Origin of the sequence: Bradyrhizobium sp., from assembly GCF_035484855.1 — a bacterium.
Classification (GTDB): Bacteria; Pseudomonadota; Alphaproteobacteria; order Rhizobiales; family Xanthobacteraceae; genus Bradyrhizobium.
Window position 1 is genome coordinate 1 of sequence record NZ_DATHOP010000096.1, and the last position, 55,365, is coordinate 55,365.

General features: G+C 64.1%; 51 protein-coding genes. 29 read left to right on the forward strand and 22 right to left on the reverse strand.

The features are described 5' to 3' along the window. Positions 1 to 566: 566 nt before the first annotated feature. Positions 567 to 1,346 (reverse strand): hypothetical protein, encoded by a 780-nt coding sequence (locus tag VK804_RS11235; RefSeq protein ID WP_325370880.1) that lies wholly within the window; start codon positions 1,344 to 1,346, stop codon positions 567 to 569. Between the two features lie 17 nt (positions 1,347 to 1,363). Continuing rightward, positions 1,364 to 1,552, reverse strand: a complete 189-nt coding sequence (locus VK804_RS11240) for a hypothetical protein (protein WP_325370881.1) — start codon at positions 1,550 to 1,552, stop codon at positions 1,364 to 1,366. Between the two features lie 254 nt (positions 1,553 to 1,806). On the opposite strand from VK804_RS11240, the gene VK804_RS11245 reads away from it, so the two are divergent. Beyond that, positions 1,807 to 2,778: a DUF2336 domain-containing protein gene (locus tag VK804_RS11245; RefSeq protein WP_325370882.1), complete on the forward strand. Its 972-nt coding sequence runs from the start codon at positions 1,807 to 1,809 to the stop codon at positions 2,776 to 2,778. Here the strand turns inward: VK804_RS11245 and VK804_RS11250 are convergent. Together VK804_RS11250 and VK804_RS11255 are read right to left on the reverse strand one after the other, a co-directional pair. Continuing rightward, positions 2,775 to 3,119 carry a DUF1491 family protein gene (locus VK804_RS11250; RefSeq protein ID WP_325370883.1) on the reverse strand — a complete coding sequence of 115 codons (345 nt, stop codon included), beginning with the start codon at positions 3,117 to 3,119 and terminating at the stop codon, positions 2,775 to 2,777. The two genes, VK804_RS11245 and VK804_RS11250, sit on opposite strands and share 4 nt — an antisense overlap. Before the next feature lie 151 nt (positions 3,120 to 3,270). Next, a complete protein-coding gene (locus VK804_RS11255; protein WP_325370884.1) occupies positions 3,271 to 4,149 on the reverse strand; it encodes a LysR family transcriptional regulator in 879 nt (292 codons plus the stop codon). 142 nt (positions 4,150 to 4,291) lie between these two features. Here VK804_RS11255 and VK804_RS11260 point away from each other — a divergent pair, with 142 nt between their 5' ends. Continuing rightward, complete coding sequence (locus tag VK804_RS11260; protein WP_325370885.1) at positions 4,292 to 5,026, forward strand: SDR family oxidoreductase; 735 nt, start codon at positions 4,292 to 4,294, stop codon at positions 5,024 to 5,026. An 86-nt stretch (positions 5,027 to 5,112) separates the two neighbouring features. Here VK804_RS11260 and VK804_RS11265 read toward each other — a convergent pair whose 3' ends face one another. After that, positions 5,113 to 6,666 carry a L,D-transpeptidase gene (locus tag VK804_RS11265; protein ID WP_325370886.1) on the reverse strand — a complete coding sequence of 518 codons (1,554 nt, stop codon included), beginning with the start codon at positions 6,664 to 6,666 and terminating at the stop codon, positions 5,113 to 5,115. 299 nt (positions 6,667 to 6,965) lie between these two features. Between VK804_RS11265 and VK804_RS11270 the strand changes: the two genes are divergently transcribed. From VK804_RS11270 to VK804_RS11300, 7 genes are all read left to right on the forward strand, one after another. Further along, on the forward strand, positions 6,966 to 7,922 hold the full coding sequence (locus VK804_RS11270; protein WP_325370887.1) for a tetratricopeptide repeat protein: 957 nt from the start codon (positions 6,966 to 6,968) through the stop codon (positions 7,920 to 7,922). Between the two features lie 55 nt (positions 7,923 to 7,977). Next, complete coding sequence (locus VK804_RS11275) at positions 7,978 to 9,006, forward strand: putative zinc-binding metallopeptidase (RefSeq protein WP_325370888.1); 1,029 nt, start codon at positions 7,978 to 7,980, stop codon at positions 9,004 to 9,006. Next, positions 9,003 to 10,028: a D-alanine--D-alanine ligase family protein gene (locus VK804_RS11280; protein WP_325370889.1), complete on the forward strand. Its 1,026-nt coding sequence runs from the start codon at positions 9,003 to 9,005 to the stop codon at positions 10,026 to 10,028. The genes VK804_RS11275 and VK804_RS11280 overlap by 4 nt, the downstream gene beginning before the upstream one ends. Positions 10,029 to 10,482: 454 nt before the next feature. Further along, positions 10,483 to 11,739 (forward strand): OpgC domain-containing protein, encoded by a 1,257-nt coding sequence (locus VK804_RS11285; protein WP_414642757.1) that lies wholly within the window; start codon positions 10,483 to 10,485, stop codon positions 11,737 to 11,739. A gap of 55 nt (positions 11,740 to 11,794) precedes the next feature. Then, entirely contained in the window at positions 11,795 to 13,477 is a 1,683-nt protein-coding gene (locus VK804_RS11290) for a glycosyltransferase family 39 protein (RefSeq protein WP_325370891.1), read from the forward strand. A gap of 68 nt (positions 13,478 to 13,545) precedes the next feature. Next, positions 13,546 to 14,439, forward strand: coding sequence for an alpha/beta hydrolase (locus VK804_RS11295; protein ID WP_325370892.1), 894 nt, complete (start codon positions 13,546 to 13,548; stop codon positions 14,437 to 14,439). Between the two features lie 243 nt (positions 14,440 to 14,682). Then, positions 14,683 to 15,933, forward strand: coding sequence for an OpgC domain-containing protein (locus VK804_RS11300; protein WP_325370893.1), 1,251 nt, complete (start codon positions 14,683 to 14,685; stop codon positions 15,931 to 15,933). Positions 15,934 to 15,997: 64 nt separating this feature from the next. On the opposite strand, the gene VK804_RS11305 is transcribed toward VK804_RS11300, so the two are convergent. The 3 genes from VK804_RS11305 to VK804_RS11315 form a co-directional block, all read right to left on the reverse strand. Next, a complete protein-coding gene (locus tag VK804_RS11305; protein ID WP_325370894.1) occupies positions 15,998 to 16,486 on the reverse strand; it encodes a DUF2059 domain-containing protein in 489 nt (162 codons plus the stop codon). Positions 16,487 to 16,647: 161 nt separating this feature from the next. Next, positions 16,648 to 17,349 carry a peptidoglycan-binding domain-containing protein gene (locus VK804_RS11310; RefSeq protein WP_325370895.1) on the reverse strand — a complete coding sequence of 234 codons (702 nt, stop codon included), beginning with the start codon at positions 17,347 to 17,349 and terminating at the stop codon, positions 16,648 to 16,650. Next, positions 17,342 to 19,201: a PAS domain-containing sensor histidine kinase gene (locus tag VK804_RS11315; RefSeq protein WP_325370896.1), complete on the reverse strand. Its 1,860-nt coding sequence runs from the start codon at positions 19,199 to 19,201 to the stop codon at positions 17,342 to 17,344. The genes VK804_RS11310 and VK804_RS11315 overlap by 8 nt, the downstream gene beginning before the upstream one ends. A gap of 420 nt (positions 19,202 to 19,621) precedes the next feature. On the opposite strand from VK804_RS11315, the gene VK804_RS11320 reads away from it, so the two are divergent. Further along, positions 19,622 to 20,038 (forward strand): DUF5330 domain-containing protein, encoded by a 417-nt coding sequence (locus VK804_RS11320; RefSeq protein WP_325370897.1) that lies wholly within the window; start codon positions 19,622 to 19,624, stop codon positions 20,036 to 20,038. Positions 20,039 to 20,136: 98 nt separating this feature from the next. Then, positions 20,137 to 20,565 carry a SufE family protein gene (locus VK804_RS11325; protein ID WP_325370898.1) on the forward strand — a complete coding sequence of 143 codons (429 nt, stop codon included), beginning with the start codon at positions 20,137 to 20,139 and terminating at the stop codon, positions 20,563 to 20,565. 96 nt (positions 20,566 to 20,661) lie between these two features. Here the strand turns inward: VK804_RS11325 and VK804_RS11330 are convergent, their stop codons facing one another. Further along, the gene (locus VK804_RS11330; RefSeq protein WP_325370899.1) at positions 20,662 to 21,075 is read right to left on the reverse strand and encodes a MucR family transcriptional regulator; all 414 of its coding nucleotides are present in this window, start codon (positions 21,073 to 21,075) and stop codon (positions 20,662 to 20,664) included. A gap of 158 nt (positions 21,076 to 21,233) precedes the next feature. After that, entirely contained in the window at positions 21,234 to 22,097 is an 864-nt protein-coding gene (locus VK804_RS11335; protein ID WP_325370900.1) for a DUF308 domain-containing protein, read from the reverse strand. Between the two features lie 304 nt (positions 22,098 to 22,401). On the opposite strand from VK804_RS11335, the gene VK804_RS11340 reads away from it, so the two are divergent. Continuing rightward, positions 22,402 to 24,051: a glycosyltransferase family 39 protein gene (locus VK804_RS11340; RefSeq protein ID WP_325370901.1), complete on the forward strand. Its 1,650-nt coding sequence runs from the start codon at positions 22,402 to 22,404 to the stop codon at positions 24,049 to 24,051. 94 nt (positions 24,052 to 24,145) lie between these two features. Next, positions 24,146 to 24,925, forward strand: a complete 780-nt coding sequence (locus tag VK804_RS11345) for a class II aldolase/adducin family protein (RefSeq protein WP_325370902.1) — start codon at positions 24,146 to 24,148, stop codon at positions 24,923 to 24,925. Positions 24,926 to 25,147: 222 nt separating this feature from the next. On the opposite strand, the gene VK804_RS11350 is transcribed toward VK804_RS11345, so the two are convergent. The 3 genes from VK804_RS11350 to VK804_RS11360 form a co-directional block, all read right to left on the reverse strand. Further along, complete coding sequence (locus tag VK804_RS11350) at positions 25,148 to 26,560, reverse strand: M20/M25/M40 family metallo-hydrolase (RefSeq protein ID WP_325370903.1); 1,413 nt, start codon at positions 26,558 to 26,560, stop codon at positions 25,148 to 25,150. 24 nt (positions 26,561 to 26,584) lie between these two features. Next, positions 26,585 to 27,895 (reverse strand): glycosyltransferase family 87 protein, encoded by a 1,311-nt coding sequence (locus VK804_RS11355; protein WP_414642755.1) that lies wholly within the window; start codon positions 27,893 to 27,895, stop codon positions 26,585 to 26,587. A gap of 63 nt (positions 27,896 to 27,958) precedes the next feature. After that, positions 27,959 to 29,518, reverse strand: coding sequence for a helicase HerA-like domain-containing protein (locus VK804_RS11360; RefSeq protein ID WP_325370905.1), 1,560 nt, complete (start codon positions 29,516 to 29,518; stop codon positions 27,959 to 27,961). A 331-nt stretch (positions 29,519 to 29,849) separates the two neighbouring features. On the opposite strand from VK804_RS11360, the gene VK804_RS11365 reads away from it, so the two are divergent. The 12 genes from VK804_RS11365 (at position 29,850) to VK804_RS11420 (ending at position 41,061) form a co-directional block, all read left to right on the forward strand. Then, a complete protein-coding gene (locus tag VK804_RS11365; protein ID WP_325370906.1) occupies positions 29,850 to 30,212 on the forward strand; it encodes a DUF2267 domain-containing protein in 363 nt (120 codons plus the stop codon). A 38-nt stretch (positions 30,213 to 30,250) separates the two neighbouring features. Next, positions 30,251 to 30,658 (forward strand): DUF4332 domain-containing protein, encoded by a 408-nt coding sequence (locus VK804_RS11370; protein WP_325370907.1) that lies wholly within the window; start codon positions 30,251 to 30,253, stop codon positions 30,656 to 30,658. Between the two features lie 85 nt (positions 30,659 to 30,743). Beyond that, positions 30,744 to 31,601 (forward strand): dihydropteroate synthase, encoded by an 858-nt coding sequence (gene folP, locus VK804_RS11375; protein WP_325370908.1) that lies wholly within the window; start codon positions 30,744 to 30,746, stop codon positions 31,599 to 31,601. Beyond that, a complete protein-coding gene (gene folB / locus VK804_RS11380) occupies positions 31,598 to 31,975 on the forward strand; it encodes a dihydroneopterin aldolase (protein ID WP_325370909.1) in 378 nt (125 codons plus the stop codon). Before folP ends, folB begins: the two co-directional genes overlap by 4 nt. Then, the gene (gene folK / locus VK804_RS11385; protein WP_325370910.1) at positions 31,968 to 32,459 is read left to right on the forward strand and encodes a 2-amino-4-hydroxy-6-hydroxymethyldihydropteridine diphosphokinase; all 492 of its coding nucleotides are present in this window, start codon (positions 31,968 to 31,970) and stop codon (positions 32,457 to 32,459) included. Before folB ends, folK begins: the two co-directional genes overlap by 8 nt. A gap of 100 nt (positions 32,460 to 32,559) precedes the next feature. Next, positions 32,560 to 34,431, forward strand: coding sequence for a methylmalonyl-CoA mutase subunit beta (locus tag VK804_RS11390; RefSeq protein WP_325370911.1), 1,872 nt, complete (start codon positions 32,560 to 32,562; stop codon positions 34,429 to 34,431). Then, positions 34,428 to 34,892 (forward strand): GFA family protein, encoded by a 465-nt coding sequence (locus VK804_RS11395; protein ID WP_325370912.1) that lies wholly within the window; start codon positions 34,428 to 34,430, stop codon positions 34,890 to 34,892. The genes VK804_RS11390 and VK804_RS11395 overlap by 4 nt, the downstream gene beginning before the upstream one ends. A 189-nt stretch (positions 34,893 to 35,081) precedes the next feature. Further along, positions 35,082 to 37,238: a methylmalonyl-CoA mutase gene (gene scpA, locus VK804_RS11400; RefSeq protein WP_325370913.1), complete on the forward strand. Its 2,157-nt coding sequence runs from the start codon at positions 35,082 to 35,084 to the stop codon at positions 37,236 to 37,238. Positions 37,239 to 37,431: 193 nt separating this feature from the next. Next, positions 37,432 to 38,424 (forward strand): methylmalonyl Co-A mutase-associated GTPase MeaB, encoded by a 993-nt coding sequence (gene meaB / locus VK804_RS11405; protein WP_325370914.1) that lies wholly within the window; start codon positions 37,432 to 37,434, stop codon positions 38,422 to 38,424. Continuing rightward, positions 38,421 to 39,077: a pyroglutamyl-peptidase I gene (locus VK804_RS11410; RefSeq protein WP_325370915.1), complete on the forward strand. Its 657-nt coding sequence runs from the start codon at positions 38,421 to 38,423 to the stop codon at positions 39,075 to 39,077. The genes meaB and VK804_RS11410 overlap by 4 nt, the downstream gene beginning before the upstream one ends. Before the next feature lie 97 nt (positions 39,078 to 39,174). Then, positions 39,175 to 40,545 carry a TIGR03808 family TAT-translocated repetitive protein gene (locus VK804_RS11415; protein WP_325370916.1) on the forward strand — a complete coding sequence of 457 codons (1,371 nt, stop codon included), beginning with the start codon at positions 39,175 to 39,177 and terminating at the stop codon, positions 40,543 to 40,545. A 210-nt stretch (positions 40,546 to 40,755) separates the two neighbouring features. Then, complete coding sequence (locus tag VK804_RS11420) at positions 40,756 to 41,061, forward strand: GIY-YIG nuclease family protein (RefSeq protein WP_325370917.1); 306 nt, start codon at positions 40,756 to 40,758, stop codon at positions 41,059 to 41,061. Positions 41,062 to 41,144: 83 nt separating this feature from the next. On the opposite strand, the gene VK804_RS11425 is transcribed toward VK804_RS11420, so the two are convergent. From VK804_RS11425 to VK804_RS11440, 4 genes are all read right to left on the reverse strand, one after another. Continuing rightward, the gene (locus VK804_RS11425; protein ID WP_325370918.1) at positions 41,145 to 41,627 is read right to left on the reverse strand and encodes a TIGR03809 family protein; all 483 of its coding nucleotides are present in this window, start codon (positions 41,625 to 41,627) and stop codon (positions 41,145 to 41,147) included. A 429-nt stretch (positions 41,628 to 42,056) separates the two neighbouring features. Then, entirely contained in the window at positions 42,057 to 43,721 is a 1,665-nt protein-coding gene (locus VK804_RS11430) for a S8 family serine peptidase (protein WP_414642756.1), read from the reverse strand. Between the two features lie 18 nt (positions 43,722 to 43,739). After that, positions 43,740 to 44,438, reverse strand: a complete 699-nt coding sequence (locus VK804_RS11435; protein WP_325370919.1) for a hypothetical protein — start codon at positions 44,436 to 44,438, stop codon at positions 43,740 to 43,742. Then, positions 44,435 to 45,004, reverse strand: a complete 570-nt coding sequence (locus VK804_RS11440) for a sigma-70 family RNA polymerase sigma factor (RefSeq protein WP_325370920.1) — start codon at positions 45,002 to 45,004, stop codon at positions 44,435 to 44,437. The genes VK804_RS11435 and VK804_RS11440 overlap by 4 nt, the downstream gene beginning before the upstream one ends. Before the next feature lie 445 nt (positions 45,005 to 45,449). Here VK804_RS11440 and VK804_RS11445 point away from each other — a divergent pair, with 445 nt between their 5' ends. Further along, positions 45,450 to 46,598, forward strand: coding sequence for a GGDEF domain-containing protein (locus tag VK804_RS11445; protein ID WP_325370921.1), 1,149 nt, complete (start codon positions 45,450 to 45,452; stop codon positions 46,596 to 46,598). A gap of 76 nt (positions 46,599 to 46,674) precedes the next feature. Then, entirely contained in the window at positions 46,675 to 47,784 is a 1,110-nt protein-coding gene (locus VK804_RS11450) for a DUF2336 domain-containing protein (RefSeq protein WP_325370922.1), read from the forward strand. Positions 47,785 to 47,802: 18 nt separating this feature from the next. Here VK804_RS11450 and VK804_RS11455 read toward each other — a convergent pair whose 3' ends face one another. Together VK804_RS11455 and VK804_RS11460 are read right to left on the reverse strand one after the other, a co-directional pair. Continuing rightward, positions 47,803 to 48,438 carry a DUF1109 domain-containing protein gene (locus tag VK804_RS11455; protein WP_325370923.1) on the reverse strand — a complete coding sequence of 212 codons (636 nt, stop codon included), beginning with the start codon at positions 48,436 to 48,438 and terminating at the stop codon, positions 47,803 to 47,805. 2 nt (positions 48,439 to 48,440) lie between these two features. Further along, entirely contained in the window at positions 48,441 to 48,986 is a 546-nt protein-coding gene (locus tag VK804_RS11460; RefSeq protein ID WP_325370924.1) for a sigma-70 family RNA polymerase sigma factor, read from the reverse strand. 357 nt (positions 48,987 to 49,343) lie between these two features. Here VK804_RS11460 and VK804_RS11465 point away from each other — a divergent pair, with 357 nt between their 5' ends. Both VK804_RS11465 and VK804_RS11470 read left to right on the forward strand, forming a co-directional pair. Continuing rightward, positions 49,344 to 49,994, forward strand: coding sequence for a hypothetical protein (locus VK804_RS11465; RefSeq protein ID WP_325370925.1), 651 nt, complete (start codon positions 49,344 to 49,346; stop codon positions 49,992 to 49,994). A 188-nt stretch (positions 49,995 to 50,182) separates the two neighbouring features. Beyond that, a complete protein-coding gene (locus VK804_RS11470; RefSeq protein WP_325370926.1) occupies positions 50,183 to 50,962 on the forward strand; it encodes an enoyl-CoA hydratase in 780 nt (259 codons plus the stop codon). A gap of 175 nt (positions 50,963 to 51,137) precedes the next feature. Here VK804_RS11470 and VK804_RS11475 read toward each other — a convergent pair whose 3' ends face one another. The 3 genes from VK804_RS11475 to VK804_RS11485 form a co-directional block, all read right to left on the reverse strand. After that, positions 51,138 to 53,000: an acetyl-CoA hydrolase/transferase C-terminal domain-containing protein gene (locus tag VK804_RS11475; RefSeq protein WP_325370927.1), complete on the reverse strand. Its 1,863-nt coding sequence runs from the start codon at positions 52,998 to 53,000 to the stop codon at positions 51,138 to 51,140. A 166-nt stretch (positions 53,001 to 53,166) separates the two neighbouring features. Further along, complete coding sequence (locus VK804_RS11480; protein WP_325370928.1) at positions 53,167 to 54,075, reverse strand: methylenetetrahydrofolate reductase; 909 nt, start codon at positions 54,073 to 54,075, stop codon at positions 53,167 to 53,169. 12 nt (positions 54,076 to 54,087) lie between these two features. Beyond that, the coding region (locus tag VK804_RS11485; protein ID WP_325370929.1) for a hypothetical protein at positions 54,088 to 55,365 on the reverse strand (1,278 nt) is incomplete at its 5' end.

Sequence of the window (55,365 nt, forward strand, 5' to 3'; positions counted from 1 at the left end):
ACTCGCGTCTCCGGCGAGATGTACGAAAACAACCCGCCCTGATCCGTAAAACTGCCCCGCATGCGAGCCCCCGACGATTCATGATATACATTGAATCATCAACCGTAGGCCCTGACGAGGGCTTTTTCAGCAGACTGCTAGCGTGCGACGTGGATCGATGTTTGCTGCGTGCCGGGCGGCAATCAGCTCAATTGCCTGTAGCCCGGATGCAGCCAGCGGGTCGCGCGCACGCGCGGGCCGATGGCGAAATCCGGGGTTTTTCACGGTTGATGTCGCGTTCCCGGATTGCGCCATCGGGCTACGAAGCTGACCGTTGCACACGCGGCTATCGGGCGCATCCTGCGCCCGGCATTCCCTGCGCCCTTTGATTGGGCGAAAAATAACCGAATACCTCGCGCATGCGATGCGGCGAGAATGCGGATGTATGTCTCATCGTCATTGCGAGGAGCCCTCGCGACGAAGCAATCCATCGCGCAGCAAGAAGAAAGATGGATTGCTTCGCTGCGCTCGCAATGACGGTGTTGAGTGAAATTGCGATGAACGCGAACGGACGCTGCGGGGGCGGCCTACCCGCGCGTCGTCAGCGGCTGTTCGATCACGGGTCGTGCTGCGACCGGCGGGTTGGCGGTTTGGGCGGCGAGTTCGCCGATCAGGCGGTCGGCGTCGGCGGCCATGTTGTCCGGCGTCTGCAGCACCAGCCGCTCCAGCGCCCAGCGGTAGGAGGAGACCCGCCGCTCCAGGCATTGCTGCACCCACTGCACGATAAGGCTGTTCTCCTGCATGCGGGCGACCGCATCGCTGCGTTCGCGCGGCGACAATTCCGAGATATGCGCCAGCGCCGCGTTGCGTTTCTTGTCGAGGTCGATCACCTTCACGGCGTCGGCGTAGAACGGCTCGAACCGGGTGATGTCGTCGCGCACGTCCTCTATCAGCTGGGAATAGCGCGACGCATAGGAGCGGTGTGGCTCGTCGATCAAGGTACGTCCATAGGCGCTGCGGTCGAACACGACCTGCTGCCGCCATGGCGAAGCCAGCGACGTGTAGTCGCCGAACACGCTCTTCCAGGCGGGGCGCGAATGCGGCGGCTCGATCAGCGGGTAAGCCAGATCGCGCAGCAGTCGCTCATTGTCGGTGAGCTGGAATTGCGACGCCTGCAGCCCGACGCTCGAGGTCGCCTCGCCGCCGATCCAGCGGTGCATGTCGTCGTTGAGAAAATCCGACCGGGTGCGGCCGAAATCGCCGCCGCTGCAGCCTGCAAGGGCTGCGCCGGCCAGCAGCAGTGCAAGCACCGGCGATGCGGCCGGTGCCCGCCCCGGGGTCCGGTTCGGGAAGGATGTCTCCGGCATGGCTGATAGCCCTGATATCAGCGCCGGCGGCGACGGCCGCCTGGGGCTGTGCCTTCTTCCGGTCCGCTTCCGCCGTCGGTGCCGTCGGCATCGCGTTCGATCCGGACGACGGGAAGGATCAGCAGCGCTCCCATGCCCTCGCGCGGCCCGCCATCCATGGTCGAGCCCACCCGCCGCGACTCCGGAAATTCAATGACGGTGCCCATGTCTCATCTCTCTGGTCGTCGCTCCCGGAAAACGCGTTCCCGGTGACATGCAATCATTAAGATCAGGACGTGGTTAACGGCATCTTAATTTGCAGGCGCGGCGTTCGATTTCACATCCGCGCCGTAAAAATGCATCGCCAAGGCACAGCTGCACCTTGAATGGCTCGATCGTCTTCACAGATCGTTTTCCTTAACGAGCTGTTAAAGCAACCGAACTAGGCTGGCTGCAGGAATTACTCAGTCGCGTACCTGGCATGACAACACCTCCATTTTTCCCCGGCTTCGACGGCCTGATGACGCTGTCCCGCCGCGAGGGCGTCGACATCAAGCCGACGCTGCTGCGCGTGCTGACCGATCTCTATGTTCAGGCCAACGCGCATAGCGCCGACGAAGAGCGGCAGTTCGTCGAGCTGACCTCCCGCCTGATCGACGAGGTCGACGACGCCACCCGCGCCGCGGTGCGGGCACGGCTTGCGATTTATCCCGGCACGCCGGAGGCGGTGCTGCGCAGGCTCGGGCTGACGCCGGCAAGTGCGGATTGGCTGCTGCCGCTGGCTTCCGAGATTCCCACGTCTCCACCGGTGGCGCCGCCGGCCAAGGCACCGACCGAGGCGCAGTTGCGGATGCAAAGCAATCTGTCGATGCAGCCGAAGGACGCCGCCGACATCAACGACATGTTCTCCCGCGCCAGCGCCAGCGAACGCGCCCAGATCCTGCACAATCTGCGGGAAACCCCGTTGCGGGCCGCGGCGCGGATTCCCGAGGCCCGCGCCAGGCGCTCGGTCGAGGCGCTGGAAATGGCAGCGTTTTCGGCCGACATCGAGAACTTCACGCTCGAACTCGGCGAGACCCTGATATTGACCTGGCGGGTGGCGGCAGCCGTCGTCAACGATCCCGGCGGCGAGCCGCTCGCCTGCGCCGCCAGGGCGCTGGACATGCCGGGCGCGGTGTTTCAGCGGGTATTGCTGTTTCTCAAGCCCGACATCGGCACCTCCGTGCACGCCGTCTACCGGCTGTCGAGGCTCTACGACCGGTTGAGCGAACGATCGGCGCTGATCATGCTGGCGGCCTGGCGCGGCTCGACGCTGGCGGTCACCCGCGCCAAATTCCGCCCCTCGCTCTACGACGACGAACGCAACCGCGCCCGCTCCGCGCCCGCGCAAACCCGCAACCCCGCGCAGCAGCCCGGCTCCGGGATTGTCAAACGTACTGGTTCCGAAGGTTAAGCCCGCGCCAGATCCAGGAAATGCCGCCCTGCCCGGTCCTCGGTCTCGACGATCCAGGCATCGGGATCGAAGCGGATTTCCTTGGCGAGACGCTCCTCCACGGAAGCTTCCGGCAGCGGCTCCTTCGATGTCGGCGTGAAGAAGCGCTCGATCGGCCGGCTGTCGTCATAGACCGTCTGCGGCGCCGGGATATAGAGCATGGCATTGCCGTCGAGCAGCGCCACCTTGACGAACACGGCGCCCGCCTCTTCCGCGCCGCGCCGGCGCACGGCGCCGAACACGCCGGCGGTCTGGCAGCGGCGCAAATAGGCCGCCACCCAGATACTTGATTTCAATCGCATGCGCCGGACGATAGGCCAACGCCGGAGTCGAGGCTAGCCTCGGGATTTCCGGAAACCGGTGCTTCGGGAGCCGTCAGCTCCCGGCACCAAGCGGAAACAGAAGGGCAGCGGCATCATCCGCGCCAACGTTTGAAGATCGCATTCGGACGCCTCAACCGCCTTCATTTTTGTGCAAGAGCTGAGCCGCCAAATAATCGGAAAAGGCTCGCACCTTGAGAGACGGGCGACGGCCGCCCGGGTAGACAGCGTGCAGTTCGACCCAATCAAGTTGATAATCGGAAAGCAGCGCGACGACGTTGCCTGCCTCAAGCTCGGCCCGGCACATCCATCGCGAGGCGACGGCTATTCCGAGCCCTGCTTTGGCGCAGGCAATCACACCATCGGCTGAGGTGACCTTGATCGACCCTTCCACGGTTACGGACGCTGTTTTGCCCGATCGCGTGAAACTCCAGCCGGTCCGCCCGGAGAGACCCGGGCCAAGAATGCACTCATGCCCAGCGAGATCGGTCGGCGTTTGCGGAGTTCCCTTGCGTGCAATGTAACCGGGCGAGGCAACGACGAGGCGCGGAGCCTTACCCAGTAACCGCGCGCCGAATCCGGAATCCGGCAGAGAACCTAACCGCAAGGCCATATCGGCGCCTTCAGCGATCAGGTCCTCGGTCCGGTCGGACATCAGCAGCTCGATGCCCAGTTTCGGATGCTGCGCCACGAAACCAGGCAGGCGAGGGATAACTTCGCGAGTTCCGAATGCCCCGGACAACGCCACCCGCAGTGTGCCGCGCAGGCCATCCACGCCGCGCGCTGCATTTTCGGCGTCGTCGAGATCACCGAGGATTTGCCGCGCCCGTTCGAGAAACACCCGGCCAGCGTCGGTCGGGGTGACGTGCCGTGTGGTGCGCAAGAGAAGCTTCACGCCCAGCCGCGCCTCGAGGTCTGCCACCATCCGCGATATCGAAGGCTGCGACACCCCTAGTTCGCGCGCGACGCGAGAGAAGCTGCCGGTCTCACCGGCGCGGACGAAGGCGGTCAATTCCCGGAGCCGGTCACTCATACACATGGCGTATAAGTCAGATGCGCTGCGCTCGTCTACTGCGCGCGCCCGTTCGACATTATCTTTTTGTACAGCCGGACAGCAGGCCGGCTGCCAAAGAGAACGAGACAAGGAGGCGCCAATGACGACGACAGCCCTTATCACCGGAGCGACGAGCGGTATCGGCCGCGCGGCAGCGGATAAACTGGCGCAGTCGGGCGTTCATGTCATGGTCGTAGGCCGCAATGTGGAACGCGGTGAAAGGACGATTGCCGAAATACGTGCGGCGGGCGGCAAAGCCGATTTCATCTCGTCCGACCTTCGCGATGCCGCGAGCGCCCGAGCGGTCGCGAAAAAGGCCGTTGAGTTGGGAAGCGGTCATGTCGACATTTTGATCAACAACGCCGGCATTTTTCCGTTCGGCCCGACGCACGAGATGAGCGAGCAGTCGTTCGACGACGTCTATGCCCTCAATGTGAAGGCTCCCTATTTCCTCGTCGCCGAGCTTGCTCCGTTGATGGCGCAGCGAGGCAAAGGCACAATCGTCAACCTTTCAACGATGGTGGCCGATTACGGCGCAGCGGGCTTGAGCCTTTATGGATCGAGCAAAGCCGCCATCAATCTACTGACCAAAGCGTGGGCAGCCGAATATGGGCCCAAGGGCGTCCGCGTCAATGCAGTCAGTCCCGGACCGACACGTACCGAAGGCACGGCGGTAATGGGCGACGCCCTGCAACAACTCGCGGCGCAAGCGCCGGCCGGGCGCCCGGCCGCGCCCGAGGAGATTGCCGAGGCGATCGTGTTCCTGGCGAGCGACCGCGCCAGCTTCATCCATGGTGCGATTCTGCCGGTCGATGGCGGCAGAACCGCCGTATAGATTTCGTCGTCCTCTCACGCGGGCGGGACGTCAGCTTCGTGAATGACCCCGAGCGACCATGCAGCCTGCGCGCGGCGCGCCGCGTCTTACCGCCACCAGCCCTGTTGGACGGGGGGACGATAGTACTGGCCGCCCTGCCGACGCGTAGTGGCGGGTTGCGGGTCCGGATTGGGCCGGAAAAAGAAGAAGCCGCCGCCGTCGCCCCAGGAGTTGCCGCTCGCGACGTTGACATCGACCGCAGGCGTAGGCCGGCGCGTGATAAAACCGCCCTGGGGCTGGTTGTTCAGCACCACGACGAACTCGGTGCGATAGTTGGTCTCGCTGCTCAGCGGCTCATCCGAAATGATGATCGAGGATCGCGGCAACGCGGTCGGCGCGATGCGATCGAGCACATCCTGCGGGATGGTGACGCGGTCGAGCGCGTCCCTGGCGTCGTCGCCGTTGTCGATCGTCACCACGCTCCAGCGCAGGCCCGTGTCGTTCTTCGCCATCGCCGTGAAAATATGCGTACCGATCGGCTTGTCGGGATTGCGGATCGTGACCGGAACCTCGATGGTCGTATCGAACACCTCACCACCTCCATCCGGCGCCGGCTTATGCGTGTTGCGCCGTACGTAAAGCTTCTGCGTCGCGCGACTGATATAGACAGAGACCGGCTCGAGCGCGAGCTTCGCGTCTTTCGCCGCCTTGGCGGTATCGGACTTTTTGGTCGCGGCCGTCTTGGCGGCGTCCTTGGCTGCGGCGGCGGCGTCGAGCTTCGATTTCGCATCGGTTCTGGCGGCCTCGAGCTGGGTCGCCAGTTCGGCGGCCTTCGGGGCGGCCTTTTGCTTCATGTCCTCGGCCCGCACCGTGGCCTGTTCCGTCCTTGCGGCGGCGAGCGCCTTGTTGGCGAATGCGAGCTCGGCGTCGGCGCGGCTCTTGAGTCCTTCCAGCTTGCGCAGCGAGGCGTTAAGCGATGCCGTGTCGCGCACTGCCGTGGCTGCGGCCTTCTTCGTCTCGTCGGCCGCCGTGGCGGCCTGCTCGGCCTCGCGGGAGAGCGTTTCGGCACGCGCGGGAGCAGCCGCGATGGCGTCCGCCTTCGGCACGAACAGCGCCGGATGCGAAAACTCCACCGGCTCGGCATCGATCGGCGAGATGATCACCCGCATCCCGATCTCGGTCTTGTCGAACAGCTTCTCCGCAAAGCCGTAGGGCATCCGCACGCAGCCATGCGAGGCCGCAAAGCCGGGCAGCGGCCCGCCGTGCAGCGCGATGCCGTTCCAGGTGATGCGCTGCATGTTCGGCATCCAGGCATCGTCATACATGGTCGAGTGGTGGTCCTTGTCCTTTTCGATGACGGCGAAGACGCCAGCCGGCGTCTCGCGTCCCGTGGTGCCGGTCGACACCGGCGCACGCAGGATCCAGCCGTCGGCGTCGTAGAAAGTCACCCGCTGGCTCTTGATCGACACGATCGCCATGATCGGCTCGCCGGCCGCGCGCGGCGCCTCCGCCTCGGTGGGAGCTGCCGGGCGCGCCGCAGCGCCGGCGGTCGACGCCGTCACCGCGGCCACCGCCGCCACCGCCGCCAGCGTCACAATGGCCGGAAACATCCAACGCCGCATCGCCACGGCGGGTTGCGCCATCGTGAATCGATTTACCATTTCCTGCCCCGGTTGAAATGCCTGTCCGCGCTTGCGTCGATCACGTATCACCGTCCCCAGCAATCAACGCTGTCAATTCACCCCTACGGACTATCGGCGCGTCCCAGTGGCAGTCCTCTAATATACGACAGCCAGCGCAGGAGGAAGGGTGGCGGCCGAAATTGGTATCTTTGAGACGTGTCGACGGGCGCCGGAGGCAACAAGGGTAATGACCAAAGGCGCCATGCGGGAAATTGTTCCCAACGGCTCGGTCCCCCTGCTAGTGTTTGCGCTTCCGCAAGTCCACGCGAGGGGGCGACATGCGTTCATCTGCAGCATCCATAGCGTTGATCCTGGCGATGTTTTGCTGCGCTCCAGCAATAGGACAGACGCAGCAGCAAATCGATTGGTGCAGCGGCAAGGGCGGTGCGAGCCCGGACCTGATCATCGGCGGCTGCACCGCGATCATTCAGTCGGGCAAATTTGACCAGGCAAGGCTCGCGATCGCCTTTTTCCTGCGAGGCAAGGCATACGGCGCCAAAAGCGATTCCGAGCACGCTCTCGCCGACCTGAACCAGGCCATTCAGCTCAATCCGAAATATGCGGGCGCCTACGCCGAGCGCGCCGCTCGATACATGCAGTCGAAGGATTATCAGGCCGCACTTCGCGACCTGGCCATGGCGATCAAGCTGGAACCCAACCAGGCCACCCCATGGGCCTACCAGGGCGATGCACTTTATGCGACAGGGCAGGAACAGCAGGCGATCGCGAGCTTCGAACAGGCGATTAAGCTCGATCCCAACTGGATGTGGCCGGCGAACGACCGGGGCGAACTCTATGCGGATCGCGGCCAATACCAGGAGGCATTGCACGACTTCGATCACGTGGTTGCCGTGTCGGCGACCTATGCCATGGGTTGGAACAACCGCTGTCGCGTCAATGCGATCCTCGGCCGGATCGATCAAGCGCTGAAGGACTGTGACGAAGCGCTCAAGATCAATCCGAACTTTACCAACTCCATGAAAAAGAGCGGACGGGTCAGCGCACGTCAGCATCGCGCTTTCGCTCTCCTAAAGGCCGGCCGTTACGATGAGGCAGTCCAGGACTACGCGCAGGCGCTGGAGATTCTTTCGAATGCCGAATCGCTTTACGGCCGCGGCGTGGCAAAATTGAAAAAAGGCGACAAGACGGGTGCCGAAGCCGACATGGCCGCCGCCAAGTCCCTCGATCCGAAAATCAGCGAAAAGTTCGAGCGCTTCGGGGTAACCCTTCAATAATCGTCGCGGCGGTTGTCGTCGGTAGCATCCTATGACACCATCTGGGTAGATGCCTATGCCCCGCCGGAAATATGCTTGGGAAAAGCTATCGGATGAGCAGTTGCTCCGGCGACGCCTGAGTAGTCTGAGGGTTGCGATCGAAGGCACTTGGCTCGAGGATTGTATCAGCACTCTTTACGAAGAGCTCGAAGAGCGCGGCATCCGGCTGCGGCCACATACATGGATATCGAGCGAATGGTTCAGTCCGGCAGATGTGCCCGGCATTGCCATCCCGTTCTATCTCACCCATCCCCGCCTGATGAAGCTCGAGAAGAAAATGATGCTCGACGTCGAGGGCGGCACCTGGTCCGAATGCATGGCCATCCTCCGCCATGAGGCAGGCCATGCCATCCAGCACGGCTATCAGCTGCAGCGCCGCCGGCGTTGGCAGCAGCTGTTCGGTCGGTCCTCAAGACACTACCCGCGCTACTACCGGCCCAATCCGGCCAGCCGGCAATATGTCCAGCATCTTCGGCTCTGGTACGCGCAGAGCCATCCGGACGAGGATTTCGCTGAAACCTTCGCGGTGTGGCTGCGGCCGCGTTCGAACTGGCGGACGCGCTATGCCGGCTGGCCGGCGCTGAAGAAGCTCGAATATGTCGACGAACTGATGGAGGAAATCGCCGGGAAGCGACCGCTCCTCACGACGCGGGAGCGTGTCGATCCGCTGCATGAACTCAGGCAGACACTCGGCGACTACTATAAAAAAAAGCAGGCGTTCTACGCCTTCAAGGCACCGAAGACTTACGACCGCGACCTCTCCCGGCTCTTTTCCGCCGATCCACGGCACCGCCGGGGGCAGCCGGCTTCTGCATTCATCAGGCGGCACCGCGCCCACATCAGGCAGCTGGTTGCGCGGTGGACGGGCGAGAACCAACTTACGCTTGACGCTGTACTTGACGACATGATCTCCCGCTGCCGCGAGCTCAATCTGCGCGCTGTCGGCTCCGATCGGAAGCTTGTGGCTGACTTCACCGTCCTGTTGACCGCCAAGACCATGCACGCGCTGTTCGGTCCTTCGCGGCGAAAATGGATCGCGCTATGAGACGCCTGCGCATTCTGGTGCTCATGCACCCGGACTTCGTACCCCCGGACTCCAGCGACGGATACACGGCGCGGCAAATCAACGAATGGAAAACGGAATACGACGTCGTGAGCACCTTGCGTGCGGCCGGCCACGATGTTCGCCCGCTCGGTGCACAGGAGGAAATCAAGCCGGTGCGCGAGGAGATCGAAAGTTTCAAGCCGCACGTGGTATTCACGTTGCTGGAGCAGTTTCACAACGAGCCGACCTATGACCAGCACGTCGCAAGCTATCTCGAACTGATGCAGATCCCGTATACCGGGTGCAACCCGCGCGGTCTGATCTTGGCGCGCGGCAAGGATCTGTCCAAGACATTGGTGCACCATCGCCGGGTCGCGGTGCCGGCGTTCGCCGTATTCCCGATGCGCCGAAAGGTCAAACGGCTGGCGCGTCTTGCGCTGCCGTTGATCGTCAAGAGCCTGAACGAGGATGGATCCCGGGGTATCTCACAGGCATCCGTCGTCGATACGGACGAGAAGCTCGCAGAGCGCGTCGCCTTCATCCACCAGCGGATCGGAACCGCCGCGATCGCCGAGCAATATATCGAGGGACGCGAGCTTTATGTCGGCGTGCTCGGCAACAATCGGTTGCGAGTGTTGCCGGTTTGGGAATTGAACTTCGGCACCATGGGCGGCCAGGCCATAGCCACCGAGAAGGTCAAACACGATCCCAGTTATCAGGAGCGCGTGGGAATTGTAGATGGGCCGGCCAAGAACCTTGCGCCGGAGCTACGCGCCCGCATTCAGCGAACAGCGAAACGCATCTACCGAACATTGGGGCTCGATGGATACGCGCGCATCGACTTTCGGCTCTCTGCCGACGGCACCCTGTATTTCATTGAAGCGAATCCCAATCCCGAAATCGCGAAGAGCCAGGAGTTCGCTACAGCGGCCCGGCATGACGGACTTGATTACCCGGGCCTCTTGCATCGCATTCTGGCGCTCGGAATAAGCCGGGCAAACGCCGGCGCATCCGTAGGCTGAGCGGGTATGCGGAAGAGAGATTCCCATGCCCGATTCGTCTTTGTCCGGCTGTTTTGGTCTGCTCGAAGACTCGCAGCCCTGAGGATGCTTTTGTTTCTGACCCGACAGCCCAAATTGCGCCCATAGGAGGCCTTTTTTCCTTTCGCCTGTCGGCACCAACGGGACGAACTGGGTCGGTCAGATGATGTCCGTTGTTCGAGGCAGACCGCAAATGGCCCAAAAGCTCCAATTCTGGGGCGTTTGACCCAGATCGGACATGGCGTCGGTGCAGGCCAGCACCCGGCCTTCCCCGCACCCTCTGCACTCCCGGCGGAGCGCGATTTCTGTGTCGGTCATGGCGCGGACCTGTCCTGCGGCCCGCATGTGCTGTGATTCCTTGCCTTCAAATCATGGAGACCTGTACTCTGCAGAGGGAGACTGACGGATGACCGCCCGCCTTGAACAGACAGGATTGATGTCGGTTGCCGATCGGGTGATCGGGGTCGCGACCGGCCGCAGGCGGGAAGCCGCGGCAAGCGGCTCCGCGACGCCGCCTGCCGCAGCGCAAGTCACTTTTGCCGTCGCGAGCGGTCAGCGCGAGCTCCGACTCGATCTGTTCCGCGGCCTCGCCTTGTGGCTGATCTATATCGATCACGTCTCGCCGGATGTCCTGACCTGGGGCACGATCCGGAACTACGGATTCAGCGACGCCGCGGAAATCTTCATTTTCATCTCCGGCTTCACGGCCGCACTGGTCTATGGCAGGGCGATGTTCGAGTCCGGAATGCTGATTGGAACGGCGCGCCTGCTGCGACGGGTCTGGCAAATCTACACCGCGCATCTGCTGCTGTTTCTGGTGCTGATCGCCGAGATCGCCTACGTCACGGCGGTTTCGGAAAAGCCCTTCTACATCCACGAAATGGAGGTCGGGGATTTCTTCAAGGAGCCCGGACAAGCGATGATTCAGGCGCTGTTGTTGCGCTTCCGGCCGCTGAACATGGATGTGCTGCCGCTCTACGTCGTGCTGATGGCGTTTCTTCCGCTCGTGCTCATGCTGGCGCGATCGCAACGGGATCTGCCGTTGATCCTGTCGGTCGTGCTCTACATCCTGATGATCCGGTTCGATCTGCATTTGGCTACCTATGGGGGCGGCTTCTGGTCGTTCAATCCGTTTGCGTGGCAGCTTCTTTTCGTGTTCGGCGCCTGGTGCGCGCTGGGCGGCGGACGGCGGATATCGCCCATCATCAACTCGAAGGTGACATTCTGGGTGGCCGTCCTCTATCTCTGCGCAGCCTTCTTCATCACCATGACATGGTATTTTCCCTATCTGGAGACCCTGCTTCCGGCCTGGCTGATCCGTGCGATCTACCCGATCAGCAAGACTGATTTCGACGTCTTGCGGTTTGCCCATTTCCTGGCGCTCGCCGTCGTCGCCCTGCGCTTCGTGCCTGGCGACTGGCCGGGACTGCAATCGCCCTGGTTCCGGCCGCTCATCCTGTGCGGACAGTATTCGCTACAGATCTTTGCGCTCGGGGTCGCCCTGGGGTTTGCGGGCTATGCGCTGCTGATGGAGCTTTCCGCAGGCTTGCTGCTGCATGTCATCGTCGGCATGGCAGGCATCTTGATCATGTGCGGCGTCGCCACGATCTTTACCTGGTACAAGCGGACCATGAGCGGGCGCGGACGCGCCAAGGATGCTGTTGCGACCGGGCTGACGACGCAAAGTCCATGACGGCGCCGACATGAATCTCGAACTTCGGCCATCGCCGGTTGAGGCAACGCCCATTGTGCAACCAGGCACAATCGGGGCAGGGCCAGACTGGCGAACGGGAAAGGCCACTCGTCCGCTCGCGTCCTCCGGGTTTTATGATCTTGCGACCGGCGGCATCCTTCTGGCGCTCGCCGTCGCCGTGTTGTTCACGTTCAAGGACTACGCGATCTCCAACGATGAAGCCGTGCAGCATCGCTACGGCGAATTGATCATTGCGTACTACCGCAGCGGATTTGCGGATCGCGATCTCTTCACCTTCCAGAACCTCTATCTCTACGGCGGCCTGTTCGACATCATCGCGGTTGCCCTGGCTCACATCACGTCCCTCGATCCCTACGATTTGCGTCACATCCTCTGTGCGATGACGGGGATCGGCGGAATCGCCGCCAGTGCCGCGACCGCGCGATTGATCGCGGGACCGCGCGCAGGCCTGATCGCGGCGGTGGCGCTGGCGCTGTGCGGCGCATGGTATGGCGCGATGTTCAATCACACCAAGGACATTCCGTTCGCCGCCGCGATGATGGTGGCAACGCTGTTTCTGGTCCGCTGCGCCCGCGCGTTGCCCTCGCCGAGAGGTCTCGACGTTGCAGCCTTCGGTCTTCTCGCCGGCGCAGCACTCGGCGTGCGCAGCCTTGGCCTGCTGCTGATCGTCTATCTTGCTCTCGCCATCTTGCTTTATCTTCCCTGGGGCGATCGGGGGCGGCGGGCCCGCGCGCATTTTGCGGCGCGCTCCGCGTTGAGGATGTTTCCGGCCCTGGCACTGGCCTACATCATCATGATCCTGGCCTGGCCATGGGCCGCGCTGTCGCCGCTCAATCCGATCCGCGGACTGTTTGCCTTCTCCGAATTTCATTATTCCATACGCACCCTCTTTGCGGGGCAGATTTACCAGATGGGCAACGTGCCTCGCATCTATGTCCCGGGCTATGTCCTGATCCGTGTGCCGCTGATCACGCTTGCTGGCGCGTCGCTGGCGCTCATCTCGTTTTTCCTGCGGCCCTTCGAGCGCGGCGGGACGCAGCGGTGGCGCGATATCGCGATTGTATCGCTTGCCGTGATCGTGCCAATCGGCTGCCAGGCGGCCTTTGATGGACCGGCCTTCACTGGAATGCGGCATTTCCTGTTCGTGCTTCCCCCGATCGCGACGCTGGCCGGCGTCGGCTTCAGTCGGCTCCTCGACGGACTCGAATCGCAAGGGCGCCGGGTCGCATCTGCCGCGGCCGTCGCATTGATCTCGGGATGCTTCCTGTGGGAGGGCGCGCTCCTCGTCCGGCTGCACCCCTACGAGAGCCTGTCCTACAATGCCCTGGTCGGAGGCCTTCAAGGCGCATTCCGCCGCTACGACATGGATTACTGGTTCAACAGCATGCCCGAGGCGATCCATCAGCTGGAGGCGTATCTGCGCACCCAGAAACCGCTGGACCCGACCCAGCCCCTGAAGATCTATTCGGTCGCTGTTTGCGGGGAACGTCTGACCTTTGATCGGACGGTCACCCTGCCACAATTGAAATGGGATTTCAGACCGGCATGGAAGGACTCCGAGTTCTTCATCGCGACGACGCACATGAATTGCGACCGCGATCTCGATGGCGAGATCGTCGGCACCGTGGAAAGATTTGGCGTTCCCATCGCCTATGTGAAGGACAGGCGGGCCATCGTGGGGCGAGCCGCCCCAAGCCTCGCATCTGCGCCACCGTGAGAGTGCCGCTCGCGCGTATCACGGCTGCAATCAATCACGGCTTGGCGAACACCACGGGGATGAGACGAATGAGCGAATTGCTTCCAGGTTTCAGGCAGGACCGCATCAAGACGAGCGGCGCGGAGATTGCGCTGAGCCATGGCGGAAAAGGCCCGCCGCTGCTTCTGATGCACGGCAATCCCTTCACGCATGTTTGCTGGCACAAGGTCGCGCCGCGGCTGGCGGAAGAATATACCGTCGTTCTTCCCGACCTGCGTGGCTACGGGGACAGTTCCAAGCCTGAAGGCGGTCCCGATCATTCGGCCTACTCATTCCGCGCCATGGCACTGGATCAAATCGAGGTCATGCGTCACCTCGGCTTTGAAAAATTCCATGCCGGCGGACACGATCGCGGCGCGCGGGTGCTGCACCGCCTGTGCCTCGATCATCCGGATGCCGTCGCCAAGGCGGCGTTCGTGGACATGCTTCCGCAGCATCATTTGCTCAACAACGTCACCAGGAGCTGGGGCATGTTCTCCTGGCACTGGTTCTTCATGGTGCAGCCCAATCCCACGCCCGAGACCATGATCAGCGCCGATCCAGAGTTCTTTTTGCGCCGCAAGCTTTCCAAGACCGCGCAAGGAACCAGCTTCTTCGATCCCCGCGCGCTCGCCGAATATCTCAGGTGCATCAGGAATCCGGAGACCGTCTACGGCATGTGCGAAGATTACCGGGCCACCTTCGGCGTCGACCTGGAGATGGACGGCGCGGACTTCAAGGCCGGACGAAAGGTCACCTGTCCGGCGATGATCCTGTGGGGCGCAAACGGCGGCGTCGGACGCAACCACGACGCCGCTGCGATCTGGTCGCAATACGCGACACAGATCGAGCGCACGGCGACGGTGCCGTCCGGACACTACCTGCAGGAAGAATGTCCCGACGAAACCTATCGCGAATTGCGGGATTTTTTCACGTCGGCATGACCCCCGAGAGAATTCCACAATGTCTGACGGAAATGGCGTTTCCGGAGCGAATCGGCCCCAGCGGACATTGACGCCGGTGTTCCAGCTTGTATCAATTGATCCTCGTCAATCGGCTTGGGGCTTGTTTTTGGCTGACGAGATCATCGACAGTAAAACTTGAATGCATCGATCATCTGGCGTCGCCGGATTTCCGCGAGTATTTCCCGGCGTAGCCCGGACTATGAACAAGATGGATGGGGCATAATGGCCAATCAGGACAAATTAGCTGTCTCGGCTGCCGTCGAACGTGACCTCCGGCTTGATCTGTTCCGCGGCATCGGGCTGTGGATGATCTTCCTCGATCACATTCCGGACGACTTCGTTTCCTGGCTGACGCTGCGCAATTACGGCTTCAGCGATGCCGCCGAGTTCTTCGTGTTCATTTCCGGTTACCTCGCCGGCTACATCTACGGTCCGATCATCCGCGCCGGAAACTTCCTCGCCGCGCTGAAGCGGCTGTGGACCCGGGTCTGGCAGATGTACGTCGCCCACATCATGCTGTTCCTGCTGTTCACCGCGCAGATCGCGCGCACGGTCAGGAAATTCGACAACCCGATGTATGAGGATGAATTCAACGTCCACAATTTCCTGCAGCACCCGGACGTCCTGATCGGGCAGGCGCTGACCTTGCGTTACAAGCCGGTCGATCTCGACGTGCTGCCGCTCTACATATCGCTGGTAGCCGCTTGCCCGCTGATCCTATGGTGCCTGCTGCGCCGCCCGAACTGGACCCTGGTTGCCTCCGTGCTGCTGTACATCGGCGCACGCATCTTCGACTGGAATCTCGCCTCCTATCCGCCGGGGACGCACTGGTACTTCAATCCGTTTGCCTGGCAAATGATGTTCGTGTTCGCGGCGTGGTGTGGTGTCGGCGGCATCAACCAGTTGCAGGCCATCATCCAGTCGCGCCTGGCGCTGATCGTGGCCGTGGCGTGGTTGGCCTTCGCGTTCCTGATCGTGATGACCTGGCACGTCCCAGTCCTGGATGCCATGGTGCCGAAATGGATGATCAAGGCGATCTATCCGATCGACAAGACCGACCTCGATATGCTGCGTTTCACGCACTTCCTGGCGCTGGCGCTGGTGGTCTCGCGGTATTTTCCGCGCAAGGCCGAGATACTCTCCTCCAAATGGCTGCGCCCGATGGTGCTGTGCGGTCAGCATTCGCTGCCGCTATTTTGCTTCGGCGTATTCCTGTCCTTTGGCGCGCATTGGATCCTGGTGCAGCACGCCGCGGGCGGTGCGCGCGCGCTCTGGATGCAACTGCTCGTCAGTGTCGGCGGCATCGCGATCATGATTGGGCTTGCATGGATTCTGGATCGTGCCGAGAGGGTCCCGACCCTGTTCGTCGATACGGGCGAGTTCGACACAGCGACGGCTGCGAACCCGCGAAAGATTGATCCGGCGCCGGCATTCCAGGAAGCTCCGGCAGAAGCCGGGGTGACCGCATCTTAAGGCGCAGCGCGCCGGTCGGCTCGGGGTCGCGCAGTAGTCAGCAAGGCTACCGCGCGTCGCACCCTCACAATTTGTGCCCCTTCTGGCGCAGCGCCTCGGTGAGACGCGCGCGCAGATCGTCGGCCGCCTTGCGGCTCGCATTCTGGGTCACCTGATTGGTCTGCTGCGTGACGGCTGCCGCTGTTTCGAGATACTTTTGCCCGACCGGCCGCTGAAGGAACGCCTCCATTTCCCGCATCTCGTCGACCGTATAATTTTTGGCATAGACGGTGGCGACGTCATTGAGCATCGCCGCATAGTATGGCGCAAACGCAGCCTCGACCATGGGCTGCATGCTATCGTAATCGCTTTCGATCTCGGGCCGGTCTTGGGTAAGCGTGCGCCTGAGGCCGAGCAGGATGGCCGGCAGCAGCGCCTTGTAGTGCTCGGGCAGCTTCATGGTAGCCACCAGGCTGCGCGCCGCGGTCATGGCCTCGGGCGACGGGGCTTGAGCCGATGCCGTGCAAATTGAAAACAATATGATGCTGGCGATGATCGAAAGTCGTCTGAACATGGGTTTCTCCGGTGAGAGACCATGGGATGATACTCGAAAATCGCCTTTCCCAAAGGACTCTTCCGGATCGCACCGCAATGCGAAAGGCGGCCACGACGTCCGGGAGCATGATCGGGAAAAGTGGACGCCGGTTTTCCGAAAGGTGTTGCTCAATCAAAAAGCTAGTCGATCGGATGGCCGGTCGCCGCGGTGAGCTCGCGCACCAGACGATCGGAGATTTGTCCCGTCACCGGCAGCTTGCGCTCGCGCTCGAATTTCGCAATCGCCGCCTGGGTGTCGGGACCGAGGGTGCCGGTCGGCTTCAACTGGCCATAGCCATATTCGGTGAGTGCGCGCTGCACCGCCGCCACGCGGCGCACGGCCGGACTGACTGACGCCTCGGCGCGGGGGGCAAGCGGGATCGACGCCGGCGGCCGCAACGCGTTGGAGGGCGCCACCGGCGCAGCCGCGGTCGCCTTGACGAGACTGGTCAGCGGATCGGCTGGTTTCGGATCGGCAGGTTTTGGCTCCAGCTTGGGTTCAATGACGGGCCTGGGGTCCAGGACAGACCTGGTTTCTGCAACAGCCGTGTCGGCTTCGGCCGGACGCGGGCGCGGCAGGGGACTGGCTGACGGCAATTCCGCTACCGGCAGCGCGACAACCGAGCCGAACATCGGCGCCGGATGGTGCCCGGTCTGCAGGAACAACGCGTTGGCGATGATGGCGCTGACGGCGGCAAACGCCAGCACGCCGGCAAACAGATCCTTGGGGCTGTGAAGCAGAATGCGCAGCATCAGGCCGCGCTCGGTCTCCGCTTCGATCGCGGCCGCGCGCGCGCCGCGGCGGCGCGGCATATCGTCATCTCGTATGACTTTTCTAGGCACTTTTCTTCACCTGTGAGGCTTGGTTCTGGGCTTGGTCCTGAGCTTCGTCTTGAGGTGCGGGCCGCGACGCCGGCGCCAGCGTTGCGATATTGCTCGATGGCTGCTTTGCCGGCGGCGTGAAGGCCAGCGGCAACGCCACCGTCACGGTGGTACCCTCGTCGATCTTGCTTTGCACGGTCAACTCGCCGCCATGCAGGCCGACCAGGCTTTTGACGATCGACAGGCCGAGTCCGGTGCCTTCATGCCGGCGCTGATAGGTCTTGCCGGCCTGGAAGAAGGGATCGCCGATCCGCTTGAGATCGTCGGCGGCGATGCCGACGCCGGTATCGGTGACGCGAAGCACCAGCCGCGCTCCCTCGACGGCTGCAGATACCGTCACCTGCCCGCCGCGTTCGGTGAACTTGATCGCATTGGACACCAGGTTCAGCGCGACCTGCTTGAACGCACGGGGATCGCCGGTCATGTCGGGCAGATCCTCAGGCGTCCGGGTGACCAGATCGATGCCGCTTTCGCGCGCCTTCAGCGCCAGCAGGCAGCAGCAATTGATCAGGGCGGCCCGCGGCGCGAACGGCTCCGGCGAGATCTCGAAATTGCCGGATTCCATCTTGGACATGTCGAGGATGCCATTGACCACCGATAATAGATGCTGGCCGGAATCGTTGATCAGCTGGGCATATTCTCTGCGGCGCGCCGCATCCAGCATCAGTGCATCTTCCTGCACGATCATCTCGGAAAAGCCGATGATGGCGTTGAGCGGCGTGCGCAATTCGTGGCTCATGGTCGCGAGGAAACGGGTTTTCGCGGCATCGGCCTGCTCGGCGGCGGTGCGCGCCAGATCAAGCGCCTGCTCCTGGAGCTTGCGGTCGGTGACGTCGCGCATCACGGCAACCACCTCGGCCTCCGACCCGGTGGCCGGCTGCGAGGCCGGTTCGAGCGGCCGGCACCGCATCTCGACCCAGATGAAATCCACCTGATGCTGGCCGCGCTCGCCGCGCGAGGGCTCGCGCCGCAAGCGGAATTCGACGCTGCGCGCCTCGCCGCCGCGCCCTGCGTCCGAAAGCGCGGTGAGATAGGCCGGCCGATCGGCGACGTGGACGCGCTCGAACAGGCCGTGGCCCAATAGCCGCGCCACCTGCGTTCCCAGCATCGCCTCCACCGCCGGCGAGATGAACTGCACCGCGCCGTTGCGGCGATGGCGCGAGATCACGTCGCTCATGTTGCGCGCCAGCAGGCGGTAGCGGTCCTCCTCGACATTGAGAAGAGCGACGCTGGTACGCGCCAGCGACTCCGCGGCAAAGGCAAGACCCCCGGCATAGAGCGTCGCCGACGCCACGGCGAACGCCATGAAGACGCCGCGCAACGGCGGATTCGGATCAACCGGCGGCAACAGGCCAAAATGCCCCGATACGATCAGCAGCGCGGCGCAGGACAACGCCAAGGCGGATGCGAACGCGACCACGCGGCGCGATGCCGAAAGCGCGGCCTCCAGCGGAACCACCACCAGCCAGACCGCGGCACAGGATTCGATGCCGCCGGTGACGACGGAAAGCGTCATGACGAGCCCCGCCAGCGCAAGCGACGACAGCACGTGCGCTCCTTCGTAACGGCCGGTGCGCGACAGGAACCAGGACAACAGAATGGGAGCGATCAGCCAGGCGAAGGCCGCGACCTCGAGCGCGGTCGGTGCGCCGCGCATCGCAAGATACGCCGGAAATGCCGCAAACGCCGCCAGGCTTCCGAGCAGCCGCGGCGCCATGAAAGCGCGATGCCGGGCGCGCGTCAGCGCGTCGTAGCGTGCCGACGGATGCAGCAGCGCATCGAGACAGTCGCGGATGATGTTCAAAACAGTCACGGTACTCGCGCTTCGGCTACGTCGTTGGACAAACGCGCCGGAACGCCCCCTTTATCGTTGCGCCAACGTGTCAGAGCGAAATTAAGCGAACGCTAAGGCGTATCCGTCGGTCGCCGAAGACCGTATGTTCGCGGGGGTTTCGCGCTGCATGCGGCCGCTCATTCGATGCAGATGGTGAATGCCGGGTTTCCGGCACGCAGCCGGTATGGTTTCGAAATGGTGGATGGCCGTTTTGGCCCGTCATTTTGCGAAAAAGCCGCCATCAATCGAAAATTTACACCGAATCCAATCAGTCGGATTTATCGCAAATTTTCGATCATTTAACCTCAATGCAAACACTTGCGATTTATCGACGGCTGTTAGTCAGGACGATGGCGATATCGCCGCGACGGAACGACAAGAGACGACCGGGACCGCGAGATGTTTTTTCTGCTTCGCATGGCATTCTGGCTCGGGCTGGTGCTCGTGCTGTTGCCCAGGGAGAAGACGCCTGAATCGGAAAAGCAGCCGCAGCTGAACGCGTCGGAGGCGGTGTCGGCCGCGACCGCGGCGGTCTCCGACATGAGCCAGTTCTGCAAGCGCCAGCCGGCGGCATGCGACGTCGGCGGCCAGGCCGCGACCGTGATCGGGCACCGCGCCCAGGAAGGCGCGCGAAAGCTCTACCAGATCATCACCGACAAGACCGACAAGCGTTCCGACCATGCCGACAAGCGCGCGCCCGAGCATACCGGCTCGATCGGCGGCATGGAGCAGGCCGATGCTTCGTCACCGGACGTCGCGCCGCGCGACACGCTGACGCCGGATGATCTGATGGTCGAGTGGCGTCCCGCGCCCTAGCGCAAAACCCGGCCGGAACTGTCTCAATTTCATCCGGCATATCGCTTTCGACCTCGCGCCATCCTATATATGGCTCCTCGGATTGAGCGCGGGACACGATGACGATCGACGAAATCAGGGATAATTTTGCGCTGCTGGAGGATTGGGACGACCGCTACCGGTACGTCATCGAACTCGGCCGCACGCTTGCTCCGATGCCGGAAGCCGAGCATTCGCAGGCCAACAAGGTGCAAGGTTGCGCGAGCCAGGTCTGGCTCTCCAGGAAGATCGACCGCGGCCATGCCGGCGAGCCCACGCTCAACTATCTCGGCGACAGCGACGCCCATATCGTGCGCGGCCTGATCGCGATCCTGCTGACGCTGTATTCCGGCCACACGCCGCAGCAGATCCTGGCCACCGATGCGATTTCGGTGTTCGACGAGTTCGGATTTCGCGAGCACCTGACGCCGCAGCGCTCCAACGGCCTGCGCTCGATGGTCGAACGGATTCGCGCCGACGCGCGCGAGGCGCTCGCCGCCGCCAACTGAGAGCCGGCTCTATTTTTGATTGAGCATGATCTCCGCGCAAACGCGTTCCGCGTTTGTCGCGAGGGAAAACCAGTGTCCGCTTTTCCGGATCATGCGCTATTTCCGCCGGCGCCGTTGCTGGCCGAGCCCCATTTTCTTCGCCAGCGCCGAACGCGCCACGGCGTAGTTGGGCGCCACCATCGGATAGTCGGCCGGCAGACCCCATTTGTCGCGGTATTGTTCCGGCGTCATGTTGTATTGGGTGCGCAGGTGGCGCTTCAGCGATTTGAAGCGCTTGCCGTCCTCCAGGCATACCAGATAGTCCGGCGTCATCGATTTCTTCACCGACACTGCCGGCTTGGCGGGTTCGGCGGTGGTCTCCACCCGGCCGGTCGAAACCCGCAGCAGGGCGCCGTGAATCTGGCTGATCAGGTTCGGGATTTCGGAAGCCGGCGTCGGATTGTTGCTGAGATAGGCCGACACGATATTGGCGGTCAGGTCGATGAAACTCTTGCCGGCGCTGTCGGTCATGGCTCGAATCCTCTAGAGATCATCGCACAGTATCCCGCCTCGCCAATACGCTTGCGGCGACTTGCACTACTTGCCGAATATGACCGGATTACTCGCGAAGTGGCAAGAACGAGGCCGCTTTATTTTCCGCTGCCCTCGCCACCTGAAGTACAGCGCGTTCAGGGACGGTGATCGAGGTGCGCGCGCAGTTCGTCGATGGAGGCAAACCGCATCATGCCTTCCGGCATCTGGGCCTCGATCGAGCCGTCGGAGTACAGCGAATAAGCCATGCCATCGACGACGCCTGATTTGAGCACGGTGACCTGCGGCTGAACGTCGCTGCGCGCCGTCGGCGGTTGGCGCTCTGCCACGGGAGCTGCAGCTCCCGGTTCGGTAAATGTCGATGGCGCGCGGCCAATACGGCGTGGCGGCGGGATCTCGGCGCTCCTGGCGCGCTCCGATTTCGGCCAGGCGTCCTCGAAGGTCGCGGGCGGCGGCGGCGCCTCGGCCGGTCCGGCGGGAGGCGGAGCGGCGACGGCGGGCTGCTCGGTCGCCCTCGCCTCGAGGCGCTCGCGCTCCTTGCGCGACGAGGAGGAAAACAACAGATTGCGCCGCGGCTTTGCCGCCGGCTCGACCGGCTCCGGTGCGGGCGGCGCCTCGCCGCGGCCGCGCGAGACTGTCTCGTCCTGCCATGGCGCTGAAACGGCGTGGCCGGCCTGGTCGGCCGAAGGCTGGTCTCGGCTGAACAGGAAACCGCCGTCTTCCGGCGCCTGATCGCCGAGCGCCGCACCGAGATTGGGCGGCGCTGCCGCCGCGGCGGCGCGCGATTCCGCCGGCTGAAGGCCGAGTTGCCCGGCGATTTTCTTCAGCTCCCGGACGACGATCCAAAGGGCGAACATGATGGCCCCGGTGCTAGCAAAAATTGCACCGATCAGGAGCAGCGTATTGCCGAAACTGAATTCCTTGACCGGCAGGCCAAACAGAACCGCCAGCGCACCCGCCAGCACAAAGACGATCCCGCCGACCAACAACACAACCACCATCGAACCTACCCCCCGGCCGCGCGAAATGGGCGCGGGCCGCCTATGCCACGATACCGTCATATTGTCCGCATCGCCAACGGGCAATTGCGGAGCCGGTTCCCGAAAAGGACTACAATCGGGAACCGATCGAGCCCGCGCATGAGCCGATGAAGGATTTTATCGTAAACCTTTGCTGCGCCGCAGCAGCGGAAATTACGTCACAATTGCCAATTACTGGGGGGCAGGAACTGCGCTATACGGATGCCGGGGAACGAGGCTCAAAAGCGCCGCATTTGGGCCAAGGGGACACCGGGTTACCGACAGCATGTCATCCATTACGACTTCCGCCATCGACACGCCGTCGCGGCGCTCGCTGGAGCGGACTTGTGACGACCTCGCCATCCTGGTGCTGGCCGCGGTTGCCTTGATCGCGGGCCTGACGTTCCGCGATTACGGACTTGGCTGGGACGACTACACCCACGCCGAATATGCCGACCTCCTGCTGCGCATGTACGGCTCCGGTTTCAGGGACACCGGCGCGCTGTCGTTCGCCAATCTCTACATGTATGGCGGCGGCTTCGACATGGCGGCCGCGCTGTTGCACAAGGTCATCCCGCTCGAATTGTTCGAGACCCGCCGGCTGCTCGGCGCCATCGTCGGCGTGATCGGCCTTGCGATGACGTGGCGGCTCGGCCGTCGCGTCGGCGGTCCGCTTGCCGGCCTCGCCGCGCTGCTGCTGCTCGTGCTGTGCCCGACCTATTACGGGCACATGTTCATGAATCCGAAGGATGCTCCGTTCGCGGTAGCGATGGTGGTGCTGATGCTCGGCCTGGTCCGGCTCGCCGAGGAATATCCACAGCCCTCGCCGCGGACCATCCTGATCGTCGGCCTCGGCGCCGGCCTCTCGATCGGTTCGCGGATTCTCGGCGGTCTCGCGCTGGTCTATGCGCTGATCGGCTTCGTGCCGCTGTTCGTGGAGGAATTCCGCAGCCTCGGCGCGCGTGAAGCGATAAGGCGCTTCCTGCATGTGCTCTACGTGCTGACGCCCGGCCTGATCTTCGGCTACCTGGTGATGGGGCTGATCTGGCCGTGGTCGATCATGGAGCCGGACAATCCGTTCCAAGCGCTGACCTATTTCTCGCACTTCTTCGAGAAGCCGTGGAAGGAAATGTTCGACGGCGCGCTGGTGTCGGTGCCCGACATGCCCTGGTCGTACCTGCCGACGCTGTTCGCGCTGCAGCTTCCCGAAGTGCTGCTCGGGCTTTCGATTGCCGGCATCGCCGGCGCGTTGGTGGTGCTGCCGCGCGGCGACGTGTCGGCCCGGCGCAAGACCATCCTGTTGATGCTGATGCTCGCCGCCGCGCTGCCGCTCCTGATCGCGATGGTGAAGCGCCCGGCGCTCTACAACGGCATCCGGCATTTCATCTTCGTGATCCCGCCGATGACCGTGCTGGCCGGCACGGCATTCGCGTGGGGATTGAACCGGCTCGGCGAGCATCGCCGCAGCTGGCAACCCGCGGTAATTGCGATTTTCGTGTTCGGCCTTTTGTTGCCGCTCGGCGAAATGATCCGCCTGCATCCCTATCAATACACCCACTTCAACCACATCGCCGGCACGGTGCGCGAAGCCGACGACCGCTTCATGCTGGATTACTGGGGCCTGGCGTTCAAGCAGGCTTCCGACGGCCTGCGCCAGGAACTCGACGAACGGCAGGAAGTGGCGCCCCACGGGCGCAAATGGAAGGTCGCGGTATGCGGCCCGCAGCGCCCGGCGCAGGTGGCGCTCGGTCCCGACTTCACGATCGGCTGGGACAGCCACGCCGCCGACTTTGCGATGACGCTGGGCGAGTTCTATTGCAAGGGCCTCACCGCCCCCGTGCTGGTGGAAATCAAGCGCGACGACGTGGTGTTCGCCCGCGTCTACGATATCCGCGGCCGCAGCATTTCCAGCCTGCTGGCGATCCCGGCGCCGTAGGCGCGAGGCATGCCTGCCACAACGGTTCCGCGCCTTGCTGCAAGCCTGCCGCAGGACTAAGTTCGCTCAACCATTCAAAACGGGAGAATCACCCATGTCGCCAGCCGAAGCGCGCCTGATGGAAGTGCCGGCGGAAATGACCGAGGCCGAATGGACCCAGCGGATCAATCTGGCCGCCTGCTACCGCCTGGTCGCGCTCTATGGCTGGGACGACCTGGTCGATACCCACATCTCCGCGCGGGTGCCCGGGCCGGAGCATCATTTCCTGATCAACCCGTACGGGCAGATGTTCGACGAAATCACCGCCTCCAGCCTGGTGAAGGTCGACCTCGACGGCAACCAGCTCACCGAGAGCGAATACCGCATCAACCCGGCCGGCTTCACCATCCATTCCGCGATCCACGAAGTGCGTGAGGATGCCGGCTGCGTGCTCCATCTGCACACGCCCGACGGCACCGCGGTGGCGAGCTGCATGGAGGGCCTGCTGCCGATGAACCAGACCGCGCATTTCGTCACCCACGATCTCGCCTATCACGACTATGAGGGTGTCGCGCTCGATCACGACGAGCGCCCGCGCCTGCAACAGGACCTCGGCGACAAGAACCACATGCTGCTGCGCAATCACGGCACGCTGACCGTCGGCCGCTCGGTCGCCTCCGCCTTCGAACGCATGTACCACCTGGAGCGCGCCTGCACGATGCAGGTGCGCACCCGCATGCTGGGTCCGACGGCCTATCCGATCGAGAAGGCGGTGGTCGACAAGAACGAAACCCTGTTCAACAATCCGGAGCGCGCGGAATTGCGCTCGACCACGCTGGTGTGGCCGCCGCTGCTGCGCAAGCTCGATCGGATCGACGCGAGCTACCGGAGTTGAAATTTTCGGATTTCGGTGTAGAATAGCATCTAACAACCTCTGCACTTCCGGAAATCAAAACGCCGCCCAATTCCGGGCGGCGTTTTTCATTTGTAGGGAAGCGTAGGATGGGCAGAGCCAACGAGTCGCGCGCACGCGCGACCGATGGCGTACCGATTTCGAGAGCGATGGTGGGCACCGCGCCAAGGGCGCCTTTGCCCACCCTACGAAACATCGGAGAGGTTACCGCGCCTCGTCCGCGAACGCGCCAAGTATCCGCGCCCATGAACGGATGCCCTTGTGGAAGCTCTTGAGGTCGTATTTTTCGTTCGGCGAATGGATGTTGTCGTCGTCGAGCCCGAAGCCGACCAGCACGGTATCGAGGCCGAGCGTGCGCTTGAAATCGGCGACGATCGGGATCGAGGCGCCCGAACCCATCAGCACCGTTTCCTTGCCCCACTCCTCCGTCAGCGCGCGGCTGGCGGCTGCGAGCGGCTTCATCTTCCAGTCGAGCGCGATCGCCGGCGCGCTGGAATGGTCGCCGAACTCCGCGCGGCAATCTCCGGGTAGCCGTGCGGTGACGTAGTCGCGAAACGCCTTTCGGATCTTGAGGGGTTCCTGTCCTTCCACCAGCCGGAACGAGACTTTCGCGGAAGCCTCCGCCGGGATCACGGTCTTGGAGCCTTCGCCGGTATAGCCGCCGATGATGCCGTTGACGTCGCAGGTCGGGCGCGAGGAGATCTGTTCGATCAACAGGCGGTCCTTTTCGCCGGCGGGAATCGAGAGCCCGATCGGCTTCAGGAAGGATTCCGGCGTCAGGTTCAGTTTCTTCCACTGCGCCAGGATATCCGGCGGCAAATCCTTCACGCCGTCGTAGAAGCCGAGAATGGTGATGTGGCCGTTGTCGTCGAACAGGCCGCCGAGGATACGGGTCAGCACACGGATCGGATTTTGCGCCCCGCCGCCGAACACGCCGGAGTGCAGGTCGCGGTTGGCGGCCTTGATCCTGACCTCCTCATAGACCAGCCCGCGCAGCGAGGTGGTGATCGCGGGCGTATTGGGATCCCACATGCTGGTATCGCAGACCAGGGCGAAATCGGCTTTCAGTTCGTCCTTGTTCTGCTCGAGGAACGGCACGAAATTCTTCGAGCCGATTTCTTCCTCGCCCTCGATGATGATGGTGATGTCGATCGGCAGCGAACCGGTGACGGATTTCCAGGCGCGGCAGGCTTCGACGAAGGTCATCACCTGGCCCTTGTCGTCCTCGGCGCCGCGCGCGACGATGATCTTGCGTCCGTCGGCATGCGTCGTGACTTCAGGCTCGAACGGCGGCCGATGCCAGAGATTGAGCGGGTCGACCGGCTGCACGTCGTAATGCCCGTAGAACAGCACATGCGGCCGTGACTTGCCATTTCCTCCGCCGTTGCTTTTGGCGACGATGGCGGGATGACCGGCGGTCGGCCTGACCTCGGTCGCAAAACCGAGCGTCGCGATGTCCTTGGCCAGATGATCGGCGGCCGTCTTGCAATCGCCGGCGAACGCTGGGTCGGCCGAGATCGACTTGATCCGCAATAGCGCGAACAGCCGCTCCAGGCTGTTGTCGAAATCGGCATCGATGCGGTCGAGGACCGGTTGCAATTGCGGCGCGCTGGACATGTCGGGGCTTCCTGGCTTGCGAGGCTATTTCGGGACGACAGGTTGTAGCGCGGTAGCCGCCGGAGACAAAGAGCCGAGCTCGCCTTCCTCGGGCGGATGCAGGATGTGCCAGACCAGTCCGGCGGCGATGACGGCGGTCGCGGCGAGGTTGTTGCCCCAGGCCTGCAGCTCGTTGGGAAAAACCGGAAACGACAGGCACATCAAAAGCCCGGCGATTGCCAGCGTCGCCCATGTGCCGGCCCGTACCGCCACTCGGGGATCATAGGCCGCCCGATGGATCAGGATCGTCATCGGAAAGAACAGCCACATGAAATAATACTGGCGGGCCAGCGGCGAGGCCACGATCATCAGGCAGAACAGGATACCGAGTTCCTCGGCATTGGACCTCGGCGTCGTCTTCGAGCGGGCCGGCATCACCGCGAGAAAGCCAAGCCCGATGAGGAGCGAGATAGCCACGACGATCCAGTTCGCGGTCTTGAAGCTGACATCCATCAGATTCATGTAGGCCGGCGGCCGCGCCGGATTGTCCTGGTTGTAGTTGACCGGGCGCACCAGCCGGTGCGTCACCGCGATGATGGATTGGTTGACCCACGACCAGTTCTGCTCGCCGCGCTGGCCAAAACCCTGCTCCGAACTCGTGCCCACCATGCCCTGATACCAGGTCTTCAATTCGGCGACATTGTGCTGGAAGCCGCGCACCGGTGCCGGAACGATGAACAGGAAAACCCCGAGGAATACGATCATGCTCGCGGCCTCCGCCCAGCGCCGGCGCCAGATCAGATAGGGAAACACCGCGACCGGAAAAACCTTGATCGCGGTGGCGAGCGCAAACATGCTGCCCGCCATCCAGGGCCGCTCGTGCTGCAGCAGCCAGAATCCGTACAGCATCATCGCCAGCAGCACGAGGTTGGGCTGCCCGAGATCGAACATGTCGAACACGAAGGTGACGGTGACGAAGCCCGGCAGCGCGAACAGCCACGGGCCGGGTATCCGCCCGGAGCCGGTCATGGCGTTGGAGAATTGCGCGGTCATCCACCACGCCACGGCATTGAAGACCGACAGGCAGAGATAGAGCGGGATCTTACCGAACCAGGCGGGAATCGCGAGCAGCACCGCCGACAGCGGCGGATAGATGAATTCGAAATAGTCGCCGGGATCTCTGGGGTAGAGGTCCCTGCCCTGCAAGACCTGCTGGCCGGCCCAATACCACAGCGGATAGTCCTTGGTCTTCCCGCTCCCCCAGATTTCCGGCCCCAGAACGTCGGCCGTCAGCGCAATGCAGCAGACCAGGAAGAGCACATCGATCGGCGCTCGTAACGACGGATATCTCAGCACGCGCACCTTTCAGGATATCGGAGGAAGGCCACGCCGCAGCAAATGGCCATGGGATTTCAAACGCTATCGTCGCAGCAGCCCGCCGAGCGCGCCGCGCACCAGTGAGCGTCCGACCGAACCGCCGATCGAGCCGCCGACCTTCTTGCCGAGGCCGGCCACCACCCCGCCGACCACCTGGTTGGTGACCGATCGCGTGACGTTCCGCGCGATGACCTGACCGGTCGACAGCTTGCCGCGCCGCACGTTGGTGCCGAAGATCGTCCCGACGATCGCGCCGATCCTATCGAGAATTCCGCCGCCACCGGGGGCGGCCGCGTTGCCGGCCACGCGCTTCTGCAGCACCTCATAGGCGGATTCGGAATCGATCGTCGTGTCGTATTTGCCCTTGACCGGGCTGTTGTCCATGATCGCCTTGCGTTCCTCCGGCGTGATCGGCCCGATCCGCGCCGTCGGCGGCCGGATCATGATGCGCTCGACCATGGCCGGCGTGCCGTTGCCTTCCAGGAACGACACCAGCGCCTCGCCCTTGCCGAGTTCCATGATGACTTGCGCGGTGTCGAGTTTTGGATTGGGCCGGAAGGTTTCGGCCGCCGCCGCCACCGCCTTCTGGTCGCGCGGGGTGAAGGCCCGCAGCGCGTGCTGCACGCGGTTGCCGAGCTGGGCCAGCACCTTGTCGGGCACGTCGATCGGGTTTTGCGTCACGAAATACACGCCGACGCCCTTGGAGCGGATCAGCCGCACCACCTGCTCGATCTTGTCCATCAAGGCCTTCGGCGCATCATTGAAAAGCAGATGCGCCTCGTCGAAGAAGAACACGAGTTTTGGTTTTGGCGGATCGCCGGCCTCCGGCAACTCCTCGAACAGCTCCGAGAGCATCCACAGCAGGAAGGTCGCGTAGAGCTGCGGGCTTTGCATCAGCCGGTCCGCGACCAGGATGTTGACCATGCCCCGCCCGTCGCTGTCGGTGCGCATGAAATCCTTCAGCGCCAGCGCCGGCTCGCCGAAGAATTTGGCGCCGCCCTGGTTCTCCAGTACCAGCAGCTGGCGCTGGATGGTCCCCACCGTCTGTTTCGAGACGTTGCCATATTGCGTGGTCAGCTCATTGGCGTGTTCGGCGATGAAGGAAAGGATCGCCCGCAAGTCTTTCATGTCCAGCAGCAGCAAACCCTGCTCGTCGGCCACCTTGAAGGCGATGTTCAGCACGCCTTCCTGGACATCGTTCAGATCCATCATCCGGGAGAGCAACAGCGGTCCCATTTCCGAGACGGTGGCGCGCACCGGATGGCCCTGCTCACCGAACACGTCCCAGAAGATCGTCGAAAACCGGTCGGTCTGGAAGCTGAGGCCCATTTCGCTCGCCCGCTTCAGGATGAAGTCCTTGGCCTCGCCGGCCTCGGAGATGCCGGAGAGATCGCCCTTGATGTCGGCTGCGAACACGGGAACCCCGGCCCGCGCAAATCCCTCCGCCATCACTTGCAGCGAGACGGTCTTTCCAGTTCCGGTAGCACCGGTAACGAGGCCATGGCGGTTGGCCAGCGCCAGCGTCAGCCATGCCGCTGCCTCACCTTTGCCGATGAAAATCTGCTCGATCGTATCGGCCATCTTGGTATCGGAGGTAGCCATTGCATTGCCTCTCGCCGCGCCGCAGGGGTCTCAGCCGCCGGGCGGCAGTATCATAAGGCATCTTGCAGGCCGATTGAAACCGGTCAAAGGCTGCCCGAGGCCGTCATTGAATCGGTTTGCCGCAGCCGGATCGACCACCGCTTCGCAACCAACGAAAGTCTGAATGCGGCTCCTCAGATCACCCTGGCTCTTGCATTGCTGCAACACTCGCGCCGCCATCGAAGCTGAATCGCGCTTTGGAATGCGTGATCGCTTGTAATTCACTGCACGGAAGATCAAGATAATTTCGACAAGCAAGGAGCCGGCAGGAAGCCGGTTGAGGCGGGGCAATATGGACGAACTGATAGGGCGGCTGGCTGCAAAAGCCGGCATCGATGCTGCCGTGGCCGAAAAAACCATCGGCATCGTTCTGGGTTTCCTTCGCAATGAGGGCCCTTCCGACAAGGTTCAGGTCTTGATCGACGAGATTCCGGGCGCGGAAGCCGCGATCGCGGCGTCCGGCGGCGGCGGTCTTGCAAAGTTGATGGGCGGCGGCCTGATGGCGCTCGGTAGCAGGCTGATGGCGCTCGGTCTGGGCATGGGTGAAATTCAGAGCGTCGCCCGTGAACTTTTCAGGTTCGGCCGCGACAAAATCGGAGCGGATCGAATGGGCGAGATCATCGCGGGGACACCGGGGCTTAGTCAGTTCGCCTGAAATCAGTTCGCCTTAAGCACCTTTTCATATCGAGCACCATGACATATCCAATCTCCGAGATCGATGGTCTGCCATCCTTCGCCGCCTCAAAACTCAAATCGCTGGGCATTCGCACCACGGATCGGCTGCTGGAGGCGGCGCGAACCGTCAAGGGCCGCAAGATGCTGGCGGCAAAGACCGGGATCAGCGAACAGCAACTGCTGGAATGGGCCAACGTCTCCGACTACATGCGGATTCCCGGCATGGGCAAGGCCAAGGTCGGGCTGGTGCGCGCCGCCGGCGTCACCACGGTCCGCGAGCTCGCGCTGCGCAATCCGGCGCGCCTGGCCGAAAGCATGAAGGAAGTGAATACCAGGCGCAAACTCGTCCGCGTCATGCCATCCGAAAAATCGGTCGAGCAACTGATCGCGCAGGCCCGAAAACTTCAGCCCAAAATCAGTTATTAGACCCGGCGAAAGCGGCCTGGCGGACGCCCGCGCGAGGCGGCCGTCACGTCTTGACTCCCACGAGCGGACCGCGCAAAGCGACCGCATGATCGCGACCACGTCCAGACCCGCGCCCACCGCCGCCACGGCAGGTCGTCCGCTATGGCCGGCGCTATTGTCCCGGCCCTACCCGGCCGTGATGGGCGTGCTGAACATCACGCCGGATTCCTTTTCCGACGGCGGACGGTTCGTCGCGCCGGAGCATGCGCTGGCGCAGGCCCGCCGCATGATCGCCGAGGGCGCCGACATCATCGACATCGGCGCCGAATCCACCCGTCCCTATGGCGCCGAACCTGTTACGGCCGAGGAGGAATTAAGACGCCTGCGGCCGATCCTCGCCGAGGTCGTTTCGCTCGGCATTCCCGTATCCATCGATAGCATGAAACCGGCCGTCACGGATTGGGCGCTGGATGCAGGCGCCTCGATCGCCAACGACGTCTGGGGCCTGCAGCGCGATCCCGCCATGGCGAGGCTGGTGGCGTCGCGCCGTTGCCCCGTGATCGTGATGCACAACCGCGACCGCGCCGATGCCGGCATCGACATCATGCAGGATATCGCCGCTTACTTTGCCCGCTCGCTCGAGATCGCCGACCAGGCCGGCATTTCCCGCGAAAACATCGTGCTCGATCCCGGCATTGGCTTCGGCAAGACCCCCGAACAGAGCATGACCGTGCTGGCCCGGCTCGATGAACTCGGATCGTTCGGCCTGCCGCTGCTGGTCGGCGCGTCGCGCAAGCGTTTTATCAGCTCGGTCACGCCCTCGGAGCCGCATCAGCGGCTTGGCGGATCGATTGCCGCCCATGTCGTGGCGGCGATCGGTGGCGCGCGGATCATCCGCACCCACGATGTGGCCGAAACCGTGCAGGCCCTGCGCGTCGCGGCGGCGATCCGGGACCGGCAATGACCGATATGATCTTCATCAAAGGCGTCGTCATCCACGCCCGCCACGGCGTCATGGAACATGAGACCGAGGTCGGACAGCGTTTCGTCATCGATCTCGAATTATCCACCGATCTGTCGGAATCCTCGCGCACCGACAAGCTCGCCGATACCGTGTCCTATTCCAACGTGGTGGCGACCGCGACCTCGGCGTTCAAGAATGCCAACTACAAGCTGCTGGAACGCGCGGCAGGCGCGGTGGCCGACGCCATCTTGGCGGCATTTCCCCGCATCAGCGCCATCAAGGTCACGGTCCACAAGCCGCATGCGCCGATCGCCGCGATCTTCGACGACGTCGGCGTGGTGCTGACGCGCACGCGCCAGGCGCCGCGTGGCTAGCGTCCTGATCGCGCTCGGCGGCAATGTCGGCGACGTCCGCGCGACATTCAAAAAAGCCATCGCCAATATCTGCGGCATGACGCAAGGTGCGCTACTGGCGCGCTCGTCGGATTATGCCACCCCGCCCTGGGGCGACGAGGCGCAGGCCCGCTTCGTCAATGCCTGCATCGAAATCGAAACCGGCCTCGATCCGCATGCGCTGCTGTTCACGCTGCACAAGATCGAACACAAATTCGGCCGCGACCGGCCCAAGGAGACGCGCTGGGGCCCGCGTACGCTCGATCTCGACCTGATCGCCTATGATGACGTCTCCATCGAGAGGCCGGAACTGACGCTGCCGCACCCGCGGACCTTCGAGCGCGCTTTCGTGCTGGTGCCGCTGATGGAGATTGTGCCGGACCGTGTGATCGCGGGACGCAGCGTCGCCGCGGCGCTCGTTCAGCTGTCGACCGAGGGGATCGAGCGGCTACCCGAGCTCTGCTAGACCGCCCCGTCCGCCCGAAAACAACCGTTTGGCTTCACGGTCCGCACGTGGCAATTTCCGGCCAAACACGCAAAACGGCTCGAAGGAAGCGCCCGGCCGAATGACATCTGAGACCGAAGACCTGCAGCTGGCGGCGGATTTTCCGCCGGCGGGCTATGACGACTGGCGCAAGCTGGTCGATGGCGTGCTGAAGGGCGCGCCATTCGAGAAGCTGATCGCCAAAACCTCTGACGGCCTGAAGATTGAGCCGATCTACCCGCGCGCCCATGGCGCCGCTCCCATCCCGGGGCGGGGTCCGGCCACGCCCTGGCAGATCATGCAGCGGATCGATCATCCGGATGCGGCTATCGCCAACGCCCAGGCGCTGCACGATCTGGAAAATGGCGCGACCGGGCTGGCGCTGGTATTCGCCGGCGCCAACGGGGCGCGCGGCTTCGGGCTCGAGCCGTCGGCGGAAGCCGTCGAGAAGCTTTTGGACGGCATTTTCATCGATGCCGGGATAGCGATCGAACTTCAGGTCGGCCCGCAGTCGCGGATGGCCGCCATCCACGTCGCCGAATACGTGCAACGCAAAGGTCTCGACCCCGCGGCCTGCGATATCCGTTTCGGTCTCGATCCAATCGGCGCCTGCGCGGTCTGGGGATCCAGTCCCTATACGTGGCCCGAGATCGCGACCGCGGTTACAGGCGCCGTCAAGAACCTCGCGGGCATGGGGTTTAGGGGCCCGTTCGCCGTTGCCGATGGACGCGTCATCCACGACGCCGGTGGATCGGAAGCACAGGAACTGGCGTTCGTGCTGGCCACCGGCGTGACCTATCTGCGCGCGCTGGAAGCTGCCGGCGTGGCGCTCGAAGATGCCAGCGGCATGATCTATGCGCGGCTTGCCGCCGATGCCGATCAATTCCTGACGCTGGCAAAGTTTCGCGCCTTGCGCCTGTTGTGGGCACGGATCGAACAGGCCTGCGGGCTCGCGCCGAAACCGTTGTTCGTCGCCGCCGAAACCGCGTGGCGGATGCTGACCCGGCGCGATCCTTACGTGAACATGCTGCGCGCGACGATGGCGACATTTTCCGCAGGCCTCGCCGGCGCCAATGCCGTCACCGTGCTGCCGCATACGCTGGCGCTCGGACTGCCCGACCCGTTCGCGCGGCGCGTGGCGCGCAACACGCAATTGGTGCTGCTGGAGGAATCCAATCTCGCCAAGGTCTCCGATCCGGCGGCGGGCTCCGGCGGCATCGAAAGCCTGACGCAACAACTCTGCGAGGCGGCATGGGCGCTGTTTCAGGAAACCGAAAAAGCGGGCGGCGCATTCGCCGCCCTGGAGCAGGGCGTGATCCAGCGCGAGGTCGCGGCGACGCGGGCGTTGCGCGAACAGAATATAGCCCGGCGCAAGGAAGTACTCACCGGCGCCACCGAGTTTCCCAATCTGCGGGAGGCTGGCGTCGCGGTGCTCGACGCAAAGCCGGTTGTGGTCGCGCCTTACGGCGAGGCCAAATTCAAATTCGAGGCGCTGACGCCAATGCGGCTGGCGGCGCCGTTCGAAATCCTGCGCGACCGTTCTGACCAGATTCTCAGGGATAGCGGCGTGCGGCCAAAGATCTTTCTCGCCAATCTCGGTACGGCCGCCGACTTCACCGCGCGCGCGACATTTGCGAAGAGCTTTTTTGAAACCGGCGGGATCGAGGCGATCGATACCGAGGGGTTCGCCGATCCGACGGCGCTGACCGCGGTGTTCGAGGCTTCCGGCGCGGCGCTGGCGTGTCTCTGCTCCTCCGACAAGGTCTATGCAGGGCAAGCGGTCGCGGCCGCAAGGGCCCTTCAAGCCGCCGGCGCAAGGCATATCTATCTGGCAGGGCGACCGGGCGAGCGGGAAGCCGCGCTGCGCGCCGCGGGCGTTGGCGATTTCGTCTTTGCCGGCGGCGATGCTCTGACAGTCCTGCAGGACGCCTATCGGCTGACGGAGGCAACATGACGACGGCTGCAAAACCTGGTTTGACCGGCGGCTGCCAATGCGGCGCGATTCGCTTTGCGCTGTCGGCGCCGCCGAAAAAGGTCAGCATCTGCCATTGCCGGATGTGCCAGAAGGCATCGGGCGCGCCGTTTGCGTCCCTCGCCGACATCGACCGCGGCGATTTCGCCTGGACCCGCGGCAAGCCCGCGGCATTCCGCTCCTCCACCATCGCCGAACGCGACTACTGCAAAGATTGCGGCACGCCGCTGAGCTTTCGCCCCATCGACGGCCCGCGGATCGAGATCATGACCGGCGCCTTCGACCGCCCGGATCGGGTGGTGCCGACCCAGCAATTCGGCACGGAATCCCGGCTCGGCTGGGTGGTGGCGATCGCCAACCTGCCGAGCCAGACCACGCTGCAGAACTACGGCCCGGAAAAGGTTTCCGGCATCGTCAGCCACCAGCATCCGGACCATGATTAGGGACATAGAAATGACGGTGGCAACTGGCTGTGATATGTTTGCCATCGAACACAGTCCCGTCATGCCCGGGCTAAAGCGCGAAGCGCGTCTTCGCGCAGGTGTCCCGGGCATCCACGTCTTTCTTGCGTCGAGAGCGTTAAGACGTGGATGGCCGGAACAAGCCCGGCCATGACGAACGAGATTTTTGAAATGAGCCGCATACCTGATTTCGCCAATATCGCTTTTGAAAAGACCGCCCCGCCCGAGCCTGCCGGCAGCGCGGAGCCGTGGCTGACGCCCGAAGGCATCCCCGTGAAGCCGGGCTACAGCGAGGCCGATCTCCAAGGCATCGATTTCCTCGACACTTGGCCAGGGATCGCGCCCTATCTGCGCGGCCCCTATCCCACGATGTATGTCAACCAGCCCTGGACTATCAGGCAATATGCCGGGTTTTCCACGGCGGAAGATTCCAACGCTTTCTATCGCCGCAACCTCGCCGCCGGGCAGAAGGGTCTGTCGGTCGCGTTCGATCTCGCCACCCATCGCGGCTATGATTCCGATCATCCGCGCGTCACCGGCGACGTCGGCATGGCCGGGGTCGCGATCGATTCGATCTACGACATGCGCACGCTGTTTTCGGGCATTCCGCTCGACCAGATGAGCGTGTCGATGACCATGAACGGCGCGGTGCTGCCGATTTTGGCGCTGTTCGTCGCAGCCGCCGAAGAACAGGGCGTGCCGCCGGAGAAGCTGTCCGGCACCATCCAGAACGACATCCTCAAAGAGTTCATGGTGCGGAACACCTACATCTATCCGCCGGCGCCCTCGATGCGGATCATCTCGGATATCTTTGCGTACACCTCGCAAAAGATGCCGAAATATAACTCCATTTCCATCTCCGGCTATCACATGCAGGAAGCCGGCGCGACGCAGGACCTCGAGCTCGCCTATACGCTGGCCGACGGCGTCGAATATCTCCGTGCGGGTCTAGCCGCCGGCCTCGACGTCGACCGTTTCGCGCCACGCCTGTCGTTCTTCTGGGCCATCGGCATGAACTTCTTCATGGAAGTCGCCAAGATGCGCGCGGCAAGGCTGCTGTGGGCCAAGCTGCTAAAACCGTTCAACCCCAGGGATCCGCGTTCGCTGTCGCTGCGCACGCATTGCCAGACCTCGGGCTGGTCGCTGACTGCGCAAGACGTCTACAACAACGTGATGCGCACCACCATCGAGGCGATGGCGGCAACGCAGGGCCATACCCAGTCGCTGCACACCAACGCGCTCGACGAGGCGCTGGCGCTGCCGACCGATTTTTCCGCGCGGATCGCGCGCAACACGCAATTGTTCCTGCAGCAGGAAAGCGGCACCAGGCGCATCATCGATCCCTGGGGTGGCTCCCATTACGTCGAGCGGCTGACCCGTGATCTCGCGGCGAAAGCCTGGAGCCACATCCAGGAAGTCGAGGCGCTCGGCGGCATGGCGAAGGCGATCGAAGCAGGCGTGCCAAAACTGCGGATCGAGGAAGCCTCCGCCAAGACGCAGGCCCGGATCGACGCCGGCAAGCAGGCGGTGATCGGCGTCAACAAGTTCAAGCCGCTCGACGAGGCGCCGATCGACGTGCTCAGGATCGAGAATTCCACCGTGCGGCGGCTGCAGATCGACAAGCTCAGGCGGCTCAAATCCGAGCGCAACCAGAAGGACGTCGACGAAGCGCTAGCGGCGCTGACAAGGAGCGCCGGCGAAGGCAATGGCAACCTGCTGGCGCTCGCCATCGATGCCGCGCGCGCCAAGGCAACCGTCGGCGAGATTTCCGACGCGCTGGAAAAAGTATTCGGCCGCCACCGCGCCGAAATCAAGTCCATCACCGGCGTCTACAAGCGGGAGGCGTCCACCATGTCCAACCGGGTCGAAAAAGTGCAGGCGCTGATCGACGCTTTCGAGGATGCCGAAGGGCGACGCCCGCGCATTCTCGTGGCAAAGATCGGCCAGGACGGCCACGACCGCGGCCAGAAGGTGATCGCGTCGGCCTTTGCCGACGTCGGCTTCGACGTCGACATCGGGCCGCTGTTTGCCACCGCCGAGGAGGCCGCACGCCAGGCGGTCGAGAACGACGTCCATATCCTTGGGCTGTCGTCGCTGGCGGCCGCCCACCTCACCGCGGTGCCGGAAGTGAAGGCCGCGCTGAAGAAGCAGGGCCGCGACGACATCATGATCATCGTCGGCGGCGTGGTGCCGCCGCAAGATTACGACGCGCTCTACAAGGCCGGCGCGGAGGCGATCTTCCCGCCGGGCACCGTGATCGCGGATGCCGCCGAGGAATTGATCCACAAGCTCAACGCGCGGCTCGGCCATAGCGAGGCGGCGGAGTAGCTCACGTCATCCTGAGGTGCGAGCCACTTTCGGCGAGCCTCGAAGGATGGTCAACGACGGTGCGTGCGACATCCTTCGAGACGCGCGCGAAGGGCGCGCTCCTCAGGATGACGGCGGTGTATGACGCACTTTCAAATGCCGTGGCGTGCACGCTCCCCCTCGCCTACCACGCCTTGCCGTTGTAAACGAAGGCATGTCCCAGCCGAACAGCGCCCCCGTCGATCTCGAATCCCTCGCAAAAGACCTCCGCGCCGGCCACCACGCGGCGCTGGCGCGGGCGATCACGCTGATCGAAAGCCGGCGCGGCGATCATCAGGCGGCCGCCCGGGATCTGGTGCAGTCGCTGCTGCCCTTGACGGGAATGGCGGTTCGCGTCGGCATCACCGGCTCGCCCGGGGTCGGCAAATCCACCACCATCGACGCGCTCGGGATGTTCCTGATCGAACACGGCCACAAGGTCGCGGTGCTCGCGGTCGACCCTTCCTCGGCGCGCACCGGCGGCTCGATCCTCGGCGACAAGACGCGGATGGCGCGGCTTGCGGCTTCCGAGCGCGCCTATATCCGGCCCTCGCCGGCCTCCGGCACGCTCGGCGGCGTCGCGGCGAAGACCCGCGAGGCGATGCTGCTGTGCGAGGCCGCAGGCTTCGACGTGGTGCTGGTGGAGACCGTCGGCATCGGTCAATCGGAGACCGCCGTCTGCGACATGACCGATTTCTTCCTGGCGCTGATGCTGCCGGGCGCCGGCGACGAGCTGCAGGGCATCAAGAAGGGCCTGGTCGAACTCGCCGACATGATCGCGATCAACAAGGCCGACGGCGACAACGTCAAGCGCGCCAACCTGGCGGCGTCGGAATATCGCGGCGCGCTGCATATCCTGTCGCCCCGCTCCGAGCACTGGCATCCGCCGGTGCTGACCTATTCAGCACTGACCGAGACCGGCATCGATACGCTGTGGCAGACCATCCTCGACCACCGCACCGCGATGACCGCCTCGGGCGAGTTCGCCGAACGCCGCCGCGAGCAACAGATAAAATGGATGTGGTCGATGCTGGAGCAGCGGATGATGGCGCGGCTGCGTGCCGATGCCTCGCTGCGGGCAAAGGTCAAAAAGATCGAGGCCGAGGTGGCCGATGGCCGCGTGACGCCTTCGTTGGCCGCGGAGCAGATCGCGGAGATGCTGGGATGAGCGAAAAGCTCCGTATTCTCGTCACCGGTTTCGGTCCGTTTCCGGGCGCGCCGTTCAATCCGACGCAGCAGCTCGTGAAACGGTTGACGGAGTTGCGCCGCCCGGCGTTCGCCGATGTCGAACTGACCGGGCATATTTTTTACGTCACCTATGTGACCGTCGACCGCGAACTGCCCGAGCTGATCGCCCGGCATCGTCCGCAGGCGCTGTTGTGTTTCGGCCTCGCCGGGCGCACCGCGCATGTCCGCATCGAGACGCGGGCGCGCAACGCCGTCACCACCTCGTTCCCCGATGCCGATCGCCGCCGCGCGCGGAAGGGATCGATCGCGGGCAGCGCCGAGGCGCTAGTGTTCGGCCCGCATACCGCCAAACTGCTGCGCGCGGCCCGCGCCACCGGCATCGACGCGAGGATATCGCGCGACGCCGGGAGCTATCTCTGCAACTATCTGAGCTGGCGCGCGATCGAGACGACCGGTCGCGAGGGCGGCCCGCAACTCGCCGCCTTCGTTCATGTGCCGCTGCTGGCTCGCCACCGCGCGCCGCAACGCAAGGGCGCGGCGCACCGCATCACGCTCGACGAGTTGGTCGACGCCGGCGAGGCGATGCTTGCGGAGATGGTAAGGCTGACGCGGCAAGCGGCATTGAAGCGTTAATTCCCGCAGGCCAACGATTAACCCTACCCCCAACAATCCTCCGCCCTCATCCGCGTCTGCGCCACGCGTCGGCGCATTTTGGCGCTAAGTGGCGTGCATGAACCTCAATCGCCGCCATTTCATCGGCATCTCCGCCACAGGCCTTGCCGGCGCGCTCGCGATGCCGACCCGCGCCATGCACGCGGCGCCGTTGACGTCAGCGCTCGGACGCGACGCCACGCAGTACGGCATCCATCCCGGCAGCCCCGACGACCAGACCAGAGCGCTGCAACGGGCGATCGACGAGGCGGCGCGGGCGCGGGTTCCGCTGGCGCTGCCTTCAGGCGTCTATCGCACCTCGATGCTTCGCCTGCAAAGCGGCACGCAGCTGGTCGGCGTGCGCGGCGCCACAAAACTCGTGTTCAATGGCGGCGCCTCGATGTTTCAGGGCGAAGGCGCTGACAGCGCCGGCATTGCCAACGTGACGCTCGACGGCAGCGGCATTCCGCTGCCGACCCGACGCGGCCTCGTGCATTGCCTGGGCGGACGCGACATCCGCATCACCGATTGCGAGATAGCAAACAGCGGCGGCAACGGCATCTGGCTGGAAAACGTCTCCGGCGACGTCAGCGGCAACATCATCGGCAACACGGCCTCGACCGCGATCGTCTCGTTCGACGCGCAGGGGCTATCGGTCTCGCGCAACAGCATCCTGGGCACCAACGACAACGGCATCGAAATCCTGCGCAGCGCGATCGGCGACGACGGCACGCTGGTCGCCGACAATCGTATCGAGGACATCAAGGCGGGCCCCGGCGGCTCCGGGCAATACGGCAACGCCATCAACGCGTTTCGGGCGGGCAATGTGATCGTGCGGGGCAACCGCATCCGCAATTGCGATTATTCCGCGGTGCGCGGCAATTCGGCGTCCAACATCCAGATTACGGGCAACAGCGTCAGCGACGTCCGCGAGGTGGCGCTGTATTCGGAATTTTCCTTCGAGGGCGCCGTGATCGCCGACAATACCGTCGACGGCGCCGCGTTCGGCGTCTCGGTCTGCAATTTCAACGAGGGCGGACGGCTCGCCGTGGTGCAGGGCAACGTCATCCGCAACCTGAAGCCGAAGCGCCCGATCGGCACCGCGCCCGACGACGACGCCGGCATCGGCATCTATGTGGAGGCCGATAGCTCGGTGACCGGCAACGTGATCGAGAACGCGCCGTCGTTCGGGATCGTCGCCGGCTGGGGCAAATATCTGCGCGATGTCGCGATTACTGGCAACGTGATCCGCAAGGCTTTCGTCGGCATCGGCGTGTCGGTGACGCCGGGCGCAGGCACCGCGCTGGTCAACAACAACATGATTTCGGAGACGCCGCGCGGAGCCGTGGTCGGACTCGACCACGCGCGCCCGGTGACGGGCGATCTCACCGCCGAGGGCGCGGAGCGATTTGCGCAGGTCGTGATCGGGACCAACGCGGTGCGGCGGTAAGCGAAGACAAGGCAAGGGGCGACTGAGCAAGTCATCCTTCGAGGCTCGCCGAAGAGGCGAGCACCTCAGGATGACGTCGGCAGCTCTACATCGCATTGCGAAGCAACGAGTAGCGTTCCGCCATCGTCGCTGCGAAAGGATATTGACAGCAGGCCGCGCTGCGTCATCCTGAGGTGCGAGCCTCTTCGGCGAGCCTCGAAGGATGACTGGGTGGGCATCTATATCTACATGCTGCGCTGCTCCGATGGTTCCTACTACATGGGAAGCGCAACGGGACACGACCTCCAACCGCGTATCGATCAGCACAATGCCGGATCGTACGAGGGATATACTTTTTCAAGACGACCCGTCGTCCTCGTCTGGTCTGAATATTTCGATCGGATTACGGATGGGATTGCCGTCGAACGCCAGATCAAGGGCTGGAGCTGTGCCAAGAAGGAAGCTCTCGTTCGCTCCGACTGGAAAAATCTGAGCCGACTTTCCCGTCGTCGCGCTGGCAAGCCATCGACCGGCTGAGCAGGTCATCCTTCGAGGCTCGCCGAAGAGGCTCGCACCTCAGGATGACGGCGAAGCCGTTACGCGGGGATGACGGCTGCCACCTACATCGCGTTGCGCAGTTGCGGATAGCGTTCGGAAACGGCCGCCGCGATATCGCGCGCCAGGTCCGATGCATCGTCCGTCGGCGGCAGGGATGACACGCCCAAACTGGGATCGCCGGCTACCGGGACGATCGAAATGACCGATGCCGGCGGCTCGGCTTCAATTTTTGCCGGCCGCGGCTGCGGCCGATCGATCCGGCCGGGCAGGCTCTCGCCGCGCGAGGCGGTGGCTGCGGCGCGACCGAGCCAGGAGACGTCAATGGCGGAGTTGTCGCGGGAGGCCTCGCGGCTGGCCAGATCGCGCCAGACCAGCACCGCGGATTTGGCTTCCTGGATGTTCTCGAGAAAGGACACTTCACTGTGATAGCGGCGCCAGCGGCCGGTCTCGAAAAGTTCGGTGAGGTGTTCGAGCCGCGCTTCGGCGAGAGCACACCAGCGCGTGAGCGTATCGCGGCCCCGTGCCACGTCGAGTTGATGGGTCATGAATCAGCCCGCAAGGAGAAAAACGGACGCCGACGCAACCGGGACGAATCAATCGAACATGACGAAGATATGTTGTGGAAAACCTTAACGAAGTCTAGCTATCGAGCGCGATCGGCGCCGGCTTTCGACGGAAAGCCGTAGCAATACGGGGGTTGTTCTCACTATCCACAGTCAAGCCCCGCCGGCATGTCGGCGCGTCGGGCAGAGCCAAAGCCGAAAATGGCGCCGGAAACGAAAGACCCGTCCGGGGGGACAACCGGACGGGTCAAGCCATATGGGCGCTTGGGGTGGATGGGCGCTCGCGCCGAATATAGCCTCGATGGGGAGGGATAACCGCTCCCACGTTAGTTGGTCGCGCAGGGGGCGTCGCACGTTCAAACCGGCTTGCGATTTTTTTAACTTTTTCAGGCCGGCTTTCTTGGGCCAAAATTACTGCGCGGACGAGTGTTTTGCCTCGTCCACGACCGGTTTGTCGGCGGCCATGGTGGCTGGCGGCTGATTCAGCGCCCTGGTCGCGGGTTCGTCCGGCGGCACGGAAGTCTTTGCCGCGGCGACGGGTTCGGAGGCCGCGACAAACGGCGCCGCGGGCGCGGCGATCGTGGCAGTGACGGCCGCAAAAGCATCGGCTTCGCCGGCGCCGAACAGGTCGTCGCGGCCGGGAGCGCCCAAATCGCGGGCAGTCTTGGTCAGGATTGCGCGCACTCCGTCCGGCTTCAACGCAGGATTGCGCTCCAGCATCAGGGTGGCAAGGCCGCTGACGTAGGCTGCGGCAAACGAGGTGCCGGAGGTCATCTGATATTTGCCGTCCGGCGCCGGCAGGAAGATGTCGACCCCGGGTGCTGCAACAGCGACGAAGCTGCCGCGGTTCGAGGCCGGAAACAGCCTGTCCTCGGCGTCGGTGGCGCTGACCGCAATCACGTTGGCGTCGGCGGCGGGATAGAGCGGCGGCGATTTCGGCCCGGCATTGCCGCTGGCTGCGACCATCACGATGCCCTTGGCGGCCATCGCCGCGATGCCGCGTTCGATCAGCGCATCGCTGGGGCCGGCAAAGCTCATATTGACGATCTGCGCGCCATGCGCAGCCGCATAGTCGAGCCCCTTCAACACCACGTACGACGTGCTTTCCGCTCCTTTCGCGGCCGTGCCGAAGGCGCGGATCGCCAGGATCTTCGCCGCCGGCGCGCTTCCCATCAGCCGCGCATGCGCGACGATGGCGCCGGCAACGCCGGTGCCGTGGACATGCGGGCCTTCCTTGCTGGCGAGCGCATCGAAGCTGTCGATGATCGAATTGGCGAATTCCGGATGTTTGACGTCGATTCCGGAGTCGATCACGGCGACGATGACATTGACGCCGTGCGCCAGCGTGTGCGCCTCGGGCAGGCGAAGTTTGGCCAGCGCGTATTGGGCGGGATCGCCTTCGGTCGGGACCTCAGGCTGTCCCTGCAGCAGGTAAATGTAATTCGGCTGCACCGAACGAAAGCCGGTGTCGGTTGCAAGTTCGCGCCTGACGGTCTCGAACGAGCGGCGGTCGGTGATGCGGAACAGACCGATGGTCGCGCCCACCAGCGGGAAATTCTGCGACTCCAGGCGCGCAAGGCCGTGACGCCGTGCCAGCGCATCGGCCTGCACATCCGACAGCGAGCCGTCGATCTCGGCCACGATCTCGCTTGGGACCGTGCGCAGCCCGAGTGCCGCCGTCTGCGACAGGTTGCTGCGCGGGCCGGCGTTGCCTTTCTTGCCCGACGAACCTGCGACCGACCTCACCGGCTGACCCTGGCAGTCGCCGTCGCTATTGCGATAGGCGTAGCCGCAGCCGGAACGGGTCCTGAGGTTGGGGGAAGTTCTGTCGATCCCGGAGGCCGCGGTAGCGGCGACGTCGGCGTTGATCCGCGGCGCAATCACCGGGCCGACCGTTGGAATGCGTCCCTCGACCCTGATGCTCGGCGTGCGCATGATGTTTTGCGCATGAAGCGGCGCGGCATCCAGACACGCCAGCGTCAACGCCGCCGACAACAACAAAAACGCCGCGCGCCGTGCCCTCGTCCGCCAGGTCAGGGGATCAAGCATCTTGAAACCTCGGGCTGATGCGCTCATCGCAGAGCGCCATGCGGATCAGGGCGTCGGCACCGCGAGACTGACGATCTTCTCGTTTTGCAGCCTGCTCATCAGGCCGGCCGTTTCATCCTTGGTCATCGGCTTGTTACCGAATTGCAGCCGGAACAGGCCGCCCTTGGCGCCGTCGACGATCGAGGCCTGGTAGTTGTCGAGCAGCGTCGTGATGTCGGCGACGCGTGCCTCCGGCGCGAAACGCACCAGCGCGCGCGGCGGAGCGGCCGGCCCCAATTCGCGGGTGATCGGCTCGTTCATGCTCAACGACGCCGTCTGGAAAGTGGAATTCTGGTTGTTCACCAGCACCGCGCCGATCACGGCGGCCTGCAGCACCAGCGCCACCGCGGCAAGACTCGCCGACCAGGCCAGCGTGCGCGGTGACAGGCTCGCGAAAAATCCGGCGAAGCGCGCGGCGAAATGGCGCGAGGACCGCGGCTGCCGCGCAGGTTCCGCGTCGATCGCCGCGAACAACTTCTGCATGGCGCGCGCCGACGGCGCCCCCAGGCTTTCGTTGAGATCGATGGTCTCGGCGTATTCTTCCCGGATCACGGCGTATTGCCTGGCGAGCTCGGGATCCCGCGCCAGCGCTTCCTCGACGCGGCGAGCATCGCGCGCGTTCAGCGTGCCGGCGGCATGCCAGGGCAACAGCATTTCCAGCTCGCTGGGCTCTTGCTCCAGAATTTTCTTGCTCGCTGCCATCATGGCCAACCTCGCTCGATGCCGGCTGCCTTCAGCAGCTCGGCCAGTTTCTTGCGCGCATAGAACAGGCGCGTCTTAACGGTGTTTTCCGGAATGCCGACGATTTCAGCCACCTCTTCCACCGACTTCTCGTGGTAGTAGACGAGATCGACGATCTCCCGATGATCCGGCGAAAGTGCCGTCAGGCACTTGCGCAACGCTTCACTGGTATCCTTCTTCTGCACCGCCACTTCCGGATCGTCGGAAGAATCCTCGATCGCGTTGGCGGCCTCGTCGTCCAGTTCAACGTCCTTCCTGCGCCGCAGCGAGGACAGGGCCTTGAATCGCGTTATCGCCAGGAGCCAGGTGGAAACCGCGGATCGGCCTTCGAACTTGCCGGCCTGGCGCCACACATCGAGAAAAACCTCGCTGATGAGATCTTCGGCGATCTGTTCGTCCCGCACCAGCCGGAGCCCGAAACGGAACACCCTGACATGATGCCGTCCGTACAGCACCTGCATGGCGAGGCGGTCGCCTTGAGCGATCCGAGCGATCAGGACGTCGTCCGTAGCCGCCTGTGTCGCACTCAATGGCCGTCTCGCAAGGTTTGTCGGCTTTCCTTGGCCGGTGGTTCGATGGCAAAGGCAAGATTCTTCAAATTACCATAAGTCAGGGACCGCATCTGTGATGTACCACACATAACGCGATCTCGCGGCAGCGCCCGCGCGACCGGCAGCCAACAAACCGAGAAATATGGTATCATAATACAGAAATACTTTCTACACGCCCCAGCCATTCCGCAGCCAACCTTAGCAAGGGCACGCCGCACAAAACAGCGCCTGCAGGTCGATCCGCGCGACGCCACCGCCCGGCACCGCCTGATCCGGCCCCGTCAGGATCGTCGGGGGAAGCTAATTTCCTTTGTCAAACAAGGAAAATACCGAAATCCCGCGGGCGGGAATCGGTTCCAAAAGATACCAAACCTAAAGGCTTTCCCACTTAGATTTTTTGCCGAGTTCCATTGACGGCGAGATCATGGCCACCGCTGCGTTTCCGTTCCTGAATCCAATTGCGGCCGAGCCCGAAAGCGTGGGCCGGAAGCCTTCGGCGAAGGCGTTGTCGCGCCGCGCCAGACAGCGCCGCCAGATTCAGGGCATGATCGCGGCGAGTTATGTCGTCGACGCCCTGATCCTGCTGGTCTACGCGCATGCGGGCACGATCCCGGCCATCATGGGCCCGGCATTCGCCGCGAGCGGGTTGGCCTCCGTCGCCTTCTATCTGCTGCTGTCGGAAACCGGCTTCACCGAGCGCTTCCACGACCATTATTTCGTGACGCCGCAGCTGATCGTCTCCGCCGCGATCATGCTGACCTTCACCTACATCGTGCCCGAAGTCGGCGTCATGTTCCTGTGCACGCTGTTCGTGGTGTTCAACTTCGGTTCGCTGCGCTCGACGGCGCGGCAAACCGCACTGGTCTGGACCGCCACCGCGCTCGGCCTCGCCGGGCTGTTTCTGTTGACCGACAAGCCGATTTCCCTGCCGCATGACAGTTACCTGGAGCGCTTCGCGACGATGTCGGTGTTCGTCCTGACCATCGGCCGCTGCATGTTTCTCGGGATGTTCTCGAGCCAGATGCGCCAGTCGCTCTACGCGAGCGGCGTCAAGCTGAGGGAAGCCTACAAGCGCATCGAAGAGCTCGCCGAACTGGACGAGCTGACCGGCTCGTTCAACCGCCGCTGCATCATGCGGATGCTGGACGACGAGATCGCCCGCGCCCACCGCATCAATGCGCCCTGCTCGATTGCGCTGATCGATCTCGACTGGTTCAAGCGCATCAACGACGCCTTCGGCCATCCGACCGGCGACGAGGTGCTCCGGACGTTCGCCATCACCGTGTTCGCCAACATCCGCAGCATCGACCGCTTCGGCCGCTACGGCGGCGAGGAATTCCTGCTGCTGCTTCCCGATACCTCAAGCGAGGCCGCCGCACCCATCCTGGATCGGCTGCGGGCGATCATCGCCGATCTCGACTGGAGCGCATTCTCGCCGGGCATGACGGTCACGATTTCCGCCGGCCTCGCGACGCTGGCCGCCGACGAGAACCCAGACACCCTTCTCGCGCGCGCCGACAGCGCGCTTTACGCAGCCAAGGCACGAGGACGCAATCGCATCGCCAGCGCCTGACCCGCCACCTTCCGTTTCCCGGACGACGGAGAAACCGTCACCGGTCCAAAATACCCGAACGCTCCAGGATAGAGTCATGAGTTCGAAATCCGCTGCCACCTCCGAAAGCCTGCTCGATGAGCTGCAGACCACGCTTGCGCACGGCACCGTGGCGCGGCGGGTGGAAACGCTCCGCCGCGTGACCGACCTGTTCATCAACGGCGCGGTGGATTTCTCGGACGAACAGATCGGGCTGTTCGACGACGTGTTTCAGTGCCTGATGGAGCACATCGAGATCTCCGCCAAGGCGCTGCTCGCCAATCGCCTGGCGCCGCTCGGCAGCGCGCCCCCGCTCACCGTCCGCGCGCTGGCGTTCGACGATTTGATCGAGGTCGCAGCCCCCGTGCTGTCGCAATCGGAGCGGCTCGACGACGAGACGCTGATCGAGACCGCGCGCAACAAGAGCCAGGCGCATCTGATGGCGATATCGACACGGCGGGTGCTGAGCGGCGCGGTCACCGACGTGCTGGTGCTGCGCGGCAACGACGAGGTGATCCATTCTACCGTCAACAATCCCGGCGCGGAATTTTCCGAGCGCGGCTTCACCCGGCTGGTCGATCGCGCCGAAGGCGACGACAATCTGGCGACCTGCCTCGGCATGCGTCCGACGATCCCGCGCCATCTCTATTTGAAACTCATCGCCAAGGCGTCCGCGACGGTGCGGGAACGGCTGGAGGCCGCCGACCCGCAGCGGGCGGCGGAAGTGCCGACCGCGGTGCGCGAGGCGACGCGGCGCGCGCGCGCGGCGCCCTCGGCCATCAGCCGGGAAACCGCCATCGCGCACGCGCTGGTCAAATCACTCTACGAGGACGGCAGGCTCGACGAGCATCAGTTGGCAGCGTTCGCCGAGGAAGGCAAGTTCGACGAAGCCAATGCCGCGATCGCGGCACTCGCCAACGTGCCGGTGTCGATCGCCGAGAACATGATGATCGAGACCCGCGCCGAAGGCGTCATGATCCTGGCCAAGGTTTCCGGGATGTCGTGGTTCACCGTCAAGGCGATCATCAACATGCGCGACGATCTCTCCGGGATGGAGCCTGCCGATCTGCAGGCCTGCAAGGCCACCTATGAGCGGCTGCGGCCCTCGACCGCACAGCAGGTGTTGCGTTTCCACCGCATGCAGCAGAACGCGTCGCCGGCGGCCTGAGCGGTTTGCGGCGCTGCCTCAATATCTCAGCATCCTCGATCCCGCGAGCGCACCGATTGCGGTGATGAGCGCGGTTCCGATCGTGTACCAGGTCGCGACGAACAGCGGCGAATCGTCGGTGCAGTGCGAGGCGTAGAGCGTCGCCGCCAACCCCGCCGACAACAGCCCGGCGAGGGCGCCGGCGAGCGCGGGCCGGGCCGGAGCGCCGTGGCGCAGGCCGAGCAGCGCCGCCGCCAGCAGCGGCAGCGACATCAGCGGAATGGCCGTCATGCAAATGCGCGAGTTGCTGCCGACCAGACGGGTGATCATCGGCAGCCGCTGCGGCAGCATCATTTCGCTGGCGATCCCGCCGACCAATAGTCCCGCCGGAATCAGCAATAACCATGCCCAGCCGCGCAGCGAGGCCTCGGGCCGCGCGAGATGCAGGCTGAGCACGATCGCCGAGATCGCCAACGCCAGCGTCACCGCGAACTTCAGGTCGAAGAACGGATTATGCATCGCGGTCATGACGTCCGGACGGACGCCGAGGCCGAGAAAGAAGATCGCAAGCGAAACCGGCGCTGCCGCGAGCAGCGAAAGCGCCAGCACCAGGCCGACCGGCCGGGCGCGGTGATCGTCTGCGGCGAGCGTTCGAATGAGCTGATCGGTTTCCACGATCATGGCTCCCGTAGTTTGGCGGTGAGGCTGGCGAGCCCGCGATGCAGCGCCACGCGCACCGCGCCCTCGCTCATGGAAAATTTCGCAGCCGTGTCCTTGATCGACGCGGCCTCGACCGCGATCGATTGCAGCACGTCGCGCTGGCGCTGTGGCAGTGAGGCCAGCCTGGCCGCGACTTCGCCGGCGGGCGCGGTTTCGGCGGCCGGCTCGCTCGCAATCGTCTCGGCGAAGTCGTCGATATTGACGAAGATACGGCGGCCGCGGCGGCGCAGCGCATCGATCAGCTTGTTGCGCGCGATCGCAAACAGCCAGGGGGCGAACGGCGCGTCGGCGTCCCAGGTATGCCGCTTCAGATGCACCGCCAACAAGATATCCTGCACGATGTCCTCGGATTGATCGACCGGCTGCCCTGCGCGCGCCAGACCGCGGCGGGCGGCGGCCCGCAGCACCGGCGTGACAGCCTTGAGCAGACGATGATACGCCGCACCGTCGCCTGACATGGCCGACCGCATCAGGCCGGTCCACTCGTCTTCACGTTCGCGCACGCGCGCTCCCACACTGCAATTCGGTCGATCTTTCAATTTGTTACGTTACGAAAGCATTGATCACGAAGTCGTGATCGGAGCCGCCTTCGGGCCCAAGCAAACCGCAACCGATCTAACCACCGCTGGGGCCGCTGCTGCATCCGTCAGGCTCATAACATCGATCGCCTCCGCTGGCACCCGCAGCCTTGATTCCAAAAAAACTTTGGCGGCTGGACACCTTGCCGGCCGTGGCGGCGGCAAAAATGCTGCCCCGCTTTCGCCCGGTGTAACCAGAAGATTCCCTTATTTTGCCCCGTTGCCGACACGCCACGGGGGCTCCTTTCGCTTCGGGGACTGGCAAATTGGGGAGATTGCCACATGACGATCAAAGCCAGCGGGCGCTCGGCATTGATGGCCGCAGCGGGGTTGTTGATTTGCCTCGCCGGACCATCGCAGGCGGCGGTCACTGACGGCGCGGCGAAACCGGCGACGGCCAAGGCTCCGGTTGCGCTGAAATACGCCAGGCACGGCACACACCACCTGAGAAAGTACGCCCATCATCGACCCGGCCAGGTTGTTGCGTTGAAAGCTTCCGGCGACAACAAGCCCTATGCGGCCGACGACGCCGACCATGCAACCGTACTGCCGCCCTCGGTGGCCAATGCCAATGCGCAACTGGCGCAAGCCGATACGCCGAGCGGCAACGCCGCGCAGGCCATGGCCGCACGGGCCAACAATCTTCTGCAGGCCGCCCCGGACAAGCCGGTTGATGTCCAAGCTCAACCCACCGCCGACACCCAGGTCGGCTGGCCCGATCCGCTCAAGGAGGGCGATCGCGCCCAGCGCGACCGCGCTCAGGCTGTCGTGGCGGTGGCCTCGACCGAGGCACAAGCCGCGCCGGTTGCACCCGCGACGGCCAACGGCAGCGAATCCTCCACCTGGGACCAGACCTCCCTGATCGGCAAAATCTTCATCGGCTTCGGCGCGCTTCTGACGATGGCCTCCGCCGCGCGCATGTTCATGGCGTAGACCAAGCCGTCATCCTGAGGTGCTCGCCTCTTCGGCGAGCCTCGAAGGATGACTGGCTCCGCTGCCAGACCCCATCCTTCGAGGCGCGCAAGGGCGCGCACCTCAGGATGACGTCGGTGCGGATCGCCCCTACTTGATGCCACCCCCTCGAGCGGGCACATTGCCCGCGACATCGTCAGGGGTGGACCATGAGCACGTTCGAGCACATCATCGTCGAAAGCAGAGGCGCGGTCGGCATCATCACGCTGAACCGCCCGAAAATGCTGAATGCCTTGTCGTTCGACGTATTCCGGGAAATCGCCGCCGCCGTCGACGACCTCGAGGCCGACGACAAGATCGGCTGCATCGTGCTCGCCGGCGGCGAGAAGGCGTTCGCCGCGGGCGCCGATATCAAGGAGATGCAGCCGAAAACCTTCATCGACATGTTTTCTAGCGATTTTGCTTCGGTCGGCGGCGACCGCATCGCCCGTTGCCGCAAGCCGACGATCGCCGCGGTCAGCGGCTACGCGCTCGGCGGCGGCTGCGAACTGGCGATGATGTGCGACATCATCATCGCCGCCGACACCGCGAAATTCGGCCAGCCCGAGATCACGCTCGGCACCATCCCCGGCATCGGCGGCACCCAGCGGCTGACCCGGGCCGTCGGCAAATCCAAGGCGATGGATCTGTGCCTGACGGGGCGGATGATGGATGCGGCGGAAGCCGAGCGCTCGGGCCTCGTCAGCCGCGTCGTGCCCGCCGGCAAATTGATGGAAGAGGCGCTGGCGGCGGCGGAAAAAATCGCATCGATGTCGCGACCCGCGGCGGCGATGGCCAAGGAGGCCATCAACCGCGCCTTCGAGACCCCGCTGTCGGAAGGCATCAGCGTCGAGCGCAATTTGTTTCATTCCACCTTCGCACTGGAAGATCGCGCCGAGGGCATGGCCGCGTTCATCGAGAAGCGCAAGCCGGTGAACAAGAACAGGTGATCGTCGTCATCCTGAGGTGCGCGCCATCTTCGGCGCGCCTCGAAGGATGGATACAGCCCGTGGCCCATCCTTCGAGGCGAGCCCAGCGGTGCAGTGCACCGCTGGGCTCGCACCTCCAGCGACAACGGCGACGCCGTTGCGCGGGGATGACGCTCCCTATGAGCGACCGAATGAGTTATCCCGCCCGGCTCCTCACCAGCGCCGCGCTGACCAGCGCGCGATAGGCGCGTTCGGACAGGCTCGTGGGCTTGTCGAGCCCGAGCCGCGCCAGGCATTCGGCGTCGGCCGCATCGGGGCTTCGCGCAAAACCCTGCCACAACATTCCGGGCAACCGCAGCGGCGAGGCTTGCGCATCCTGCAAAAATTGCAGCGCCAGGATCAGCCGCTGCTCGACATCGGTGAAATCGCTGCCGAATGGAAACGATGGCAGCAGCCCGGCCTCGCGCGCGGGCTTTAGCGCACGCGCGATCCGTTCCGGAACATTCTCGCGGTGAGCGGCGGGGATGACAAAATCCTTCGGCAGCTTGCCGGCGTCCTTGGCTCTCCGCGCCAGTTCGTCCTGAAAGCGGCTGTCGGCGACCGCGAGCATGGCCGTGATCACGTCGGCGTCGGATTTTCCCCTGAGATCGGCGACGCCATATTCGGTGATCACGACGTCGCGTAGATGCCGCGGAATGGTTTCGTGACCATAGTTCCAGCGGATGTTGGATTGCGTGCCTCGGCCGGCCTGCCGCGTCGCCTCGACCGAAAGGATCGAGCGCGCGCCTTGCAGCGCAAACGCCTGCGCCACGAAATTATACTGACCGCCGACGCCGCTCACGACCTGCCCGTCTTCCAGCCCGTCGGAAATCACGGCTCCCAGGAGGGTCGCCATCATGGCAGCGTTGACGAAACGGGCATCGACGCGGGCGCGCCGTTTCGAAACCTCGTCGCCATAGATCTCGTTGGTGAAGGAGACCGGCATCATCTGGATCCGCGCGATCTGGCCCTCGCTCATCTCGCGCAGCGCGCGGTAGAGCGATTTCGGCCCCAGGAAAAACGCGCCGTGCAGCACCACGCCATCGACCTCGCGCTTGAGGATGCCGGCATCGATCAGGCCGATGAACGCTTCCGTCACTATTTCACTGAGGCCGTAGAGCCCGCGTTCGAACGCGCTCGTCTCCAGCGCCGCAGGCACTTCGGCGCCAGGCGAAAGCTGCTTCATGATCCCGCAAAATTGCGCATTGTCGCGGTGGCGGACGATCAGCCCCTGCGCCAGCGCGTCGCCGATCTGGCCGATGCCGATCTGCAGAGTGCCGCCGTCGCGCACCAAGCCCGCGGCGTGCAGCCCGATCGCATATTTGGTGTCGGCGATCGGCTCGGCGGGCGGCGCGAACAACGGAAAATCGGTCGCGGGACTGTCGAGCACCGCGCTGAATTCATCCGCCGGCAAATCGCCCGCGCCGGGCATGAACGGCAGTTCGGAATTGACTTGCCCGATCAATTTGAACGATGCCCGTCCCTCGGCGCGGGCGCGCAGCACATCGAGCGTGGTGTCGGTATTGCAGCTCAGGCTGTAGCGCGCGACACCGTCGATGACGCGCTTGGCCACCAGTTGGGTGACGACGTTGAGCCCGCGCGCCAGCAGATACATCGAGGCATGGGTGTAATTGGCGGAAATGTAGTGCTGCTGCGCGAACGGCACGTGCAGCCATCGTCCGGCGAGGAAGAAGAATTCGATCACCTTGATGTTGGGCGGCAGCGCGCCCGCATGCAGCGGTGCGGCATAGGCGAGGTCGGGATAACCGCCGAACAACCGGTCGATGACGGGCGCGATGAAGCGCCGCTCCAGCAAGTTTGACGGTTTTGGTTTTTCCAGCGTCAGCGCGGAGAAAAACGTCAGGCTGATCGAGCGGTCGGCGTCAGCGCGCGCATAGAGCGCGTTGACGATGTGGTTAGCCTTGCCGAGCCCGAGCGGCAGCCCGACCACGAGATTGGTCCCGACGTCGCGGATGATATCCTCCGCGATGGCCTCGGGGTCGGTGAACAGCTTTGGCATCGGTGAAATCCAGCAGCGCCCGGAATCGGACGCCAGCAGCTATAGCCTATTTCGGGCTGCTAATCTGACGCGCCGTTCGGGTAATCCGATCGCGGCCACTCGCCAATCTTGTGCTGGGGATTATTCGGCCGAGCAGACCGGCAGGATGACACTGCCCGGCGCGGCTCTACGGGTTCTGAGCCGCAGCGCGTGACGCGGCCTGCTCGCCTTGCCGCAACGCTTCCCGCTGATAACAGCGCGACCATTCGGCGGCCTTGCGCAAGCCGCCGAACGGAAACAGGTGGAATCCGGCGATTGGCGCGGTTGCCGACGCGGGCGCCGAGCGCAGGCTGCGCATGACGTCATCCGGCCCGGTATCCGTCAACAGCCGGCCGAAGCGGCCGATCTGGCCGCGCAGTGCGCGCATCGAATTGCCGACGCCGCAGCGGAGCGCGAATTTCGTCAATGTCGCGGGACTGGCCGGACCGGCGAGGCCGACGATGACGGGAAGCTCGATGCCGTGTGCCTCGAGTTCGCCGATCCAGGCGAGGATGGGTGCGGCTTCGAAGCAGAACTGCGTCACCACATCGACGCGGATGCTGGTCCGCCGTCCCCAGTCGCGCCAGGCCTCGAGCGCTTTCAGCGCGGGCGCCGCAGCGAGAAAGGGATGCCCCTCGGGATGACCGGCAACGCTGACGCGCGCGAACCCATGCGCCTCGATCGATCCGCCGGCAGCAACGTCGAGGCTCGACCGGTATGGCCCCTTCGCGGCCGCCACATCGCCGGCGATCAAGAGGATCCGCGTGACAGCGGCCTCGCCGACAAGCCGCGCCAGAAAATCGTCGAGCGCCTCGCGCGAAACCATTTCGCGGGCCGCGATATGGGGGACCGGGTTGAAACCGGTGCGGCGCAGCGCCGCGGCGGTCGCGACATTGTGCCGATAATTGTCGCCGGGCAGGAAGGTGATCGTGACCTCGGTGCCGGCGGGAAAATGATCCGGCAATTCCCGCAGCTGATGGCCGCGCGAGGAGACCTCGACCGAAGCCTTCGACAGCAGCGCGGCGAGATCGCGGGGAGCGTGATCGGATGCAGACACGGCTCACTCCCCCTAGAGGCGGCGGCGCGAAATCACATAGGTCTCGTCGTTGAACCAGAGGCCGCCATGCTGCTTCAGCACGGCGTCGGTGGCCTCGAGATAACGGCCGTCGCGGACCACTTCCGACAGCCTGCTGTCCTCGATCTGCGCCACATAGATCGCGGCGTTCCAGGCCGCGAACAGCGTCGAGGTTCCGATCGGACCACTGACTTCGTCCGGCAGCGTGTGCATGTGGTAGCGGAAGATCGATCGCGCATCGGAGGAGGCGTTGAAATTGAAGTGCCGGGACGCGGCGCCGAGTTCATGCTTGACCTGACGCAGGATGGCATAGCGGTCGGTCTTGAAGGGATCCTCGCCCGGCCAGACCCGGTCGATGATCTCGATGCCGGGATCGCGGCCGTGGGAATGGATGCCGATCAGCCTCCCGCCCGGCCGCAGCGCGCGGACCAGCGGGGTCACCACCTTGGAGGCCTTGAACTCGACGCTGGCGCGCGCCCGATAGGGCTGCGAGGCGATCACGAGATCGTAGTCGGCCATCACCCGTCCCGGCCGCGGCATGATCGGATCGAGCAGGAAGGAGTGGTCCTCGCGCCGCAGGGTCAGGACGATCGGCCGCTGATAAACCGGATTGCCGGTGGTCGGGCTGATGCCCGCGCGCCAGTTTTCGGCCAAAAATCCTTCGAGCTCGCCGATCTGTTCCGCAAAGCCGTGCGCGGTATTGCCCGATAGCGCGACGTCCTTCCACAGCAGGCTTTGCGCCGACGTCGCCGAACGCGGCGTCAGCCACGGCGCTTCGGCGTAATAAAGGTTGGTGATCACGAGCACGGTCGCCGGGTGCTCGAACAGCCGGTCCGCCATCTTCTCCAGGGTCAGCCGGACATCCTCGTAGCTGATCTCCTTGGCCACTACATAGAGCGGCATGGTCGGAAAGCGCGCGTGCAAGGCCCGCATCACCCGCGACAGCACGGTGCCGTCGCCGACGCCGGCGTCGAAAATCCGCAGCGCCGGCGGCGTCGGCTGCAAACTGCCGAGTTCGAGAGAAATCCGGTTGGCGACGTCGGTCTTCTCGCTGCAGGTGGAAACGAAAAGCAGATATTTCTGCCGGTTGTCGAAAAACCGGAAACCGGCGGGCTGGATGTCGGTCGCGGCATTGGCGCCGTTGACCGCCTTCGCGGGCAGCGACGGTTTACTCCGCGCCAGCGGCGGGCGTTGCCGGTTTTCGGACAGAAAGCTGCGGACCTTGTCCAGCGTTCCGGTGGTGATCTTGGCGCCATCGCGCAACCGCGACAC

Bases quoted from the DNA above. Each gene is read 5' to 3' on its own strand.
- VK804_RS11240 (WP_325370881.1), bottom strand. From the start codon at position 1,552: ATGGGCACCGTCATTGAATTTCCGGAGTCGCGGCGGGTGGGCTCGACC.
- VK804_RS11450 (WP_325370922.1), top strand. From the start codon at position 46,675: ATGAGTTCGAAATCCGCTGCCACCTCCGAAAGCCTGCTCGATGAGCTG.
- VK804_RS11470 (WP_325370926.1), top strand. From the start codon at position 50,183: ATGAGCACGTTCGAGCACATCATCGTCGAAAGCAGAGGCGCGGTCGGC.
- VK804_RS11345 (WP_325370902.1), top strand. From the start codon at position 24,146: ATGTCGCCAGCCGAAGCGCGCCTGATGGAAGTGCCGGCGGAAATGACC.
- VK804_RS11430 (WP_414642756.1), bottom strand. From the start codon at position 43,721: ATGAGCGCATCAGCCCGAGGTTTCAAGATGCTTGATCCCCTGACCTGG.
- VK804_RS11395 (WP_325370912.1), top strand. From the start codon at position 34,428: ATGACGACGGCTGCAAAACCTGGTTTGACCGGCGGCTGCCAATGCGGC.
- VK804_RS11365 (WP_325370906.1), top strand. From the start codon at position 29,850: ATGGACGAACTGATAGGGCGGCTGGCTGCAAAAGCCGGCATCGATGCT.
- VK804_RS11330 (WP_325370899.1), bottom strand. From the start codon at position 21,075: ATGACCGACAGCGCCGGCAAGAGTTTCATCGACCTGACCGCCAATATC.
- VK804_RS11360 (WP_325370905.1), bottom strand. From the start codon at position 29,518: ATGGCTACCTCCGATACCAAGATGGCCGATACGATCGAGCAGATTTTC.
- VK804_RS11350 (WP_325370903.1), bottom strand. From the start codon at position 26,560: ATGTCCAGCGCGCCGCAATTGCAACCGGTCCTCGACCGCATCGATGCC.
- VK804_RS11465 (WP_325370925.1), top strand. From the start codon at position 49,344: ATGACGATCAAAGCCAGCGGGCGCTCGGCATTGATGGCCGCAGCGGGG.
- folP (WP_325370908.1), top strand. From the start codon at position 30,744: ATGATCGCGACCACGTCCAGACCCGCGCCCACCGCCGCCACGGCAGGT.
- VK804_RS11320 (WP_325370897.1), top strand. From the start codon at position 19,622: ATGTTTTTTCTGCTTCGCATGGCATTCTGGCTCGGGCTGGTGCTCGTG.
- VK804_RS11275 (WP_325370888.1), top strand. From the start codon at position 7,978: ATGCCCCGCCGGAAATATGCTTGGGAAAAGCTATCGGATGAGCAGTTG.
- VK804_RS11285 (WP_414642757.1), top strand. From the start codon at position 10,483: ATGTCGGTTGCCGATCGGGTGATCGGGGTCGCGACCGGCCGCAGGCGG.
- VK804_RS11235 (WP_325370880.1), bottom strand. From the start codon at position 1,346: ATGCCGGAGACATCCTTCCCGAACCGGACCCCGGGGCGGGCACCGGCC.
- VK804_RS11295 (WP_325370892.1), top strand. From the start codon at position 13,546: ATGAGCGAATTGCTTCCAGGTTTCAGGCAGGACCGCATCAAGACGAGC.
- VK804_RS11280 (WP_325370889.1), top strand. From the start codon at position 9,003: ATGAGACGCCTGCGCATTCTGGTGCTCATGCACCCGGACTTCGTACCC.
- VK804_RS11340 (WP_325370901.1), top strand. From the start codon at position 22,402: ATGTCATCCATTACGACTTCCGCCATCGACACGCCGTCGCGGCGCTCG.
- VK804_RS11325 (WP_325370898.1), top strand. From the start codon at position 20,137: ATGACGATCGACGAAATCAGGGATAATTTTGCGCTGCTGGAGGATTGG.
- VK804_RS11415 (WP_325370916.1), top strand. From the start codon at position 39,175: ATGAACCTCAATCGCCGCCATTTCATCGGCATCTCCGCCACAGGCCTT.
- VK804_RS11265 (WP_325370886.1), bottom strand. From the start codon at position 6,666: ATGGTAAATCGATTCACGATGGCGCAACCCGCCGTGGCGATGCGGCGT.
- VK804_RS11250 (WP_325370883.1), bottom strand. From the start codon at position 3,119: ATGCGATTGAAATCAAGTATCTGGGTGGCGGCCTATTTGCGCCGCTGC.
- meaB (WP_325370914.1), top strand. From the start codon at position 37,432: ATGTCCCAGCCGAACAGCGCCCCCGTCGATCTCGAATCCCTCGCAAAA.
- VK804_RS11245 (WP_325370882.1), top strand. From the start codon at position 1,807: ATGACAACACCTCCATTTTTCCCCGGCTTCGACGGCCTGATGACGCTG.
- VK804_RS11435 (WP_325370919.1), bottom strand. From the start codon at position 44,438: ATGATGGCAGCGAGCAAGAAAATTCTGGAGCAAGAGCCCAGCGAGCTG.
- VK804_RS11305 (WP_325370894.1), bottom strand. From the start codon at position 16,486: ATGTTCAGACGACTTTCGATCATCGCCAGCATCATATTGTTTTCAATT.
- VK804_RS11335 (WP_325370900.1), bottom strand. From the start codon at position 22,097: ATGGTGGTTGTGTTGTTGGTCGGCGGGATCGTCTTTGTGCTGGCGGGT.
- scpA (WP_325370913.1), top strand. From the start codon at position 35,082: ATGAGCCGCATACCTGATTTCGCCAATATCGCTTTTGAAAAGACCGCC.
- VK804_RS11475 (WP_325370927.1), bottom strand. From the start codon at position 53,000: ATGCCAAAGCTGTTCACCGACCCCGAGGCCATCGCGGAGGATATCATC.
- VK804_RS11370 (WP_325370907.1), top strand. From the start codon at position 30,251: ATGACATATCCAATCTCCGAGATCGATGGTCTGCCATCCTTCGCCGCC.
- VK804_RS11390 (WP_325370911.1), top strand. From the start codon at position 32,560: ATGACATCTGAGACCGAAGACCTGCAGCTGGCGGCGGATTTTCCGCCG.
- folB (WP_325370909.1), top strand. From the start codon at position 31,598: ATGACCGATATGATCTTCATCAAAGGCGTCGTCATCCACGCCCGCCAC.
- VK804_RS11260 (WP_325370885.1), top strand. From the start codon at position 4,292: ATGACGACGACAGCCCTTATCACCGGAGCGACGAGCGGTATCGGCCGC.
- VK804_RS11425 (WP_325370918.1), bottom strand. From the start codon at position 41,627: ATGACCCATCAACTCGACGTGGCACGGGGCCGCGATACGCTCACGCGC.
- VK804_RS11410 (WP_325370915.1), top strand. From the start codon at position 38,421: ATGAGCGAAAAGCTCCGTATTCTCGTCACCGGTTTCGGTCCGTTTCCG.
- VK804_RS11300 (WP_325370893.1), top strand. From the start codon at position 14,683: ATGGCCAATCAGGACAAATTAGCTGTCTCGGCTGCCGTCGAACGTGAC.
- VK804_RS11445 (WP_325370921.1), top strand. From the start codon at position 45,450: ATGGCCACCGCTGCGTTTCCGTTCCTGAATCCAATTGCGGCCGAGCCC.
- VK804_RS11270 (WP_325370887.1), top strand. From the start codon at position 6,966: ATGCGTTCATCTGCAGCATCCATAGCGTTGATCCTGGCGATGTTTTGC.